Source organism: Aquimarina sp. MAR_2010_214 (assembly GCF_002846555.1).
GTDB lineage: Bacteria > Bacteroidota > Bacteroidia > Flavobacteriales > Flavobacteriaceae > Aquimarina.
Window position 1 is genome coordinate 4,723,871 of record NZ_PJMS01000001.1, and the last position, 57,671, is coordinate 4,781,541.

Annotated in this window: 57 protein-coding genes (2 of these 57 running past the window's edge); 38 read left to right on the plus strand and 19 right to left on the minus strand. The window is 32.4% G+C overall.

Features of this window, described 5'->3' with window-relative positions; all coding sequences use genetic code 11:
* Nucleotides 1-804, plus strand: partial view of an HlyD family secretion protein gene (locus ATE84_RS20085; protein WP_101449666.1) — the 3' portion only. Its footprint begins 489 nt before the window's first position; 804 of the gene's 1,293 nt are visible here — the last part of the coding sequence; the start codon falls outside the window, past its left edge; its stop codon occupies nt 802-804.
* A gap of 352 nt (nt 805-1,156) precedes the next feature.
* Here the strand turns inward: ATE84_RS20085 and ATE84_RS20090 are convergent, their stop codons facing one another.
* The 7 genes from ATE84_RS20090 to tilS all read right to left on the minus strand — a co-directional run bounded on the left by ATE84_RS20090 (nt 1,157) and on the right by tilS (nt 11,621).
* Nucleotides 1,157-1,774 carry a DUF4494 domain-containing protein gene (locus ATE84_RS20090; RefSeq protein ID WP_101449667.1) on the minus strand — a complete coding sequence of 206 codons (618 nt, stop codon included), beginning with the start codon at nt 1,772-1,774 and terminating at the stop codon, nt 1,157-1,159.
* A gap of 195 nt (nt 1,775-1,969) precedes the next feature.
* Nucleotides 1,970-3,562 (minus strand): hypothetical protein, encoded by a 1,593-nt coding sequence (locus tag ATE84_RS20095; RefSeq protein WP_101449668.1) that lies wholly within the window; start codon nt 3,560-3,562, stop codon nt 1,970-1,972.
* Between the two features lie 311 nt (nt 3,563-3,873).
* Nucleotides 3,874-5,745 (minus strand): DUF885 family protein, encoded by a 1,872-nt coding sequence (locus tag ATE84_RS20100; protein WP_101449669.1) that lies wholly within the window; start codon nt 5,743-5,745, stop codon nt 3,874-3,876.
* 25 nt (nt 5,746-5,770) lie between these two features.
* Nucleotides 5,771-7,627, minus strand: a complete 1,857-nt coding sequence (locus ATE84_RS20105) for a CocE/NonD family hydrolase (protein ID WP_101449670.1) — start codon at nt 7,625-7,627, stop codon at nt 5,771-5,773.
* Between the two features lie 260 nt (nt 7,628-7,887).
* Entirely contained in the window at nt 7,888-8,169 is a 282-nt protein-coding gene (locus tag ATE84_RS20110; protein WP_143273675.1) for a hypothetical protein, read from the minus strand.
* A 159-nt stretch (nt 8,170-8,328) separates the two neighbouring features.
* Nucleotides 8,329-10,308: a thioredoxin family protein gene (locus tag ATE84_RS20115; protein WP_101449672.1), complete on the minus strand. Its 1,980-nt coding sequence runs from the start codon at nt 10,306-10,308 to the stop codon at nt 8,329-8,331.
* Complete coding sequence (gene tilS, locus ATE84_RS20120; RefSeq protein ID WP_101449673.1) at nt 10,308-11,621, minus strand: tRNA lysidine(34) synthetase TilS; 1,314 nt, start codon at nt 11,619-11,621, stop codon at nt 10,308-10,310. Before tilS ends, ATE84_RS20115 begins: the two co-directional genes overlap by 1 nt.
* Before the next feature lie 175 nt (nt 11,622-11,796).
* Here tilS and ATE84_RS20125 point away from each other — a divergent pair, with 175 nt between their 5' ends.
* Nucleotides 11,797-12,042, plus strand: a complete 246-nt coding sequence (locus ATE84_RS20125) for a hypothetical protein (RefSeq protein ID WP_101449674.1) — start codon at nt 11,797-11,799, stop codon at nt 12,040-12,042.
* Nucleotides 12,043-12,298: 256 nt separating this feature from the next.
* On the opposite strand, the gene ATE84_RS20130 is transcribed toward ATE84_RS20125, so the two are convergent.
* Nucleotides 12,299-12,772: a hypothetical protein gene (locus ATE84_RS20130; RefSeq protein ID WP_101449675.1), complete on the minus strand. Its 474-nt coding sequence runs from the start codon at nt 12,770-12,772 to the stop codon at nt 12,299-12,301.
* Nucleotides 12,773-13,079: 307 nt separating this feature from the next.
* Between ATE84_RS20130 and ATE84_RS20140 the strand changes: the two genes are divergently transcribed.
* Nucleotides 13,080-13,781: a hypothetical protein gene (locus tag ATE84_RS20140; RefSeq protein WP_101449677.1), complete on the plus strand. Its 702-nt coding sequence runs from the start codon at nt 13,080-13,082 to the stop codon at nt 13,779-13,781.
* Nucleotides 13,782-13,894: 113 nt separating this feature from the next.
* Here ATE84_RS20140 and pabB read toward each other — a convergent pair whose 3' ends face one another.
* The 3 genes from pabB to ATE84_RS20155 all read right to left on the minus strand — a co-directional run bounded on the left by pabB (nt 13,895) and on the right by ATE84_RS20155 (nt 16,638).
* Nucleotides 13,895-15,199 (minus strand): aminodeoxychorismate synthase component I, encoded by a 1,305-nt coding sequence (pabB, locus tag ATE84_RS20145; protein WP_101451123.1) that lies wholly within the window; start codon nt 15,197-15,199, stop codon nt 13,895-13,897.
* A 7-nt stretch (nt 15,200-15,206) separates the two neighbouring features.
* Entirely contained in the window at nt 15,207-15,743 is a 537-nt protein-coding gene (locus ATE84_RS20150) for an NADPH-dependent FMN reductase (RefSeq protein WP_101449678.1), read from the minus strand.
* A gap of 151 nt (nt 15,744-15,894) precedes the next feature.
* Entirely contained in the window at nt 15,895-16,638 is a 744-nt protein-coding gene (locus ATE84_RS20155) for a hypothetical protein (protein ID WP_101449679.1), read from the minus strand.
* Between the two features lie 198 nt (nt 16,639-16,836).
* Here ATE84_RS20155 and ATE84_RS20160 point away from each other — a divergent pair, with 198 nt between their 5' ends.
* From ATE84_RS20160 to ATE84_RS20190, 7 genes are read left to right on the plus strand one after another with little or no spacing between them, the layout of a single operon-like run.
* A complete protein-coding gene (locus tag ATE84_RS20160) occupies nt 16,837-18,192 on the plus strand; it encodes a DEAD/DEAH box helicase (RefSeq protein ID WP_101449680.1) in 1,356 nt (451 codons plus the stop codon).
* Nucleotides 18,193-18,251: 59 nt separating this feature from the next.
* Nucleotides 18,252-19,001: an NYN domain-containing protein gene (locus ATE84_RS20165; RefSeq protein WP_101449681.1), complete on the plus strand. Its 750-nt coding sequence runs from the start codon at nt 18,252-18,254 to the stop codon at nt 18,999-19,001.
* Between the two features lie 26 nt (nt 19,002-19,027).
* A complete protein-coding gene (locus tag ATE84_RS20170) occupies nt 19,028-20,020 on the plus strand; it encodes a DUF1028 domain-containing protein (protein WP_101449682.1) in 993 nt (330 codons plus the stop codon).
* Between the two features lie 24 nt (nt 20,021-20,044).
* On the plus strand, nt 20,045-20,581 hold the full coding sequence (locus ATE84_RS20175; RefSeq protein WP_101449683.1) for a metal-dependent hydrolase: 537 nt from the start codon (nt 20,045-20,047) through the stop codon (nt 20,579-20,581).
* A 14-nt stretch (nt 20,582-20,595) separates the two neighbouring features.
* Nucleotides 20,596-21,339, plus strand: a complete 744-nt coding sequence (bla, locus tag ATE84_RS20180; protein ID WP_101449684.1) for a subclass B1 metallo-beta-lactamase — start codon at nt 20,596-20,598, stop codon at nt 21,337-21,339.
* A 9-nt stretch (nt 21,340-21,348) separates the two neighbouring features.
* Nucleotides 21,349-23,121 (plus strand): ABC transporter ATP-binding protein, encoded by a 1,773-nt coding sequence (locus ATE84_RS20185; RefSeq protein ID WP_101449685.1) that lies wholly within the window; start codon nt 21,349-21,351, stop codon nt 23,119-23,121.
* Between the two features lie 26 nt (nt 23,122-23,147).
* Nucleotides 23,148-23,387, plus strand: a complete 240-nt coding sequence (locus ATE84_RS20190; RefSeq protein WP_101449686.1) for a CDGSH iron-sulfur domain-containing protein — start codon at nt 23,148-23,150, stop codon at nt 23,385-23,387.
* Nucleotides 23,388-23,453: 66 nt separating this feature from the next.
* On the opposite strand, the gene ATE84_RS20195 is transcribed toward ATE84_RS20190, so the two are convergent.
* Together ATE84_RS20195 and ATE84_RS20200 are read right to left on the minus strand one after the other, a co-directional pair.
* A complete protein-coding gene (locus tag ATE84_RS20195) occupies nt 23,454-24,773 on the minus strand; it encodes a serine hydrolase (protein ID WP_158237311.1) in 1,320 nt (439 codons plus the stop codon).
* Between the two features lie 233 nt (nt 24,774-25,006).
* A complete protein-coding gene (locus tag ATE84_RS20200; protein ID WP_101449688.1) occupies nt 25,007-25,438 on the minus strand; it encodes a MotA/TolQ/ExbB proton channel family protein in 432 nt (143 codons plus the stop codon).
* Nucleotides 25,439-25,994: 556 nt separating this feature from the next.
* Here ATE84_RS20200 and ATE84_RS20205 point away from each other — a divergent pair.
* Both ATE84_RS20205 and ATE84_RS20210 read left to right on the plus strand, forming a co-directional pair.
* The gene (locus tag ATE84_RS20205) at nt 25,995-26,726 is read left to right on the plus strand and encodes a sensor histidine kinase (protein ID WP_233195856.1); all 732 of its coding nucleotides are present in this window, start codon (nt 25,995-25,997) and stop codon (nt 26,724-26,726) included.
* Nucleotides 26,723-27,433, plus strand: coding sequence for a LytTR family DNA-binding domain-containing protein (locus ATE84_RS20210; RefSeq protein WP_101449690.1), 711 nt, complete (start codon nt 26,723-26,725; stop codon nt 27,431-27,433). Before ATE84_RS20205 ends, ATE84_RS20210 begins: the two co-directional genes overlap by 4 nt.
* Before the next feature lie 96 nt (nt 27,434-27,529).
* Here ATE84_RS20210 and lpdA read toward each other — a convergent pair whose 3' ends face one another.
* Nucleotides 27,530-28,936: a dihydrolipoyl dehydrogenase gene (gene lpdA, locus ATE84_RS20215; protein ID WP_101449691.1), complete on the minus strand. Its 1,407-nt coding sequence runs from the start codon at nt 28,934-28,936 to the stop codon at nt 27,530-27,532.
* Nucleotides 28,937-29,186: 250 nt separating this feature from the next.
* On the opposite strand from lpdA, the gene ATE84_RS20220 reads away from it, so the two are divergent.
* The 6 genes from ATE84_RS20220 to ATE84_RS20245 all read left to right on the plus strand — a co-directional run bounded on the left by ATE84_RS20220 (nt 29,187) and on the right by ATE84_RS20245 (nt 34,798).
* A complete protein-coding gene (locus ATE84_RS20220) occupies nt 29,187-30,743 on the plus strand; it encodes a right-handed parallel beta-helix repeat-containing protein (protein ID WP_101449692.1) in 1,557 nt (518 codons plus the stop codon).
* 144 nt (nt 30,744-30,887) lie between these two features.
* Nucleotides 30,888-32,333, plus strand: a complete 1,446-nt coding sequence (locus tag ATE84_RS20225) for a hypothetical protein (RefSeq protein WP_101449693.1) — start codon at nt 30,888-30,890, stop codon at nt 32,331-32,333.
* A 192-nt stretch (nt 32,334-32,525) separates the two neighbouring features.
* On the plus strand, nt 32,526-33,074 hold the full coding sequence (locus tag ATE84_RS20230; RefSeq protein WP_101449694.1) for a GNAT family N-acetyltransferase: 549 nt from the start codon (nt 32,526-32,528) through the stop codon (nt 33,072-33,074).
* Nucleotides 33,075-33,085: 11 nt separating this feature from the next.
* Nucleotides 33,086-33,622, plus strand: a complete 537-nt coding sequence (locus ATE84_RS20235) for a nuclear transport factor 2 family protein (protein ID WP_101449695.1) — start codon at nt 33,086-33,088, stop codon at nt 33,620-33,622.
* Between the two features lie 52 nt (nt 33,623-33,674).
* Nucleotides 33,675-34,190, plus strand: a complete 516-nt coding sequence (lspA, locus tag ATE84_RS20240; protein ID WP_101449696.1) for a signal peptidase II — start codon at nt 33,675-33,677, stop codon at nt 34,188-34,190.
* Between the two features lie 2 nt (nt 34,191-34,192).
* Nucleotides 34,193-34,798 (plus strand): carboxymuconolactone decarboxylase family protein, encoded by a 606-nt coding sequence (locus ATE84_RS20245; protein ID WP_101449697.1) that lies wholly within the window; start codon nt 34,193-34,195, stop codon nt 34,796-34,798.
* A gap of 69 nt (nt 34,799-34,867) precedes the next feature.
* Here ATE84_RS20245 and glyA read toward each other — a convergent pair whose 3' ends face one another.
* Nucleotides 34,868-36,142 (minus strand): serine hydroxymethyltransferase, encoded by a 1,275-nt coding sequence (gene glyA / locus ATE84_RS20250; protein ID WP_101449698.1) that lies wholly within the window; start codon nt 36,140-36,142, stop codon nt 34,868-34,870.
* 342 nt (nt 36,143-36,484) lie between these two features.
* On the opposite strand from glyA, the gene fahA reads away from it, so the two are divergent.
* From fahA to ATE84_RS20275, 5 genes are all read left to right on the plus strand, one after another.
* Entirely contained in the window at nt 36,485-37,765 is a 1,281-nt protein-coding gene (fahA, locus tag ATE84_RS20255) for a fumarylacetoacetase (RefSeq protein WP_101449699.1), read from the plus strand.
* 106 nt (nt 37,766-37,871) lie between these two features.
* Complete coding sequence (locus tag ATE84_RS20260; protein WP_101451125.1) at nt 37,872-39,059, plus strand: hypothetical protein; 1,188 nt, start codon at nt 37,872-37,874, stop codon at nt 39,057-39,059.
* A gap of 70 nt (nt 39,060-39,129) precedes the next feature.
* Nucleotides 39,130-39,729 carry a Crp/Fnr family transcriptional regulator gene (locus tag ATE84_RS20265; protein ID WP_101449700.1) on the plus strand — a complete coding sequence of 200 codons (600 nt, stop codon included), beginning with the start codon at nt 39,130-39,132 and terminating at the stop codon, nt 39,727-39,729.
* A gap of 88 nt (nt 39,730-39,817) precedes the next feature.
* Complete coding sequence (locus tag ATE84_RS20270) at nt 39,818-40,099, plus strand: hypothetical protein (RefSeq protein ID WP_233195857.1); 282 nt, start codon at nt 39,818-39,820, stop codon at nt 40,097-40,099.
* 41 nt (nt 40,100-40,140) lie between these two features.
* On the plus strand, nt 40,141-40,560 hold the full coding sequence (locus ATE84_RS20275; RefSeq protein WP_101449702.1) for a group III truncated hemoglobin: 420 nt from the start codon (nt 40,141-40,143) through the stop codon (nt 40,558-40,560).
* 1 nt (nt 40,561) lies between these two features.
* Here ATE84_RS20275 and ytxJ read toward each other — a convergent pair whose 3' ends face one another.
* Nucleotides 40,562-40,957, minus strand: a complete 396-nt coding sequence (ytxJ, locus tag ATE84_RS20280) for a bacillithiol system redox-active protein YtxJ (RefSeq protein ID WP_101449703.1) — start codon at nt 40,955-40,957, stop codon at nt 40,562-40,564.
* A gap of 202 nt (nt 40,958-41,159) precedes the next feature.
* Between ytxJ and clpB the strand changes: the two genes are divergently transcribed.
* The 5 genes from clpB to ATE84_RS20305 all read left to right on the plus strand — a co-directional run bounded on the left by clpB (nt 41,160) and on the right by ATE84_RS20305 (nt 46,630).
* Nucleotides 41,160-43,760, plus strand: coding sequence for an ATP-dependent chaperone ClpB (gene clpB / locus ATE84_RS20285; RefSeq protein ID WP_101449704.1), 2,601 nt, complete (start codon nt 41,160-41,162; stop codon nt 43,758-43,760).
* 212 nt (nt 43,761-43,972) lie between these two features.
* Entirely contained in the window at nt 43,973-44,620 is a 648-nt protein-coding gene (locus tag ATE84_RS20290) for a hypothetical protein (protein WP_101449705.1), read from the plus strand.
* A 104-nt stretch (nt 44,621-44,724) separates the two neighbouring features.
* Nucleotides 44,725-45,321 carry a TetR/AcrR family transcriptional regulator gene (locus tag ATE84_RS20295; protein WP_101449706.1) on the plus strand — a complete coding sequence of 199 codons (597 nt, stop codon included), beginning with the start codon at nt 44,725-44,727 and terminating at the stop codon, nt 45,319-45,321.
* A gap of 55 nt (nt 45,322-45,376) precedes the next feature.
* Nucleotides 45,377-45,859, plus strand: coding sequence for a thioesterase family protein (locus tag ATE84_RS20300; protein WP_101449707.1), 483 nt, complete (start codon nt 45,377-45,379; stop codon nt 45,857-45,859).
* 255 nt (nt 45,860-46,114) lie between these two features.
* Complete coding sequence (locus ATE84_RS20305; RefSeq protein WP_101449708.1) at nt 46,115-46,630, plus strand: histidine phosphatase family protein; 516 nt, start codon at nt 46,115-46,117, stop codon at nt 46,628-46,630.
* Here the strand turns inward: ATE84_RS20305 and ATE84_RS20310 are convergent.
* Nucleotides 46,627-47,376 carry a DUF6503 family protein gene (locus ATE84_RS20310; protein ID WP_101449709.1) on the minus strand — a complete coding sequence of 250 codons (750 nt, stop codon included), beginning with the start codon at nt 47,374-47,376 and terminating at the stop codon, nt 46,627-46,629. The genes ATE84_RS20305 and ATE84_RS20310 overlap by 4 nt on opposite strands.
* Nucleotides 47,377-47,613: 237 nt before the next feature.
* Between ATE84_RS20310 and ATE84_RS20315 the strand changes: the two genes are divergently transcribed.
* Together ATE84_RS20315 and smpB are read left to right on the plus strand one after the other, a co-directional pair.
* On the plus strand, nt 47,614-47,970 hold the full coding sequence (locus tag ATE84_RS20315) for a DUF3887 domain-containing protein (RefSeq protein ID WP_101449710.1): 357 nt from the start codon (nt 47,614-47,616) through the stop codon (nt 47,968-47,970).
* Nucleotides 47,971-48,066: 96 nt separating this feature from the next.
* Nucleotides 48,067-48,525 carry an SsrA-binding protein SmpB gene (gene smpB, locus ATE84_RS20320; protein WP_101449711.1) on the plus strand — a complete coding sequence of 153 codons (459 nt, stop codon included), beginning with the start codon at nt 48,067-48,069 and terminating at the stop codon, nt 48,523-48,525.
* Between the two features lie 44 nt (nt 48,526-48,569).
* On the opposite strand, the gene ATE84_RS20325 is transcribed toward smpB, so the two are convergent.
* Nucleotides 48,570-49,211: a protein-L-isoaspartate(D-aspartate) O-methyltransferase gene (locus ATE84_RS20325; protein WP_101449712.1), complete on the minus strand. Its 642-nt coding sequence runs from the start codon at nt 49,209-49,211 to the stop codon at nt 48,570-48,572.
* 151 nt (nt 49,212-49,362) lie between these two features.
* Here ATE84_RS20325 and ATE84_RS20330 point away from each other — a divergent pair, with 151 nt between their 5' ends.
* The 5 genes from ATE84_RS20330 to ATE84_RS20350 are packed head-to-tail and all read left to right on the plus strand — an operon-like array spanning nt 49,363 to nt 54,274.
* The gene (locus ATE84_RS20330) at nt 49,363-50,328 is read left to right on the plus strand and encodes a Gfo/Idh/MocA family protein (RefSeq protein ID WP_101449713.1); all 966 of its coding nucleotides are present in this window, start codon (nt 49,363-49,365) and stop codon (nt 50,326-50,328) included.
* A 38-nt stretch (nt 50,329-50,366) separates the two neighbouring features.
* On the plus strand, nt 50,367-51,254 hold the full coding sequence (locus ATE84_RS20335; RefSeq protein WP_101449714.1) for a 3-hydroxybutyryl-CoA dehydrogenase: 888 nt from the start codon (nt 50,367-50,369) through the stop codon (nt 51,252-51,254).
* Between the two features lie 29 nt (nt 51,255-51,283).
* Nucleotides 51,284-51,880: a M23 family metallopeptidase gene (locus ATE84_RS20340; protein WP_101449715.1), complete on the plus strand. Its 597-nt coding sequence runs from the start codon at nt 51,284-51,286 to the stop codon at nt 51,878-51,880.
* Between the two features lie 11 nt (nt 51,881-51,891).
* The gene (locus tag ATE84_RS20345) at nt 51,892-53,022 is read left to right on the plus strand and encodes a TlpA disulfide reductase family protein (RefSeq protein ID WP_101449716.1); all 1,131 of its coding nucleotides are present in this window, start codon (nt 51,892-51,894) and stop codon (nt 53,020-53,022) included.
* A gap of 13 nt (nt 53,023-53,035) precedes the next feature.
* Nucleotides 53,036-54,274, plus strand: coding sequence for a DUF1015 domain-containing protein (locus ATE84_RS20350; protein WP_101449717.1), 1,239 nt, complete (start codon nt 53,036-53,038; stop codon nt 54,272-54,274).
* Between the two features lie 108 nt (nt 54,275-54,382).
* On the opposite strand, the gene ATE84_RS20355 is transcribed toward ATE84_RS20350, so the two are convergent.
* Nucleotides 54,383-55,018 (minus strand): jacalin-like lectin, encoded by a 636-nt coding sequence (locus ATE84_RS20355; RefSeq protein WP_101449718.1) that lies wholly within the window; start codon nt 55,016-55,018, stop codon nt 54,383-54,385.
* A 316-nt stretch (nt 55,019-55,334) separates the two neighbouring features.
* Between ATE84_RS20355 and ATE84_RS20360 the strand changes: the two genes are divergently transcribed.
* The 3 genes in view from ATE84_RS20360 to ATE84_RS20370 are tightly spaced (at most 53 nt apart) and all read left to right on the plus strand, a layout consistent with a single transcriptional unit that may run on beyond the window.
* Nucleotides 55,335-55,997 carry a YggS family pyridoxal phosphate-dependent enzyme gene (locus tag ATE84_RS20360; RefSeq protein WP_101449719.1) on the plus strand — a complete coding sequence of 221 codons (663 nt, stop codon included), beginning with the start codon at nt 55,335-55,337 and terminating at the stop codon, nt 55,995-55,997.
* Between the two features lie 39 nt (nt 55,998-56,036).
* The gene (locus ATE84_RS20365; RefSeq protein WP_101449720.1) at nt 56,037-56,609 is read left to right on the plus strand and encodes a nucleoside monophosphate kinase; all 573 of its coding nucleotides are present in this window, start codon (nt 56,037-56,039) and stop codon (nt 56,607-56,609) included.
* A gap of 53 nt (nt 56,610-56,662) precedes the next feature.
* Nucleotides 56,663-57,671, plus strand: the 5' portion of a protein-coding gene (locus tag ATE84_RS20370) for an exonuclease domain-containing protein (RefSeq protein ID WP_101449721.1). It continues 365 nt past the right edge of the window; 1,009 of the gene's 1,374 nt are visible here — the first part of the coding sequence; its start codon is at nt 56,663-56,665; its stop codon lies off the right edge, out of view.

The window sequence follows — 57,671 nt, forward strand, 5'->3', positions numbered from 1 at the left end:
GAAGCTATTGCAAATCAAACCTCTTTATCAGAACTCTACAGACGCCTAGAGAGTCTAAAGGCTCAAAAAAAGCTTGGTAAAGCCGAACTGGAATTTAAACGAAAAGAGCTTCAGCGTCAAAAAAACTTATTTAAAAAAGGGGTAATCTCTGCACAAGAATTCGAAAGTAAAGAGCTCGATTATCTACGAACTAAACGTAATTATGAAAATAACGACGTGCAACTATCTCAAATTAACGAGAGTATTAGTAACGCTACCAAAACGTCTAAAGGTACAGAGATTAACAAGAGAAAAGAAGAAATTAACCTGTTTAAAAAAGTGTTACAGTCCTTTGGGCAATTAAAGAAAACCATTAAAGACTGGGAGTTGCAATACGTGCTTAAATCTGATATCGAAGGTCGTGTTTCTTTCCTTAATTTTTGGACAGAAAATCAAACCGTAGCCCTGGGAGATCTTGTTTTTATTATTGTCCCTTCAGAATATTCTTCTTATCTGGCAAAAATCAAAGCTCCTTCTCAAAATTCGGGAAAAATAAAAGTGGGACAAACTGCTAATATTAGATTAGAAAATTTCCCTGATGATGAATTTGGAACCTTGAAAGGTAAAGTAAAACACATCTCCCTGTTACCAGATAAAGATGGGTTATATCTTATTGATGTTGAATTGCCCGAAAAACTAATTACTACCTATGACAAAGAAATTCCTTTTAAACAAGAAATGAGAGGTGTTGTAGAAATTGTTACCGAAGATCTTCGGCTTATTGAGCGTTTCTTTTATCAGTTTAGAACATTAATGGATAAGTAAAAGATATTTACAATTTTAAGTAATCAAGTTTGACATAAGAAAACTAAGTCAGTTCTAAAAAAACAGATAAAAATTATATCCATTGAAAGGAAATGACGAAAGATAAACTGAACCCTCCATGTCTGGTCGAGTGATTTTTCGCAATATCCTCTCGACTACGCTCGAGATGACATGGAGAAAAATTGTATCGAGATCCAATTGTGGTAATACCCCTTATTGCATCTCGATACAATTTTATCAACCGCTATCACTACTGATAAAATCACTCGATGAGACGTAAGAGTATAAAAATCAACAAGCCAAATAATCTGTCAATAGTGTTTTCTTACGTCGAACTCAGATTTTAAGTAAATTATACGTCTACTTCTTCTGATATTTCTCCCTGAGTAGAATTAACCTCTTCTGAAACTTCTTCCTGAGAAGGGTTTACTTCTTCTAATATTTCTTCCTCAACAGAATCAACTTCTTCTGATATTTCTTCTTGAGAAGAACTAACTGCTGCTGCTTTAGGTTGGGCTTTTTCAAGTTGTTCCTCCTCACCTGAGAAATAAGGAAACACATCCATGATAGGAGATTCTGAAATTGCCGGTACTGTATAATCACTAACAGAATCCTTCATCATACTAATGGTATTATCATAGGCTTCTTTTACATCATTAGCCTGTACTAATAAGTACATACTCGACTTTCTTTCTTTACCACTTTCTTCATCATAAGAAACTAAGGCTACTTTTGATTTAAACCATCGATCAGAATTTTCAAAAGGATGGATCTCGGCAAAATTTGCAATCTTAATATTCGTGATTTTAAATTCTTCACTAATATATGCTGACATTTCTTCGTTGATTCTGGTTTCAGCTTCTGTATAGGATAAAGCATCTACCAAATAAGGTTCTGTAGTAACTTTCTGTACTCCAGAATCATCTATTTTTCTATACTTTACTTTACATTCATACCAAGTAGTGCTCATATCTTTTTTTTTAGGATGGCAAATATATATTTTTAAAAAAGTGATAGCTATGAATACCTATAATAGATATTCACAATTTTAAAATTCTATCTCTTTTTGATATGTCGGTCCTGTTATCTAAGCCGAAAACAGTAAACTAAAAGAATAGCTTAAAAAACAAAAAACTTGTTCTCTTAATTTGTGGATACTAATAAGTTAAAAACTGATTTTAATTAATCTATTTTTCTTTTTAGAAAGCACTTCTATAATAAATTCATTTTTTGAAATCTCAATCAATCTACCATTTCTATAATCGACTTCAAGTTCATCCTCCCCAACTTTGTTCGTGTCAAAAATAGCATCTTTGCTAACCGTACCGTTATCATCACTAATTTTATAAGTCATTAAGTACCCTCCATAACCTCCAATATGCAAGTGAGGAACCTTATTTAAAGGAAGTTCTATGTTTTTTATATTATCCAGGAAAATTAAATGGTGATTATCATTGCTTAAAAAATAAGTAAAAGACAACTCTTTACGTGTTTCTTCTTTACCTCTTTTCTGTTTTTTTGGTAATTTTTTCATCCACAACAAATCCCCTTTATTGTCTAGTTTTGTGATTAACATATCATGATAATGTTGCCTGAATCTTCCTTTATATTCTGTTTCAAAAAACTGTTCACCAATTAGTGTAATGCCTGTATCATTTATACCCAAATATTGAGGTGTCAAGTTTGTAAACTCAGCTTCGTTCTTACTTTCTTTTTCCTTTAACTTTTTCCTTGTCTTGTCACTTTCGTATTGTTTTAAAATACTCGTAGGAATTTCATGTGCTTTTTTGTAAATCAAATCACCACCTTTATCAAATCTAAATATAAAAACACCATCAGTATCATTACTAATATATCTTTCTTTGACATTGCCTTGTGTGTAAAAACCTGTAACAGTAAGTTCTCCTGTTTTATTTAGATGCATATTGGCTGCATTGATATATTTATCATCCAAACCTAAGGTTAATGTACTTTCTGAATCTTTAGAAATTTTAACGACTTCTAAATGGTAATTTTCAGCTCCATCTTTTCCTCTTTTTTTATCCTTCTTACTATTATCATGAAATATTTTTGATAGTATGTACACATCTCCATATGTACTTACTTTATAATCAATAATTCTCGTTTTGGTCTCTGAATACGGCATTTTATATTCTTTAGACCATATTTCTTTCAAATTTTGATCAAAAACATGTAGCTTAATTAATTCAAAACTTTTTTTATTGTTTTTGATCTTTGGTATTTTTGTATACTTAACCACTAATTTAGTACTATCTCTTGAGGTATTAATATCAAATTTATCTAAACCAACGAAGCTTTTTATTTTTTCGGGTATATCTATTAGTAAAGTTGATTGATCAGAAAAAGTTCCTTTTTCAAAGTTGATTTCTTTGTAATAAAGTCTTTCATGTTTTGTTTTTCTTCCCGACCAACTAGAATAAAAATAGTAGTATCTATTATTTAGGGCTACAATTTTTTCTTGCATTTTGTTTTCTGGTAAATCAGTAATTTCTTTAGAAGAAATAAGATTAAGGTTTTCTGTATCAAATTTTTGAACAACTAACTGTTTCCTGTTACCTTTTACTGACATTATTTGACTATCTTTCAAAGTATAATAGAACGGCCAATAACCATTATATACTCCTTCTATGTTTTCATAAGGTTCACCAATAGTATATGCGTAATCTTTGGATAAGTTGTCTTGAGCATTTAAAAAACAGCAACATAATAGGGTGAAAGTAATAATATAGGTTTTCATGCGTATAAATTTTAAGGATTAGTTGATAATAAAAGAGTGTATTTAAAGGAATAAAAAAGTTTAAATTATACAACCCTAAATAGCTATCGTTTTTTTGACAAACCACATTCTGTTTGTCTATATCTTTTAGTGTCCAAAAAAGGGATAATGTTACCTTTTATTTTAGGTTATTTTTCTAACATGTTCTACAAACTAAATGATATTAAAAAATTCCATTTCACAGATCGTAAACTTCTTGTATAGACAATAAAAAAACCTCACAGGTTTTAAAAACCTGTGAGGTCTGATTATTATAGTACGTAAATAAAGTATTAAGAACCTACTTCTTCTTTAATCTTATCTGTGCTTTTACTGGCCACCCATTTTTCTACCAATCCTTCTAATATCGTAAGTGGTACGGCTCCATTGGTTAACACTACATCATGAAACTCTCTGATATCAAACGCATCACCAAGAGCTTTTTTTGCATTTTCGCGTAACTCGAGAATCTTATTCATTCCGATTTTATATGCTGTGGCCTGACTTGGCATAACAATATGACGTTCTACCATTTTTACAGCATCACTTTCTGCATTAGGAGTATTATCTACATAATATTTAATGCCCTCTTCTCTACTCCATTTTTTGCTATGAATCCCGGTATCTACAACTAATCTGCAAGCTCTCCAAAGCTCCATTGCCAATCTCCCAAAATCTGAATACGGATCACTGTACATTCCTATTTCTTTTGGTAGTAATTCGGTATACAATCCCCAACCTTCTGTATATGCGGTATATCCACCAAATTTCCTGAATTTCGGGATGTCCTGCAATTCTTGTGCAATAGATCTCTGCATATGATGTCCCGGTATACCTTCGTGATATGCCAAAGCTTCCATCTGGTATATTGGCATTGCAGTCATATCATATAAATTGGCATAATATGTCCCTGGTCTTGATCCATCAGGAGTTCCTCTTTGATAGAAGGCTTTTCCTGCATTTTTCTCTCTAAAAGGCTCTACTGCTTTTACAATGATATCTGCTTTAGGCTTGGTAATAAAAAGTTCATCAAGTTTAGATTTCATCGTATCAATTAATCCAACTGCTTGTTTAAGGTATGCTGCTTTTCCTTCTTCGGTATTCGCTAAATAGAATTTTTTATCTTCTTTCATATACTTGAAAAAATCTTGCAATGTTCCTTCATATTTAACCTGCTTCATAATATCCCGCATCTCATTATGAATACGAGCTACTTCTTTTAACCCAAGCTCATGAATCTGATCTGCAGTCATCGTAGTAGTAGTCGTGCGTTGTAATGCATTATTATAGAATGCATCTCCTTTAGGAAATTTCCAGCAACCATCATCTGTAGTTGCTCTTTGTTGTTGTCCTTCTAATAATGTAATAAGATTATCATACGCCGGTTTTACACTGTCTATAAGTCCTTTTTCTGCTTTAGATACCAATTCATTCTGCTCTTCATCAGATAGTTTAAGTGTTGATATTTTATTTTTAAAATCAGCCAGTAAAGTACTTTCCTGATTAGATTTATCAAATGGTTGTCCTACAATAATATTGCGACTATCATCAAGAACTCTGGCAAATACAAATTTAGGAGGAAGGATACCATTCTTTTCTCTGATTTTAATATTTTCTATTGCTTGAGCAAACATTTCATTGATACCATTTAATCTTGAAATGTAAGCTTCTGCATCACTTTTATTCTCAATCTTATGCATATTGATAAGAAAAGCAGGAATTCTGGATTGCATTCCGAACATCTGATTTACTGGATAATCATAGAATCTATATTGAAAATCTGCAATCTCATCTTCGAGATCTTGTTTCATCAATGTATAGCTTAGTGCAGTTGCTTCATTCAAATTAGAAACATCTGCGGAGTCTTTTAAGTAAGCGAGGCGTTCTTTTGCCTTTTCTAGATCTTCTGCTTCCTTTTTAGATGAGATGTCATCCCATTTACCATAATCATCTGTTTTAATCCCTAAATACGTTTGCATCATTGGGGATCTATCAATTTCTTGCTGAAACTGTACTTCAAACCAATCATTTAGTTTTTTTGATTGCTCTTCGACAATACCTTCTTGTGATACAACATCTTGCCTTGGCTCCTTTATTTCTTGTTTACAGCTGGTTAGCAAAAGAAAAGAAGAAAATAGCAATACACTAATTTTTACTTTGGTCATGATAGTATATATTAGGGTTAATTAGTTATTTTAAAATCATAACTTCTATTGCAGAATCATGATACACTTTATGTGTTTGCTTGGTAAAATCAGAAGCAGTTGCCTTAAAGATATTAGGAACGTAGGTCTGCGGATTTAAATCGATTAAAGGAAACCAAGTGCTTTGAACCTGAATCTGTATCTTATGTCCTTTTTTAAATGTATGGTGTATATCCTGTAGCTTAATATTTACATCTGTTTTCTGATTAGCAATAAAAGGTTCTGGTTTACTAAAATCATTTCGAAAACGTCCTCTCATCACTTCACTACGAACCATCATATGGTAATTAGCCATTTTTAAATATTTCTGTGTTTCCTCTGTATCTTTAGCATCATTAGGATACACATCTATCAATTTTACCGCCCAGTCTGCATCTGTACCCGTTGTAGCCACCTTTAGCTTTGCTAATACTTCTCCTGATATTGTCATATCCTCGGTAAGCACAGGAGTTTCATAAACTAAAACATCAGGACGATGTGCTGCAAATCGCTGATCGTCTGTCATATATTTTCTTGGTGTAAACACCATTTTAACATCTTCAGAATATGGAACTGGTTTTTTGGGATCACTTATAAATTCTGAAGATCCTGTACCACTTTTATCAGACAATTCATCATTAGCAGAAAGATAGAATGTCTTTTTCTCTATAGCTTTCGGAGGCCAACTTTCATAAGAATTCCACTCCTTTTTTCCGGTATCAAAAATTTGAATTTCTGGTAATCCGGTTTTTCCATCTGCATCTCCTTTTAGAAAGTGATTAAAAAAAGTAGTCTCTACATTTTTTTGAAAATTCAAAGAAATATCATCTCCAAAATACACATTACCAATAGCTTGTCGTTTTTTGGTTCTTGCCCAATCCCCATGACTCCATGGTCCAAAAACCATGATATTATAATTATCACTTTTCTTTTCGATATTTTCATAAGTCTCAAAAGGCCCATATAAATCTTCGGCATCAAATAAACCTCCTACAGTCATTACTGCAGGTTTGATTTTTTGAGTTTTTAAATGCTGAATTATTCCTCTTTTTTGCCAGAATTCATCATAATTTGGGTGTTCCTTTAATTGTGTCCAAAACACATTATCTTCTTTATAATACTGATCTAAAGTGCTTAACGGTCCAGCATCCAGAAAGAATTGATATTGATCTTCACTTGGTAATTTTGCAAATTCATACCAAGCCTCAGAGGTAGGCTTCGTTTTTTCATGTCCAAATAGAGGAGTAACTCTCCAATAACTTAATAAATACGCTCCATTATGGTGAAAATCATCAAAAAAGAAATCACCAATGCATGCTTGTGGCGATACTGCTTTTAGAGCTGGGTGTGCATCTAGCAAGGAATACGTTGCATAAAAACCAGGATATGAGATTCCCCATATTCCTACTTTTTTATTGGTATTGGATACATTCTTTACTAACCAATCTATCGTATCATAAGTATCACTGGCTTCATCAAATTGTTTCCCTTTTTTACCAGGAATATAGGCTCTCATATTGTCATATACTCCCTCACTCATCCAGCGTCCACGTACATCCTGATAGACAACAATATTACCTTCTTTCATCAAAAATTCATTTGGACCTATTTTAGATCTAAATTGATCTTTACCATATGGTCTCGAACTATACGGAGTTCGATGCATTAAAATTGGGTATTTTTTTGAGGTATCTTTTGGAGTATAAATTGTTGTATGAAGTTTAACTCCATCTCTCATCATTATATCAACTTCTTGCTTTGTGTAGTGTTCTTTTACATCATAGGAATCGACTTCCTGAGAGAACATAATACTTGCGAAAAGAAGCATTATGCTCCTTAAAAGAATAAATCTGACTGACTGCATTGGTTTAAATTTAGTTTATTGCTGAAGATAAAAAAATGGTACTGCGAGCCAGATGGTTTTAAGGAGATTTTAACAACTTACAAGAAATAATACGTTTGTAACATGCTCCACCCCATATAACCTCCCTATAAACCTGAGTTAGACGTAAGAAAATCATGTCAATTCGATCTGATACTTCGACATAGCTCAGTACAAGCTGGAAGATTGTCGCTTTTTATAACATTTTAGCTTAGGTCGAACTCAGGTTATAAAGAAGTATGTTATTTTTTTATACATGGCTTTCCTGTAACTTTTTCGAATGCTATAACTTTTGCTAAACTGTAATCTCCAAAAAGCATTTTTTTAAGTTCGAATTTTGCTTTTATGTAGTAGTTTTTATCAGACATTTTAAATGGACTTTCGGGCCATAATTTATCAAAATCTACTTTACTTACGTATACCCATTTAATAGTATCATATGGTTCTGCAAGCCATATTCTTTTATTCCTATTTATAGATTCAAAACTATATCTTAAATAATCTTTCTGTTCTATATCAATCATTTTATATTTTATAGAAGAGTCAATTATTATCACTGAATTCAAAGTCAAAAACCGATATCTAAATAATAGAACTAAAAAAACAAGAAAGATTACTCCACAGATACTTATAAAAACATTCATTATTCACCGGCGGTTTTAGTAATTTTTAATGTAAGAAATTTACTTAGTAAAATTCTTCAGGCCTAACTGTAACCACTTAAGGTATTCACTTGTATCTGGAGTATAAGCTGCGGTCTTATTAAGTAAATTCATATCTGCATCTAATAATGCATAATAAGGTTGTGAGTTATTTTTAAAGTTTAAGGTCTGAAATGTCGCCCACTTATCGCCTATTGTTCTTATCTCTTTAATTCTTCCATCAGGTTTTAAAAACTTAAATTGGTCGTTTTCTGATAGTTTTTCACGATCATCAACATATAGAGAAATTAAAACATATTTGTTCTTAAGGAGATCAATAATTTCTGGATGGCTCCATACCTGTTCTTCCATTTTACGACAATTCACACAAGCCCAACCTGTAAAATCAAGCATAATTGGTTTGTTTTGTGCTTTGGCTGCTTTTACTCCCTCTTCAAAATCAGTATATGCATTAAGTCCTAAGGGTCCATGGGCTTCTTTTTCATAAATACTATAAAATAATGGTGGAGGGAAACCACTTAACAATTTTAGATTCGCATAGACTGTATTGGTAAGTCCCGGAATCAAATAGATGACAAAAGCCAATGTAATAATCCCTATAGTTTTTCTTCCTTTACTTAGTTTTTGTATTGGACTATCATGAGGAAAGCGTATTTTACCAAAAAGATATAAAGTTAGCCCCAGGCCAATAATAATCCAAATACCAATAAACACTTCTCGTTTTAAAATCCCCCAGTGTTCTACAAGATCTGCATTTGATAAAAATTTAAATGCCAATGCAAGTTCGATAAAGCCCAAGACTACTTTTACGGCATTTAACCATCCTCCACTTTTTGGTAAAGAGTTTAGCCAATTAGGAAATAGTGCAAATAATGCAAATGGCAGTGCCAAGGCTAATCCAAAACCTCCCATACCAAAACTTAGCTGCATTGCTCCTCCATCACTACTAAGAGATCCCCCTAACAATGATCCTAAAATTGGTCCTGTACACGAGAATGATACCAAAGCTAATGTTAATGCCATAAAAAATATACCTATCACCCCTCCAATACTTGTAGCTTTACTATCTAGTTTAGTACTCCATGAAGCAGGCAAGGTAATTTCAAAATACCCAAAAAAGGATATCGCAAATACAATAAAAATGACAAAGAAGACAATATTAAGAGTCACATTTGTCGAAATATTATTCAATATCTCTGGATCTAACGAATCTAACAAATGAAAAGGAAGGCTTAATAAAATATAAATAATGAATATAAAAAAACCATATAAAATAGCATTGAACAATCCCTTTTTACGATCCTTGGATCCTTTGGTAAAAAAGGAAACTGTAAGAGGTATCATAGGAAATACGCAAGGAGTCAATAAGGCTATTAATCCTCCTAAAAAACCTAAAAGGAAAATATTAAAATAGCTTTTCTCTTTTACTTCTTCTGAAGGAAAAACATCTTTCCCTTTTACATCAATATGCAATGCTTCAGATTTCTTTTGATCACCTGCTGTAATACTAGTCAGATCTCCCTTATTTTCGATTGCTTCTCCAGAAAGCTTGATATCAAATTCAACAGTCTCTGGGGCTAAACATTTCTCATCATCACAAACCGAAAAGAATACTTCTGCTTTAACCTGCTCTAGAGTCTTATCTATACGCTTGATTTTTTGAGAAAAAGTTACTTTATCTTCAAAATACTTCACATCCATCTCGAAGATATTATCATACTTCTCAATGCCTTTAGGTTCTATCGTTTCGCCAATAAGAGCATATGTTTCCGGAGTATTATTATATGTAAACTCAGTTGGTGTTGGAGCTATCTCATCACTATCTGCTTCATGCTGAGAGTACAAATGCCATCCTTTATCAAGTGTAGCCTCAAAATATAAGATATAAGTGTCATCTGTTTCTTTCTCTATATTCGCTTTCCACTTAACAGGATCCAATGTTTGTGAAAAAAGCGTTGTTGAAAATAGTATAGAGGTTAATAGTAATAGGAAATATCTCATTAGGTTATTGTAATTTTAAGTATTTGCTTTGTTTGGGGTATTATCTTAAATCTATTATCTGCTCTATAGTTTATAATCCAGATGATTTCTTCTCCAGAACATAATAACCAGATTCTTTCTTTAGCAAGTAACGATAGTTTTTCATCTTTAAAATATTTGCTCAATTTCTTTTTCCCTTTCATTCCTAAAGGGTAAAAATAGTCGCCTTCTTTCCATTTTCTTACAGTTAATGGATACTTTAACTTTTCTTTATCAACATAAATGGTCTTAAGGTCTATATCTGATATTTCTGATGTTATTTTAAATTTAAGTGTTCCTGAAGGAATCATCAACATGCTTTCTTCTTCAGGTATATTATAATTGCGGTCCGTAATTTTTTCTGATATCGGACTCAATAATAAATATTCTCTATCTTTTACCAAACGATGAGTTCCTGAAAAAATTTGTTTTCCGGACTGGCTAATAATCATATTTTCAATATCACTCCATGCTTTAAAACCATATTCTTTTAATAAAAAATACAAGCAAGCTCTAGGGTTTCCATAATCAATTAATTTATTAATCGGTATTTTGATCGTATCATTTTCTGAAACCTCAAACAATTCTTTTTTGAGTTGGGTTACCTGGCCTTTAATGAATTCACTACTTTGCTTTAGGTACTCTAAAGTGGTATTAAAATTCTGTAAAAACTTTGGGTTAACCGCTTTTAGTTCTGGAATTACATCAAGGCGAAGTTTATTTCGCAGGTATTTCGTACTGCTATTACTGCTATCTTCTCTCCATTGCCAATCATTCTTTTTTGCATATGCTAAAATTTGCTCTCTTGAAAAAGGTAATAATGGTCGTACAAAAATCTCATTCACCTCTGGTATTCCTGTTAGTCCTTCTATCCCGGTACCTCTGGACAAATTAATTAAAAAAGTCTCTAGATTATCATCTGCATGATGCGCAGTAAGGATATAATCAAACTGATGCTCATGGGCTAGTTCTTTAAACCAATCGTATCGTAGCTCTCTGGCTGCCATCTGGATTGACAAACTATGCTCTTCTGCGTAATTTTCTGTATCAAATTGTGTTATAAAAACCGGGCATTGAAGTTCATGAGACAATTGAGAAACAAAACTTGCATCATCATCACTTTCTTCTCCTCTTAAATTAAAATTACAATGCGCTATACTATATTTCACATGCATAGCATGACAAAGTCTTACAAGTATAACACTATCTAATCCACCACTACATGCGATTAATAATTTACTTCCCGAAAGAAATGGAAAGTTTATCGTAATATGATCTTTGAACTTTTGTAACAACAGAGTCTATATTGAAGTTTTTCGATTTTTCAAATATACGATTTTGAATTGCGATAACAATCCTCTTCACAATTACATTTTATATATTGATTATCAGGTTTTTAATGCTTTTTTTAATTTGTTTTTATTATTTTCAGAAAGCAACTCCTAAATTACTGATAAATGAATAGGGTGTATGAATTATACATTCGTGAAGGTTCGTATCAAAAAAAATATTAATACCAGTTATTTTCTAAAAGAAGAACTCGAAAAACTTGAAGAAAAGTATATTGTTGAGAGAGATAATGAACTTATTATGCAAGAAGAGTTAGATGATATTTGTTATCATCAAAATTCTGAAGAAAAGCAGAATTTCATATACAATGATATGGATTCTGATATTCTTAAAGTCATGGATGTTGAGCCCTCATCAGAATATTGAAACATTTTAAACCAGATCAAAGTAATTATATCTAGTAAATAATCGATTATAGAAAAAAGTAAATTTCTCCGAGGCAAGCCCACGAAGCATTTTATAAGAACATCTTTTCAAACTTTAAACATTTACTAACGAGGCAAGTCTCGGGGTATTAAACCCTCCTAGAATAAAAATGCTCTATGAAGTTTAAAATTTCATAGAGCATTTCAGTGAAGCATAAATTAAAGCTCCTTGTTCATCAAAATTAAAAGTTTAACCCTTACCAGGTCCATGGTTCATCTGGTTCTGGAGCATACACAAAAGCTTGAGTTCTTTGTACCTCTGCACAAACAGGGTTGAGAGAAGATGGCATTGATACTATTACGGTAACATTATAAATCCCAATATCTGGCAATTGAATATATTCCCCTGTTTCATGATATGTTATACCAATTTCAGTTTCTGCTTTCCATTTGTATGTATAAGAATCATTATAATTATAAGTATGTACTCTACCACTGCTTATAAGCATTTCTGTATGATCATTAGTAGGGCATAAAACTGACGATAGTGCCTTGATAATAGTTTCATCAGTAGATTTTTTTAATAGACGGCCATCTTTTGAAAAATTATCACTTGAATGTGTATTTTTCGATTCTGATTTGATGGTGTTTAAAGTTCCATCATCTGCTTCACAACTATTAATAAAAATAGCAAGCATAACAAGAGTAATTTTAAAAATTGTTTTTTTCATGATTTATATTGTTAGTTAATAATAACACTAAAATAGTAATTCAATGATTTGCCTACTACCCCATATTCAGTGATATATTTTTTTTATAATAATTTACATCTATCAATAGATAAAAAAGATGATATTTCTGTATATCTAAACAAATGGCAAAAAGATGCTACTGCTAGCTATACTAATGATTGTAGTACTCAAATTGCAATATCAACCTTTTACAAAATTATATTTTACATATTGATTATCAGCTTTTTAACACTTTTTTTGATTTGTTTTTATTATTTTTAGAAAGCAACCCTTAAAGTACTGATAAATGAATAGGACACATGAATTACAAGAATTTTATGAGGCTGATGACCAAAGGGAATTTAGTAAGAAATTATTATCCATTGTACCACACTTACACCCCTATGTAAAACACAGATTATATATTGCAGAAAGCGTAGGTATTTTACCTCAGAACATGTATTGTTCTAATGGGATTATAGATGATGCGATATTGAAACTTTATCATGATGATCTGGATGTCGAAATAGATACCTTATCCCTGGAACTTAAACTCTTCAAAATCGCTGATGAGCTTATTGATGAATTACATATTCGTGAAGGTTGGCATCAAAAAAACATTAGCACCAGTTATTTCCTAAAAGAAGAACTTGAAAAGCTTGAAGAGAATTATACCGTTGAAGGAGATAATGAACTTATCATGAAAGAAGAGTTAGATGATATTTGTTATCATCAAAATTCTGAAGAAAAGCAGAATTTCATATACAATGATATGGATTCTGATATTCTTAAGGTGATAGATTCTGAACCCTCATCAGAGCATAGAAAACAGAAATTATTAGGTAAATTCTATAGTTGGCTCCCCATAGAGACTTCTAAAATTATTGATCTTTTTGTTTTCGGGAGATTAAACTTTGATGAAATTGCTAAAATTAAAGATACAACCGCACAGGAAGTCAAAGAAATTATCATTGATGTACGAAAGAGTTTTAGGAGAAATCTTATTTAGCTAATGAGTCAATTAGAGGTGAGTTTGTGAGACACTATCTCGTAAAGTATGTAACTAAAAAATATTGAGAGTTAGGCTTTTATTTAGAGTCTTATCTCTAACTAACTCAAAAACTACACTCCCTCTAATACCTCTCTCATTGCTTTTGCCTTAAGCAAACATTCTTCATATTCTTTATCGGGGTCTGACTTGGCAGTTATAGCTCCCCCAACAGTATATGATATGTATTGTCGTTCTTCATTATACAGAATACTTCTAATCACTACGTTAAAGTCAAAATCTCCATCTGGAGTAAAATACCCTACAGCTCCACTATATAACCCTCTTTTAGATTTTTCGAGATTTTCTATAATCTGCATCGCAGAAATCTTGGGTGCCCCCGTCATACTTCCCATTGGGAAAGTAGTTTTGATAACATCAACAGGAGAAGTAGCATCATCAACTACAGAAGTCACCGTAGATATCATTTGATGCACCTGTTTAAATGAATATACCTTACACAACTCCTCAACAGTAACTGACCCTTTGGTTGCGGTTCTTGACAAATCATTTCGTACCAGATCCACAATCATTACATTTTCTGATCGCTCTTTGGGATCACTATATAGATCTGATATTAATCTTTTATCCTCATCAATATCCTGAGATCTTTTGGCCGTTCCTTTTATGGGTTGGGAAATTATTTTTTTTCCTTCTTTTCGCAAATAGCGTTCTGGTGAAGCCGATAACAAATAATGATCATTCATTCGAAAAAACGTGGCAAAAGGAGGTTTTGAAATATCGTTTAAGTGATAATATGTCTGTAAAGGATGAATGCAACTATCTTTTGCATAAAACTCCTGACAGAAATTAGCTTCATAAATATCTCCCCGATGAATATGGGTAAGCATTTCATTTACCTTTTTCTTATATTCATCTTTTGTGATACGCAGGCTTATTTTCACTTTATCACAAGGTTGCTTTACAATGTCATTTTTGCGTATTGAGTGCTCTGAAATTGCCTTAAAATCTTCCTCCATTTCATCATCCACCATTCTCAAATATTGCATTTCAAGCATATTCCCCTTGAGTAGAAAGAGTTTTTTAGGCTGAAAAAAGTACAAGTCCGGAAAGTGTAGTTCATCCTGATTTGCAGAAATTAAGTCTTCTATATCATTTTTAAGATCATAAGAAAGGTATCCAAAAATCCAATCAGAACTTAATCCCTGATACTCTTTTAGTGTATCAAAACCATTATGATAATCAGTTTTTATTGTCGTAAAAGCATCTACTGCCAATACAGCATCGTAACTAGAATAGTTTTGGGTATATTGGTTAGAATCCAGCCAAATAGCCTCTTCAAATTGCTGCCCCCAGTGTAATAATTTGGTTTTAAATTCTGAAAGATCTTCTAAGATATATTGTCGAACACTTCGCACTTGCTCATTAAATTTGATGTGCAAAAGTACTGAGAACTTCGTTTAATCCCAATAAAAGTGTTTCATCTGTTACGGTATTTGATTCTATAGAAAAATTATCATAAAACGAAGGAAAACTAAAACTCTCTACAATTTCGGCTCCAAATCTAGGAAAAACATTCTTCGCATATTCTAATGAACTTACCCCTCCTCTTTTACCGGGAGAAGTACTCATCAACAAAATTTTCTTTCCTTCCAGGAAATTACGATCCAATCGAGATAACCAATCTATTACATTTTTAAAAAAAGCACCCCAACTACCATTATGTTCATTTACAGAAATAATCAAGGCATCAGCTTCAGAGATTTCTTGTTTTAATCCCATTACCATCCCTGGGAAACCATTATTTTTTTCTTCATCCTCACTATACATTGGTATAGCATAATTTACCAGGTTAATTATTCTTGTATCGTATCCTTTTATTTCTGAAACCACAAACTCTACAAGCTTATGATTAATAGAAGTGCTGCTATTGGAACCTGCGAAGGCAATGATTTTCTTCATAAAAATTATATTAGGAGGTCAAAAATAACTAAAATAAAGGTAAATCTTTGATATATAAAAAACACCTATTGGGATACATACGAATAGGTATTTTTTATATTTAAAATTAATGTAGAAAAGACTACTAATTAGATATAAGATTTTACTATGCCTAACCTATTGGTGTACCGCAATGGCCAGTAACACCATCTCCTACTACTGGGGGTACTATAATTCCACATTTCAGATATGCACAACAATCCCAATTAACACGTGCTTGATTTCTTAAAGCCGAATATTTTTTAGATAATCTTAACCTGCATAGTCTCATTTTTTCTGCTTCTTCTGGAATAGAAACATTATACATACCACATTTTGCATCGACAACACTTGTAAAAGGCTCAATACCTTCGTTATATTCAGGTAAACAAGAATGTATCAGACATAAATCATCATTTTTAGACATTTCAGTACTTTTTGTGTATCTATCAATGAGAGCTAATACATAAATATCGTTTATAATCTTATCAATTTCTGTTGCTTCCTGATTTTCGAGATCAAAACGTAAATATAACTGTGACATCTTTTGAACGATCTCATTATAAACCTCATCCATTTCTAAAATGGTATCAAACCCCAACGTTTTTGCCAGTTGCAAATTTTGTTGATCGGTAAGCTGTACCTCTTCCAGTAGTTGTAATGCTTTGTCTGAATCTACTACTTTATCTACAGAACCTATCATTTGCTCCATATATTCAAGAAATTTTGGATCCTCTGCAAAATTTGCAAAATCTTCTATTATTGTTTCTTCTGGAACTTGCTCTTCTTCAGATGAATCGTCATTACATGCGATTAAAGCACAAAACAATAGCATACCCAATAAGATTATTTTTGATGTTTTTTTGATATGTAACATAATTTATGATTTTAAGTTGATACTCAAAATTAGATCGAAATCCGTTAAAAAAAGGTTCAACTTATAAAATGGCACTTCTACTTTCTCATATTTCTATAAAAAAGTATATCCTACGTTCTAATTACTATATTGTTAAGGCCTGCGATAACTGAATCTCAAAAATAAGGCTACCTTTGTAGCATCAAAAAAACAGATCAATTGACTTTTCGAGATTTAAATCTAAATACGCAACTTCTTAATTCCCTTGATGATTTAGGGTTTGAGACTCCCACTCCTATTCAGGAAAAAGCTTTTGCTTCCGTAATGTCGGGAAAAGATGTTGTAGGTATTGCACAAACAGGTACTGGTAAAACATATGCCTATATGCTTCCGATTTTAAGGATGCTAAAATATTCTGTACAACAAAACCCAAGAGTATTAGTATTAGTTCCTACACGAGAACTTGTTGTACAGGTAGTTGATGAAATCGAAAAACTTTCTACCTATACCAATGTGCGAATAACAGGAGTATATGGAGGTACAAATATCAATACACAAAAACAAGCTGTTTCGCAAGGATTAGATATTATAGTTGCTACTCCGGGGCGTTTATATGATCTGGCAGTAAGTAGAGTATTACAATTGAAATCTATTCAGAAACTAGTAATTGATGAAGTTGATGTGATGTTGGATCTTGGATTTAGACATCAATTGATGAATATTTTTGACATCCTTCCGCGACAGCGACAAAATATTATGTTTTCGGCTACAATGACAGATGAAGTAGATCAAATGATATCAGAAACATTTGTTGCTCCTCAAAAAATATCTGTAGCTAAAAGTGGAACACCTCTTGAAAACATCAAACAGTATGGTTACAAGATTCCAAATTTTTACACAAAAGTTAATCTGTTAGAACAATTGCTTTCTGATAAAGAAACCTATCACAAAACATTAATTTTTGTGGGTTATAAAAAGATTGCTGATCGTTTGTTTGAACAGTTAGAAAAAAAATACGCAGAAGAGATTTGCATTATCCATTCTAACAAGACTCAAAATTATAGATTACGAAGTATCGAGCAATTTAGAAAAGGAGAAAATCGAATATTGATTGCTACAGATGTAATGGCCAGAGGTCTGGATATAGAAAATGTAAGCCAGGTAATAAATTTGGATACCCCAGAATATCCAGAAAATTATATGCACCGTATTGGTAGAACCGGTCGTGCAGAAAAAGAAGGAGTTTCGTTTGTACTGACTACAGAAAAAGAACAAGAATATCTGGATGCTATCGAAAATTTGATGGAGATGAAAATCGAGCAATTAGATATTCCCGCTGGTGTAGAAATCTCTGATCAGCTTACTCCCGAAGAACAACCCAAAATTAAAGAAATCAACAATCCTCATAAACGTCCTAATGATGAAGTTGGAGCTTCTTTTCATGAAAAGAAAGAAAAAAATAAAAAAGTAAACCTGGGAGGTTCATACCAAAGAGAGATTAAGAAAAAATATAAAAAACCAAAAACCAAAGGGGATAAAACATATAACTTAAAAAACAAAAACAAGAAACGATAATGTTATGAACTCATATTGATTTTGTTTTTTTAGATTGAACTCTCTTCTAATACCTTTTTATGGATTTAAATCTTGCAGTATTAATAGACGGTGATAATATACCATCAACGTATATAAAAGAAATGATGGAAGAAATTGCAAAATATGGCAATCCGACCATCAAAAGAATTTATGGAGACTGGACTAAACCAGATCTTACAAAGTGGAAAAAAATTCTTCTAGAGAATGCAATAACACCTATCCAGCAATATGGATATACAAAAGGTAAAAATGCTACAGATTCTGCAATGATTATAGATGCAATGGATATTCTTTATTCTGAAAAAGTAACCGGCTTCTGTTTGGTATCTAGTGATAGTGATTTTACACGTTTAGCAACAAGGCTTAGAGAAGCGGGAATGAAAGTTTTTGGAATAGGAGAAAAAAAGACGCCAGATCCATTTATTGTAGCCTGTGATAAATTTATTTATCTAGAAATCCTTAAATATGAAGCAGAAGAAAATGAATCAGAATCTATTGATACTACATCTGTTTCTAAAAATAGTGTTGATAAAATCACTTCAAAAGAGATTAAATTAATCTCACATACCATCTCCGACGTAGCCGATGATGATGGCTGGGCCTTTCTAGGAGATGTCGGTAGCTTGTTACAAAAAAAACAACCAAATTTTGATTCCAGAAACTACGGTTTTCAGAAATTAACTCCTTTAATCAAGTCTATTAAAAATTTTGAAATTGAACAACGTGAAGCTGCCAAAGGAAGGTCTAAATTAATTTATGTTCGGAATAAAAGACAAAGAAAGAAATAAGTGAATTGCAACAAAAAAATATAGCTATGAGATCATTACTAGTAAAAGGAGGAATATTTTTCATTATTCTAACATCTTTTCAGATGGAAGCTCAACAAGTCTATAAAGAAAAGTTTGCACATACTTTTTCTATTGTAGCCAGAGATAAGGCTACGGGAGAAATGGCAGTAGGAGTGCAAAGTCATTGGTTTTCTGTAGGGTCGATTGTTTCCTGGGGTCAATCTGGTGTTGGTGTGGTAGCAACACAATCTTTTGTTAATCCGGCATACGGCCCTAACGGCCTTAAACTTATGTCTGAAGGTAAAAGTGCCAAAGAAGCACTCGATCTTCTGGTAGCAAAAGATGATGGAAAAGATTTCAGACAAGTAGCTTTTCTGGATGTAAAAGGTAATGCAGCTGCTTTTACAGGTGAAAAATGTATTGTCTCTGCACATCATATCGTTGGAGATAACTATGCTGTACAAGCCAATATGATGCTTAATGACAAAGTGGTTCCTGCAATGGCCAAGGCTTTTGAAGAACATAAGGACCTACCTCTGGCAGATCGTGTAGTCAAAGTACTTATAGCTGCTCAGGAAGCAGGAGGAGATATCAGAGGTAAGCAATCTGCAGCACTGGTGGTTGTAAATGCAAAACCAGCTAAAAATTCCTGGGAGGATAAAAAAGTAAATCTAAGAGTAGATGATCATGCTACACCCTTAGTAGAATTACAACGCCTATTACAAGTACACAAAGCTTATGAATATATGAATAAAGGAGATCTGGCAGTAGAAGTTGGAGATATGGAAATAGCTCTCGAAGCCTATGGAGCTGCAGAACAATTATTTCCTGAAAATTTAGAAATGAAGTATTGGAAAGCAGTAGCATTGGCAAATAATAAAAGGCTTAATGAAGCATTACCTATATTTAAGCAAATTTTTGATCAAGATAAAAACTGGAGAGAACTTACCAAAAGACTCCCAAAATCCGGGTTATTAACAGTATCAGAAGCACAGCTTGATCAGATTATAAATTTATAAAATTAATTAAAAACAGAATTCTCATTGGCCTCTATCTTTGCTCATGGATTTACAGCATATGCACTTGGTAAAAGTTTTTCAAAGGAGCTATATACCAAAAAGCTATGGATATTAGGAATCATCTGTTCAATCCTTCCTGATGCAGATGTTATAGGTTTTAAATTTGGTATAACGTATGAAAGCTTTTGGGGACATAGAGGGTTTTCACATTCATTACTCTTTGCTTTATTTCTTGGAATCATAGTCACTCTTATTTTCTATTCTAAAAAGGTATTTACCACTACAGGGATTGGATTAATCTTATATTTTACTATCTGTACAGCTCTTCATGGGGTTCTTGATGCAATGACCACAGGAGGACTCGGGATTGCGTTCTTCTCTCCTTTTGATACTACCAGATATTTTTTTCCGTGGAGACCGATTCAAGTATCTCCGATTGGCGCTAGTAAGTTTTTTAGTACCTGGGGGCTTAAAGTATTGTTAAGTGAATTAATCTGGGTCGTGATACCAGCAAGTATTTATATCTTAGTGATTCGTTATATCAGAAAATCTAAAAACTAACTTCAAAAAAAACAATGAAAAATATTAGTAAGCCTCTATTTATTTTAGTGGTATTATTATGCATGTACTCATGCAAAAAAAATCAGACACATGAAGTCATTACAGTCTCTGAAGAACTTCAAATCAAAAAACTTAATGAGCATAGCTATATTCATACATCATATCTGAATACCGAAAGTTTTGGAAAAGTACCTTGTAATGGTATGATTATTATTGATAACAATGAAGCATTGATATTTGATACACCAACCAATGACTCTGTATCTGAAGTATTAATAAATTGGGTTCAAAAAAATTTAAAATGCAAAGTCAAAGGAGTCGTTGCCACACATTTTCATGATGATTGTTTAGGTGGTTTAAAGGAGTTTCATAACAGAAACATTTCTTCATATGCCAGCAATGAAACCATACGTTTAGCTAAAAACAAAAATTATACGATTCCTCAAAATGGATTTGACACACATCTTGAACTAAAAGTTGGAAAGAAAAAGGTATTCAATACATTTTATGGAGAAGGTCATACTTCTGATAATGTTATAAGTTATTTTCCTGATGAAAAAGTACTCTTTGGCGGTTGTTTGATAAAATCAAAAGGAGCTAAGAAAGGATATCTTGGAGACGCGAATGTAAAAGAGTGGTCAACTACTGTTTCTAAAATCAAAGAAAAGTATCCCAAAGTAGAAATTGTAATACCAGGGCATGGAGCTCATGGCGGACAGGAGTTACTAGAGTATACTATTTCTCTATTTAAAGCTTAATGATAAAATATGAGAGAATTTCAAAATAACACTTCACCAAAAGACAAAAGGAAGTCTAAAGTAACTATAGGGCAAGCTTTTAAAACCATAATATGGCCACGAAAGAACCTTGTTTTTATTGGACTATTATTAATTGTCCTAAGTAGATTAGCTAGTTTGGTATTACCTATGGCCAGTAAATATCTAATGGATGATGTGATTGCCAAAAAAGATTACGAAATGCTAAAAATGCTTTTGATAGGTGTAGGTCTAGCAATTCTGGTACAAGCAGTAACATCATTTCTTTTAACCAGAATACTAAGTGTACAAGCACAATTCCTAATTTCAGAATTGAGAGCGCAAGTACAGAAAAAAGTACTCTCCCTACCTATTAGTTTCTTTGACAACACAAAATCCGGAGCACTGGTATCTCGTATCATGAGTGATGTCGAAGGGGTTAGAAATCTTATTGGTACCGGATTAGTACAATTGGTTGGAGGTACAATTACAGCTATTATTTCGTTGGTATTACTTATCCGAATTAGCCCGTCAATGACATTATTTGTGCTGGTTCCCGTATCTGTATTCGGAATTGTAGCTTTAAAAGCATTCAAATATATTCGACCAATTTTTAGGAAACGAGGAGTTATCAATGCAGAAGTTAAAGGTAGATTGACCGAAACTCTTGCTGGAGTACGAGTAATAAAAGGGTTTAATGCCGAAGCACAGGAAAACAAAACGTTTGAAGAAGGAGTTGATCGATTATTTCAAAATGTAAAAAAGAGTTTAACGGCTACAGCATTAATGACTAGCTCTTCAACGTTTTTATTGGGTATTGCTTCTACCGGAATCATGGGGATTGGTGGATATAAAATTATGATCGATGAGTTAACCATTGGAGATTTCCTTTCCTTCACATTATTACTCGGGTTTATGATTGCCCCGATTGTACAAATGAGTAATATCGGAAGTCAGTTAACCGAAGCCCTAGCAGGTCTGGATCGTACAGAAGAGTTAATGAATATGACTCCCGAAGAAGAAATAGAGGATCGAAATATCACGTTAGAAAATATAAAAGGTAATATCATTTTTGACAATGTTTCATTTTCATACGAAGAAGGAAAAGAAGTACTGCATAACATTAGTTTTAAAGCTCCCTCGGGATCTGTAACAGCTCTAGTTGGTAGTTCTGGTTCGGGTAAGTCTACCATTGCCGGATTAGCAGCTACATTTTTAAATCCAAAATCAGGAACTATCACTATTGATGATAATGATATTTCTAAAGTAAAGTTACATAGTTATCGACGTAACCTTGGTGTAGTTTTACAAGATGAATTCTTATTTGAAGGAACAATTCGTGAGAATATTTTGTTTCCTTGCCCAAATGCCACAGAGATACAATTACAACAAGCAGTAGAGGCCGCTTATGTAAATGAATTTACAGATCGTTTTGATGATGGTTTAGATACTCTGATAGGAGAACGAGGTGTAAAACTCTCTGGAGGACAACGACAGCGAATTGCAATTGCAAGAGCTATTCTCGCTAATCCCAAAATTATTATTCTCGATGAAGCAACATCAAATCTGGATACAGAAAGCGAAGCTTTGATTCAAAAAAGTCTTGGTGAATTAATGAAAGGCAGAACTACTTTTGTTATTGCACACAGATTAAGTACGATCAAAAAAGCAGATCAAATTTTGGTTATCGAATCTGGTAACATAGCAGAATACGGTAATCATGATGAACTTATTGCTGCAAAAGGTAGATATTTTGATCTATACACATATCAAGCTAGAATTTAGTATTTTTAGAATACAAAATCAAGCTTATGAAAAATAACATTAGAGGTGGTAATGCACCAATCGCATGCCAATTAGAGGTTGACAAAAACTATGCTTGGTGTTCTTGTGGTCATAGTACAGATCAACCGTTTTGCAATGGTAATCATAAAAAAGCAGGAGGTTCTCCTCCTATCATTTTTTGTGTAGAAGAAACCAAAGAGGCTTATTTATGTACCTGTAAACAGACCAATAATCCTCCATACTGCGATGGATCACACAATAATTAAACAAAAAAACCTGTATACATGCTATCATGATACAGGTTTTTATAATTAACCGCTTTTTTGAAACTCTTACTCTCTTATAAACTCTGATCGTTTACCTTTCAAATCCAAAATCATTTTATTTTGATTAGGAAAAAACTCCATCTTTACCTCATATGGTTCAGATCTAAATTTGTCTTTATCATAAGCTTCCAGAGGAAACGTAGGTCCATTTTTTGCATGTATAATCAAAGCCGTATCTTCTTTGGTCACCTTAATTTCAAAAGGAAAAGTTCCTCCTTTATAAACCCCTAAATATATTTCAAGTTCTTCTGGCTTTAATGTTAAAGCTGGTTTCTCTGAAAGTTTATTGTCTATCCCAAAATAAATTTTCAAAGCAGTTAGTATGCTGTTTTTTGGTGACATCACAACTCCATTAGCAATGTAGGTAACAGCCAATTTCTCTTTTGGCAAATAAATCGATAAGGACTGAAACCCATCAATAGCTCCATCATGTCCATATATTTGTTTATCATACAATACATTTCCATCTAATCCCATTCCCATTCCGGTTGATGTATCCATCATTTGCCCTAAAGAAGTATTCGAAACTAATTCCCCCGAAAACAAGTTTTCAAAAAAAACATTTAACTCTGAAGCTGTCGACACGATAGCTCCGGCTCCTATGGGACCACTCAAATCAGTTCGATTTTTTATTAATTCCCATTTAGAATCCTCTTCAAAGTAGGGCAATGCTTCATTATTTTTTGATCTTATCTTTTTACCATATTCTGTTCTCTTTAGTTTAAGTGGCTTAATGATTCTAGATTCTAAAATTTTGGCAAAAGATTTATTTTCAATATCCTCTGCTATATAAGAAAGTAAAATAAAATTTGTATTAGAGTATTTTGTTTCTTTTCCTGGTTCAAATACAGTTCCGTTTTTTATAATACGACCCAACATCTGTTCTCTACTTTTAGGGGTTATTATCCAAGATGCAAAATTCTCTTGTTCTGTTATATTAAACAAACCACTTTGATGCCTTAATAAATTCTCAATCGTTATTTTCTTTGCATTAGGGATGTTAGGAAAATATATATTTAAGGCTGTATTAAAACTCAATTTTCCTTCTTCAACCAATTTTGTAATTATAGTAGCCGTAAATGTTTTTGTAATAGAACCTATTCTATATTTTGTTTCTTTGTTATTTTTAGCTTTATTGATTACATCAGAATAGCCTATAGACTTTTGGTATATTTCTTTTCCTTCTTTAAAAATGGAAAAGCTCCCCATTCCTAAATTATTTGACTCGATCATCATAAATAAACTATCCAACTTTACTTTGTTAAAGGTTTGAGCATTGCTACCGTAACTTATCAAAAAAGCTATCATTATTATCTTTTTAATCATCGTATTTAAAATTTTGTTTAATTGCAATAAAAAGCCTGTATAGAAACTTAAAACCAAGGGACATTTGATTCTAAATATGCTACGATCAAAGGATTTTATATTATTGTTTGTTGATTTTGATAAGATAACATTACAAGAATGCTTAGCTACCTTTATCATTAAAAATGAATATCTATTACTGTATCGTGTTTTGTTTTTGAATGAATAATTGTAGTTTATTTTATACCTAACTCCTATTCTATTTCTTTATTGATCCATGTAAAAATAATTGTAGCTCCTCTGGAAACTACAAAAACAAAACATCCAAATATTGTTGGCAACGTAGACATTTTAAGACCTGTTGCTAATATTTCTATTGAGGGTTCGCCAAACATATCAATATTATCTAATGCTCCTACAAGACCTAGCAATTGTCCTAATACTCCCCATACTAATGTTAAAAGCCCTATAGAATTAATTAGCTGAATATGCTTTTTCGAAAGTATTTTTTCTTTCCTAAATACTATTACATTTTTAATTACTAAGGATAGTACTACAAAAAACATCATTAATATAGGTAGCATAAAAAAAAATCCTCCATCCTTTAATAGATGAACGATATGAGCAAAGAAAGAATGGTTTTGTGATTGTATAAAAACCAATGATATAACAATTCTATATAACATAAGTGTTCTATTGTTTAATTAAAGATACCCAAAACTAAGGTCAAATAAGATTTAACTTATTTTTTTTCGTCCACCTACCAAACTAGCGCTGTTTTAAACATAATCAACTTGTTTTTTGCTATTTTTTTATTGAATACCGTCAAAAAAGGTTTTAATTCTGTCATTCAACTTAAAATAGTATCTTAAAAATAAAAAATACGGATATTGTACTTCTATTATGATTTCTAATAAATTCATCCTAAAAAAAGCAATACAAATAATACTCCATATTATATTTTGGATAGGGGTGCTATTTTTCTACACCCATTTTTTTAGCTATAAAAGCAGTAACATTAATTATGTATTTTCTTTTTCTGCATTCTTAATGCCTGTAACCATAATTACAACCTATGTCGTTATCTATTATTTGATTCCTAAGTATGTATTGTTAAAAAAATATGGCCTTTTAGTTTTATACAGCATATACACTTTCATTTTATCAGCCTACTTAATTATCATCTCTATTTTTTATGGGTTGATCTTTCTTTCTGGGTTTAAACTTAATGGAATGGCTCCTATGAGTAAGAGTATTCTTGCTGTAATGATTGCTGTATATATTATTGTTGCATTGGTAAGTGCTTTTAGTTTGGTAAAACATAATTATAAATCAAACTCAACAAATCAAGAACTGCAACATAAAATTTTAGAAGCTCAACTTAAACTCAAAGAGCAAGAATTACACTATCTCAAAATGCAAATTCATCCTCATTTTTTATTCAATACTCTAAATACGATGTATGGGTTTGCACTAAAAAAATCTGAAGAAACTCCAGAAATGATCCTGAAACTCTCTAATTTATTAGATTATCTTTTATATCAAGTCGATAAACCGCTGGTACCCCTAAAACAAGAACTTGATCATATTAAAGATTATATTTCGCTAGAAAAAATGAGGTTTAGTAATACTTTAGATATAATTACAAATTTTGAAGACGTAAATAATTCTATTCAAATTGCACCTATGCTTTTAATTCCATTTGTAGAAAATAGTTTTAAACATGGTCAAATAAGGAACAAAAAAATGTCTATTCATATGAAATTAACTCATATAAATAGTGTAGTGCATTTTAGTATTAAGAATTCAATTTATAGTTCATCAAAAAATGATCAGGATGGAATTGGTTTATCTAATATAAAAAAAAGACTTTCTTCATTGTATAATGATAACCATGAGTTATTAATTTCTAAAAATGAACAGTGGCATAATGTCGAATTGAAACTAAACACTTCTAAACCAAAAAGTCAATGAGCACTAAAATATCCTGTATCATAGTAGATGATGAGCCTACTGCGCGCGAGATTATCGCCTCTCATCTATCAAAAATTGATAGTATTGAGGTTGTGGCAACGTGTAGTAATGCATTAGAAGCTTTTAATTGTATTAACACTCAGAAAGTGGATCTTATTTTTCTGGACATCAATATGCCGGAGATTTCGGGTATTTCTTTTGCAAAATCTATTAATAAGGATATCAAAATTATATTTACTACTGCTTATCGCGAATATGCAATTGAAGGCTTTGATCTACATGCAGTAGATTATTTATTAAAACCTATTGCCTACGAACGATTATTAAATGCTATACATAATTATTTTGAAGTATATCACAAAGAAGAGTCGCCAAAAATTATAGAAACCAGTTCTAATGAATTCATTTTTGTTCGATCAGATCGAAGGATGAAAAAAGTTGATTTTTCTGAAATCATTTATATCGAAAGTTATAGTGATTATGTAAAAATCCATTGTTCATCAAATACTATTATCACTAGAGAAACAATAAGCACTATCGAATCGAAATTACCGCAGCAATATTTCATGCGAACCCATCGATCTTATATTATTTCTATTTCGAGGATAGATTCATTTTCTAATGAAGAAATCATAGTTGATCATAAGTCTATCCCTATTAGTAGAAATTACAAACCTGAAGTATTGGCAAGATTAGAGAATATGTAACTATAGATGTTACTATGCCATCTAAACCTGTTAAAAACTATAAAAGTTTCAACAGGCTCAGTTTGACATTAATTTATATGTGTTTTACTAATTTGATTAAGAGTGTAATGCTCTATTATCAGTGGCAGCAAGTGCAGCTTCTTTTACTGCTTCTGCAAACGTTGGATGTGCATGAGACATACGAGAAATATCTTCGGCAGATGCTCTAAATTCCATCGCAGTTACTGCTTCGGCAATAAGATCTGCACAACGTGCTCCTATCATGTGAACACCTAATACCTCATCTGTAGTCTCATCGGCAAGTATTTTAACAAAACCATCAAGATCACCACTGGCACGAGATCTACCTAGTGCTCTAAAAGAAAATTGACCTGATTTATATTTTACCCCAGCTTCTTTTAGTTCTTCTTCAGTTTTACCGACTGCAGCTACTTCTGGCCAAGTGTATACTACCCCAGGAATAAGATTATAATCAATATGTGGTTTCTGTCCTGCCAAGGTCTCGGCTACAAAAACACCTTCTTCTTCAGCTTTATGAGCCAGCATGGCTCCTTTTATTACATCTCCTATCGCATAGATATTAGAAGCACTGGTTTGTAAGTGATCGTTAACCTCAACTTGTCCTCTATCATTGAGTTTTACTCCTGCAGCTTCAGCATTTAATCCATCGGTATATGGTCTTCTTCCTACAGATACCAAACAGTAATCTCCTTTAAAATCTACTGGATTTCCTTTTTTATCATCTGCAGTTATCACTACTTCTTTAGCAGTAGCCTTTACATTAGTTACTTTATGAGCGGTATAAAACTTAACTCCTTGTTTTTTCAATACTTTTTGTAACTCTCTAGATAGTGCTTTATCCATTCCAGGAATGATTCTATCCATATATTCTATTACAGAAACATCAGCTCCCAAACGACGATAAACCTGACCTAATTCTAGTCCTATCACTCCTCCTCCTATAACGACAAGGTGTTTTGGTACTTCTTTTAATTTAAGAGTTTCGGTAGATGTAATTACTCTTTTCTTATCGATTTTGATAAACGGTAAAGTTGATGGTTTAGAACCTGTAGCAATAATCGTATTTTTTGCTTCAATCGTTTCTACAGTACCATCTGCTTTTGTAATATTTACATGTGTAGCATCCTTAAAAGCTCCTACTCCTTCAAAAACATCTATTTTATTTTTTTTCATCAAATAACTAACCCCTTCACAATTCTGATCTACCACAGTTTGCTTACGGGCAATCATCTTTTCCAGATTAATTTTTACATCACCCGGAATCTCGATCCCGTGATCTGCAAAATGCTTTACAGCATGCTCATAGTGGTGAGAAGAATCTAACAATGCTTTACTAGGGATACACCCTACATTAAGACAAGTTCCTCCAAGTGTTGAATATTTTTCGATTATTGCGGTTTTCATTCCTAGTTGTGCGCATCGAATAGCGGCCACATATCCACCAGGTCCAGAGCCAATTACGGCTACATCATATGTACTCATAATAGATTATTATGTTGTGCGTGTTAATTATGAATAACAAATGTACAAATGTTTTACTTCTTACAGAAGCACTGATCTTATCAAATTTTTATTATAAAGCAATATTAGAGCAATCAAAAAGTTATACTTTAATTCATAGAAAGAATGAATTAATGAAAGAATGAGATAATGAAGCCGTTAAAAAAGAAAAATCTTTGCTAATTTGCAGCTTCAATACTTTATTTATTCTTAAAGACCTATTACTATAATTATGCGTTATCTATCAACTCTTTTTTTGCTTGCTGTATTAGTTTTATGGAGTTCCTGTCGTAATGATTTTGAGTCAGGCCCAAGTACAGGAAATTTAAAATTCTCGACAGATACCCTATTTCTAGACACCATTTTCACCAATATTGGTTCCAGTACATATAGCTTTAAAGTATATAACCGTACTAATGACGATTTTACAATCCCAGCAATTGCACTAGAGCGTGGCGAAAGTTCGAACTACAGGCTTAATGTTGATGGTATTCCTGGGAAATCCTTTGAGAATATTCAGGTTTTAGCCAAGGATAGTATTTTTGTTTTTGTAGAAACGACAACCGACATTACCAGTCAAACAGCAGATGTAGAGTTTTTATACACAGATCGGGTGGTATTTGATGCAGGAGGAAATCAACAAGATGTAGATCTGGTAACACTAATAAAAGACGCTATGCTTTTGTTTCCTTCTCGGGATGCTATGACAGGTGAAAAAGAAACTTTATTACTCGGTCTTGATAATGAAAATAACGAAATCAGAATTGAAGGTTTCTTTCTAGACGATACTCAACTTAACTTCACCAACGAAAAACCTTACGTAATTTATGGATATGCAGCTATACCTAGTGGCAAAACGCTTACTATAGATGCAGGAGCAAGAATACACTTTCATAATAACTCTGGAATTATAGCCGCAAACGGCGCTACCTTGACTGTAAATGGTGAATTAAGTACCGATCCAAAGCTTCTTGAAAACGAAGTTATTTTTGAAGGTGATCGCCTAGAATCTGGTTTTAGTGATATCCCGGGGCAATGGGGAACTATCTGGCTTACTGCAGGAAGTACAGGTCACACTATAAATCATGCAACCATAAAAAATGCAACGGTAGGAATACTTATGGACTCTAATGATGGAGGTGCAAACCCTACACTTACTATTAAAAACACCCAGATTTATAATAGCTCTAATGTGGGACTTCTGGCTCGTACAGGTAATGTGCTAGGAGAAAATCTGGTAATTAACAATGCCGGACAAGTATCACTTAACTGTTCCCTGGGTGGAACTTATAATTTTAACCACTGTACATTTACAAATTATTCTAATATTGGAACTGGTTTTAGAGAACTTCCAACAGTATTGATTGATAACAATCTACGAGTAAATGGAACCGATATAGTTGTTGCAGATTTACTTGAAGCCAATTTCACAAACTGTATTATTTATGGTAATCAAGAATTAGAATTAGTGTTAAGTAAAATTGATGGCACTGCATTCAATTACAATTTTAAAAACTGTTTAGTTAAGTTCAATGATCTTAATGATTTGTTTGTTGGTAATCCATTGTATGATTTCACCAATACCAATCTGTTTGAAAATATTATTTTGAATGAAGAACCTGATTTTAAAACTCCATTTAAAAATATGCTGAATATTGGTGAAAGTTCTGCTGCTAATGGAAAAGCTTCTACTCCAACCATGGGAACTGATATTTTAGGAACTATTCGTAATACTACAACTCCTGATATTGGAGCATATGAAAGCACTGTTTTTGAAGGAAAGAATTGATGCATTCTTGTTGAAAAGAATATAAAATCACTTTCAATTAGAATAATAAGAGTGTTCCAAACCCCGTATTTTTACTTATAGGAAACCATTCTAATAAAGATTAGATTTGATATACAACCATATTATTAACTAATCTTTACACAAATGAAAACTAAATTTACCAACCTTGCAAGTTCCTTATTAGTGGCTTGTCTTGTTATCTTCATCATTGTTATTTCATGTAAAACAGACAAAAAGGAAAAGACAGATAAAGAACCCATTGCTTATGAGAATATTCAGGAAAAAAGTAAGGATTGCAATTGCGAACCTACCTGGTTTCCTCACAGTCAAACCCCTCCTCCAGAAGAAGGTAAAGGAAGCCCATTTGATACCATCAATACAACGAATTGTATTTTTCAGCAATGGTCCTGGCAAAAATTTTTGTGGTTAACCAAACCTGAAAACGGAAAAACTGTTTTCGAAAACAAGTTAATACAGGTTAGTGATTTAATGATCCCCGTAGAACCTCAGTCAGGATTATCTTTAGTTCTTAAAGATATAGAGCAAGCTGGTTCTGATGGCATCTTAAAAACCAATTCTCAATTTAATTCGAGTATTAGTAAGTCTGATACTGTTTACTATTCTATTCATATTGACGATACCTTAAAAGTTGCTGCTGATCATTTTAAAACAGCCATTCTGGATAGGTCTATTTCTCCAAATAATACCGAAACATTTCCTATAGGGTCATTAGAATTAAAAGTTTCATGGGTAAAAACCAGTGCAATCCCAACAGATAAACTCTCCACATATTACCAAACCAAAGCAGCTATTTATGAAAATGGTGCATATGTTAAAAGTGATGTTGCTTTACTAGGAATGCATGTAGTTGGTGTAGTCATAAACCATCCAGAATTTATATGGGCTACTTTTGAACATAATGATATGGCTCCACACTATGACTGGAGTACTAATATAGTTTCTTCTACCGATGAAAAATTATTATTTGGCAAAGGAAGTACTTCATCTTTAGATGCAATTACTTGGGATACTATTACAAAAGAGCCTAAAGAACCTAATAAAGCGTTTACGCTTTTCGAATTTGGTGTTCCCAGAACGCAAGGGAACGGTTTTATGGAAACCAGTCAAAAAGAACCAAAAAATTATGACAACATTAGAACTATTAATTCTTGTGTTACTTCAAAACTTCAGGATGTTTGGAAAAATTATTTTTATAACGGAGGGATTTGGATCGATACCGATGGACTATCTCCAAAAAAACAAGCTGATACTATCCAAAAATTAGCTGGTAATATATCAAAAGCCACAAAAGGATCTATTGCCAGAGGATCTTTAAACCTTTCTAATCTTACTATGGAAACCTATACACAGACTTTCCAGAGCGATGTACATGATATTACTGTAAATAATCTGGTAAATTGCTTTGTTTGCCATAACTCAGAGAATTTTGACGAAGACAAAGCCAAATCACCATTATACTTAAGTCATATATTTAATGCATATCTGCAACATGGTGCAGGAAAAACACATGATGAAATCAATGCATTAAAAATCAAAGAATTTAACGAACAGTTCATGAGAAAAGAATAATTTCTATATTCAATCCAACTAAAACTGCTCGTGTTTCCTATTCTAAAACACGAGCAGTTTTCTATTTCACTACATATCAAACTCGACTCATCCCAAGAATTTTCAAAATTTAAACAATAAAGGTTACAAATCATTACATTTGAATACGTTAAAAAAAACGAATACATATAATCTATTTTTCAGTTTACTACAATGAATTCATACATTTTTACCTCTCAACGATTAGGTTTCCGTAATTGGACTCTTGATGACTTAGAAGCATTAGCCGAAATCAATAATGATGACGATGTAATGGAGTTTTTTCCGTTTAAACCATCAAAAGAAGACACCAAGGCATTTATTATAAGAATGCAAGAAATGTATACAAAAAAAGGGTTTTGTTATTTTGCTGTTGATCTCCTGGATAATGCAGAACTTATAGGATTTATAGGTTTATGTGAACAAAACTATTTAGAAAAACGAGGGCCTTTTGTTGATATTGGTTGGCGACTAAAAAAAAGTATCTGGAACAAAGGCTATGCTACTGAAGGTGCTAAAGCTTGTTTAGATTTTGGTTTTAATACCATTGGATTAGATAAAATCTATTCTGTTGCACCAGCGATTAACATAAAATCAGAATTAATCATGAAAAAGATCGGGATGAGGCAAATCGAAACTTTTGAGCACCCCAAATTACTAGATAATAAGCGACTGAAAAACTGCGTGCTATACGAAAGAAAAAGGGATACTAGAATAATTTAAAAACAATGACTATGTTAAAATTTAAAGTCATACCTGTAGCACTAATTGCTTTCCTATCTTTTATACAGGTAGCTGTTGCACAAGAAGAAGATGCTATACATGAAAAAATTAATGCAGATATGTATGGTAACTTCTCTAAAGCATTCGAAACTTTAGATTATGACTTATTTGCTTCTATACATAGTAAAGAAATGATTCGAATTTCGGGAAATGGCGGTAAAATCGAAAAAGCAAATGTTTATTTAAAAGGGTATCAAAAACGATGGAGTGTTCCTTCAAAAAAATCGGCTCCAATTGACTTTAGACTATTTGAAAGAATCTATTCTGATTCACTGGTTTCTGACAGAGGAATTTATAGAGTTACTTATATTAACGATAATAATCAAACAAAATACTCCTATGGTCAGTTTCATGTTGTATTAAAAATGGAAGATGGAGATTGGAAAATATGGATGGATTATGACTCTAACGAAAATAAAAGTATCAATAAAGATAATTATGATACAGCTTTTTCTATTTCTGAATATAAAACATACTGGAAACGCTAATATAGTCTGAAGTTTCTATTACATTTGAAAAATACGTATTATAATTGTACACATGAAGATTACAAGAAATATAAGAATTGTATTCATTCTTTCTCTGGTTTTACTGAATATTAGTTGTGATCAGATTTCAAAGAATGTTGTTCGGCAAGCGATTGAACCTTATGAACGTATAGAAGTTTTTAAGGATAATTTTGTATTGACTAAAGTCGAAAACACAGGAGCTGCCTATAGTTTGGGATCAGATTTAGCTCCTATCTTAAAAATATTTTTATTGCAAGTTCTTCCGATATTAGTTTTATTACTATTATTAAGACAGATATTAATTAAGACAAATTATTCTAGAGAAACAATTATAGGTTTTGCTTTTATTATTGGTGGCGGAATCGGAAATCTTTTTGATCGTATTGTATATGGATCTGTAACCGATTTTTTGATTTTAGATTTAGGAATCATAAAAACTGAAATATTTAACCTTGCCGATGTTTCTATTTTTTTGGGATCAATTTTAGTATTGATCTCTACTTTTTTTGATAAAAAGAGCGCTATATTTAAAGAAAAACTTCAATAACAATGAGTTGGATTAAAGAAATATCGTATGCCGATGCAACTGGTCAATTAAAGAAATTATATGACCGTATTAAAGGTCCTAATAATAACATAGATAATGTATTATCTATACACAGTTTACGACCACATACTCTGGTTGGTCATATGGGTCTATACAAAAACGTATTACATAACTCTAATAACACATTACCCAAATGGTATTTAGAGACTCTTGGTGTTTATGTAAGTAGTTTAAATCAGTGCAGTTATTGTGTAGATCATCACTCAATTGGATTAAAACGACTATTAAATGATGATACCAAGTTTCAGGAAATTTTATCCTGTTTATCCAAAGATGAATTGCAAAATCATTTTAAATATCAATATTTGGCAGGCCTTCAATATGCTAAGAAATTAACGCTATCACACCATACTATTACCGAATCAGATATTCATGGTCTTAGAGAACAAAAATTATCTGATGGTGAGATTCTGGAAATCAATCAGGTAGTGAGTTATTTTAATTATGTAAACAGGACTGTAGTTGGCTTGGGAGTAAATACGGATGGAGATATTATAGGGCTTTCACCAAATAATAGTGATGATGCCCAGAACTGGAGTCATTCTTAAATATAGATAAAAAAAACAAAAAACGCATGGTTAAAAAGCCATGCGTTTTTTGTTTTATAAATATTTCATCTACCCTACAAATAAAGGCTTATCTGCCATCATTGCATTTACATCATCTGCGATAGCATGTAGTTTTTCTTCATCCTCAACATTTTGGATTACCTGATCGATCAATTCAACAATAGCTATCATATCATTTTCTCTCAATCCGCGAGTGGTAACTGCAGCTACCCCAATACGAATTCCAGATGTTACAAACGGAGACTTATCATCAAACGGTACCATATTTTTATTTACAGTAATTTCTGCTACTCCCAATGCTTCTTCTGCTTGTTTTCCTGTCACTCCTTTATTTCGTAAATCGATAAGCATCATATGATTATCGGTACCTCCAGAAATAACTTCATATCCTTTCTTCACAAACGCTTCAGCCATAACTGCTGCATTTTTCTTTACTTGCACGATATAATGTAAAAACTCGTCTGTTAATGCTTCTCCAAAAGCAATTGCTTTTGCAGCAATAATATGCTCTAATGGCCCTCCCTGATTACCAGGGAATACTGCACTATCAAATAAGGAGGACATCATTCGTTTTTTACCACTTTTTAAGGTGATTCCGAAAGGGTTTTCAAAATCTTCTCCCATTAAAATAAGACCTCCTCTTGGTCCTCTTAATGTTTTATGAGTTGTCGTAGTTACTACATGACAATGCGGTACAGGATCCGAAATTATTCCTTTTGCAATCAATCCTGCTGGATGAGCAATATCAGCAAAAAGAATTGCTCCTACACTATCCGCAATCTCTCTAAATCTTTTATAATCAATTTCTCGTGAATAAGCAGATGCCCCAGCAATAATCAACTGTGGTTTTTCTGCGGTAGCGATTTCCTGAATCTTATCATAATTTAATCTTCCTGTCTCCTTCTCTACCCCATAAAAAACAGGATTGTATAATTTCCCAGAGAAATTAACTGGTGAACCATGAGTCAAGTGTCCTCCATGAGAAAGATCAAAACCTAATATTTTATCGCCTGGCTTAAGGCATGCATGATATACTGCTGTATTAGCTTGCGAACCAGAATGAGGTTGCACATTAGCATATGCTGCTCCAAACAATTCTTTAGCTCGGTCAATAGCAATCTGCTCTATAACATCTACTACGGCGCATCCGCCATAATAACGTTTACCAGGATATCCTTCGGCATATTTATTAGTTAGTACAGACCCAGCAGCTTCCATTACTTGTTCACTCACAAAGTTTTCTGAAGCAATAAGTTCTAATCCGTTGATTTGACGTTCTTTTTCGTCCTGAATTAAATCAAAAATTTGTTCGTCGCGTTGCATGAATTCATTATTTATTAGTAAAGGCGTAAAAATAGGAAATACATTCTTTAAATCGATGTAAATACCCCCTAATAAATAAGAACATCTTATTCTTTTTCTAAATTAATGTTTCTTGCCATACATCACTGATAATTTTACATTAATACTGATCAAACATTACGAAGTAAAACGTTTTATATTTCAAAAAAACTCAATAAATCGGCAATCCCTCCTTGGTATTGTACCATTAATAACATATCTTATCATTATTTTAATTATTTTTCACATAATTAAAAACTTTTAACCATCCGAAAATTATATATTTGATCATAGAAATTACCAACAACATATAAAAGAACAATAATGCCCATAACTGCAAATTATCCAGATAGAAAGACATGGATTAAAACACTTCCTAATACTGATTTCCCTATACAAAATATTCCTTTTGGTGTATTTCTTACCAGAGATGATATTATTACTATAGGAACCAGAATTGGTGATACTGCTATTGACCTTGGAGCACTTCATCAACTCGGTTATTTTGATGGAATCCCATTAACAGATGATATCTTCTTACAAGATTCTTTAAATGATTTTATTTCTGATGGAAAAAAGACATGGAGATTGGTTCGTAATAGAATTGCTGAAATATTTGATACAGAAAACAACTCCTTAAAAAATAATGAAAAGCATAGACAAGAGGTTTTATTCTCTTTAGATGAAATTGAAATGCAATTACCTGTTAGAATTGGAGATTACACTGATTTTTATAGCAGTATAGAACATGCTACTAACGTAGGAAAAATGTTTAGGGACCCCGAAAATGCTTTGCTTCCTAATTGGCTACATATGCCTGTTGGATATCACGGTCGCAGTAGTTCGGTTATTCCCTCTGGCATCCCGGTTCATCGCCCGCAAGGTCAAAAATTAATCAATGGTGCAAAGGAGCCTATTTTTGGCCCTTCGAGATTAGTGGATTTTGAACTTGAAATGGCTTTCATCACTACCGATGCTAATCAATTAGGAGAACCAATACCTATCGAAGAGGCAGAAGATTATATATTTGGAATGGTATTATTTAATGATTGGAGTGCCCGGGATATTCAGAAATGGGAATATGTTCCGCTAGGCCCATTTTTAGGTAAAAACTTTGCTTCATCTATATCCCCTTGGATAGTAACTCTTGATGCATTAGAACCCTATAGAACAAACGGACCTAAACCATTAAAAAAACAATTGCCCTACCTTCAATCTAAAGGAAAGAAAAGTTTTGATATAAACCTAGAAGTTGCTATTCAACCAGAAAAAGCAGCAGAAACTGTTGTTTCCAGAAGTAATTTTAAACATATGTACTGGACAATGGCACAACAACTTACACATCATACTGTAAATGGATGTCCTGTTAATTCTGGTGACCTTATGGGTAGCGGAACTTTATCCGGACCAACACCTGATTCATATGGATCAATGTTAGAGTTAAGCTGGCGTGGAGAAAAACCTCTACAACTTGATGAAGGAGGTAGTCGTAAGTTTATTGATGATAATGATACGGTGATTATGAGAGGATACTGCGAAAAAGAGGGAGTACGAATTGGTTTTGGAGAAGTCTCTACCAAACTACTTCCTGTATTTAAAAAATAAAAAAACTGCAAACCATTATATAACCTCGAAAAACAACTTTCGAGGTTTTTTTATTATCTTTTGGCATCAAAGTTGTTTTCAATACCCAAATCAAAATATTATTGATATGAAAAAACTACTACTTCTACTACTTATAACTACAATTATTTCTTCATGTAGCAGTGTTAAGAAAACTGAAAAGGCACTTAATACAGGAAATTATAATCAAGCGATAAATATTGCTCTAAACAAACTTAGGACAAATAAAGGCAAAAAAGGAAAGCAGCCTATTATCCTAATGCTCGAACAGGCATATGCAAAAGCTCTTGATCGGGACAACAATGCCATTGCATATTTAGAAAAAGAAGGGAATCCTGCTAATCTTGAACGTATTTACAACACTTATGTATCGCTAAAGAATAGACAAGAACGTATAAAACCATTGTTACCCTTGTACCTTATTGAAGAAGGTCGAAATGCTAATTTCGTACTACATAACTACGATCAAAAGATTATAGATACAAAAGATAGGCTTTCTCAATACTTATATAATAACGCTAAAGCTTTATTAACATCTGCCAAAAGAAAAACAGATTATAGAGCCGTATATGATGACCTGATTTATCTTAACAAAATCACTCCTAACTACAAAAATACCCGGGAGATGATTGATGATGCTCACCAAAAAGGGACTGATTTTGTAAAGGTAACAATGAAAAATAGAACCGATGTTATTATTCCTAAAAGACTAGAAAGTGACTTACTCAATTTTGGCACCTATGGCCTTAATGATCAATGGACAGTATACCACAGTCAACCTCAAAAATCTATTCCTTATGATTATGCTATGGAAGTAGAATTAAGAGAAATTAATATATCTCCAGAACAAATCAAAGAACGTCAGCTACAAAAAGAAAAATTGGTTAAAGATGGCTGGGAATATCTGTTGGATGAAAATGATGAAATCGTGATTGATGATAAAGGTGAAAAAGTAAAAGTAGACAGAATGGTAAAGGTACATTGTGAATATTATGAATTCACACAGTTTAAAGCTACTAACGTTGTAGGTAATGTTCAGTACAAAAACTTAAGAACAAAACAACTCTTAGATGCTTTTCCTATTGCAAGTGAATATGTTTTTCAGCATATTTATGCAAATTACAATGGAGATAAACGAGCTTTGGAAGATACTTTATTAGGGTATCTAGGTGTGAAATCTGTACCATTTCCTTCTAATGAGCAGATGGTTTATGATTCTGGAGAAGATTTAAAAAATAAATTAAAGAACATTATTACTAATTATCGTTTTAAATAATACATTATACCATAATTATAATACTATTTGATCTTAACAGATTAGCACTATATACTAGAGAATTGTTAATATGATCGATCACATAATTTTACTTAATTCAGGGGCAATATTAAAAAAGTATAAACGAGGAGAATTTCTTTTTCAAGAAGGTTCTATGGCTCGTTATTACTATCAGGTACATCTTGGAGAGATCAAGATGAATAATTATAATCAGGAAGGGAAAGAATACATACAAGGTATTTTTACCAAAGAAAAAAGCTTTGCAGAACCTCCTTTATTTGCAGACTTTAAATACCCTGCAAATGCAGAAGCTATTGTAGATTCTGAAGTCTGGCAATTACCAAAAGAAAAATTCTTAAAACTTCTAGAAGAAAACCCTGATATACATCATAAATTTACCAGCACGCTAGCTTTGCGACTATATTACAAAGCAATTATGGTTTCTGAAATATCTACCCAAGAGCCAGAACATCGCATTCTTAGAATTCTTGATTATTTTAAAAAAAACAGTAATCATAGCGCAACAGAATCAAACACATACAAAGTAGAACTCACCAGACAACAACTTGCTGATCTAACAGGATTGCGCGTAGAAACTGTTATCCGAAGTATCAAAAAACTAGAGCAGAAAGGAGAGCTTTTTATTAAAGACAGGAAAGTATATCGGTGATTTTCACTTCCAGTCTACTTTATGATTAGGATCATAAAATCAGATCCCTTTCTTGAAATACCTTTGAATAACACTAAAAACAATTGTTATGTATTCAAAGTTATTAAACGATTTTAAGCAAATGTATATGGCATACATTCCATTAATGATCATTCTTTCCAGTTGTTTAGGATCTGTTGCAGCAATGTATATTCTTATGCAGGAAAGATCTTTTTCACAAGTCGTTCAATTATCTCTTTGTGTAATTATTTGTATGGCATTTAATGCATCTATTCTAGCTCAAATGAAAGCTAAGTTTGTATTCAACTTATTAATTGCAAGTCTCTTCATCAATAGTCTCTTGGTATTACTTAACATCACTTTTTATTAGCACAAATAAGGAACAATATAATTTCTTACAACAAAAATCAAATGACAGTGATTTATAAAAATGATATCAGAAACAGAGATGATGTTGCAATGCTAGTTGCTGTATTTTATAAGAAAATCAGAAAAGAAAAGAGTTTAGGCCCTATTTTTAATCATGTAATAAAGGATTGGGATAAACACTTAGATCGGTTAACCGATTTTTGGGAAACCAACCTATTATTTGTTCCAAAATTTAAAGGAAATCCAATTGAAGCCCACAAACAAGTAGATCAAACATTTAACCATAGTATCACAAATGAACATTTTGGAATATGGCTACAACTATGGATTACCACAATAGATGACCTTTTTGATGGTGAGCTTGCTACTTTAGCTAAAAATCGCGCCAGAAAAATGAGCACAACATTATTTGTAAAAATGTTTCAGGATAGACCTTCTCAGAAAATAGTTCCTAATAAATAATTTATACAAACTGATGTAATACTTGGGGCGTAATCATACTATGCGAAGAATGGTGTACCATAACACCATTTCTAATAACAATAAATTGAGGCGATTCATGAAATACTTGAAACTTTGCAGCTACTTCTGCAGACACATCACGATGATTCAATAAATCGAGATAATATAAATCGATTTGATCTTCTGTAAGATCAAAACTGTTTTCAAAATTACGAATTACCATGCTACTAATACCACAACGGGTCGAATGCTTAAAAATAGCTTGAGTTTTAGCCTTTGATGCTTCTTCAATTTCCGCTAATTGCGAAATAGAATTGAGCACTTGCCAAGGCAAAGCTTGTTTTTCCTGTTTAGGTTCCTTCTCTTCGGATCCAAATAATTTACCAAATATTCCCATTTTTTTCCTTAATTCAAATTATCGCAAACTTAATCAAATGATTTTTAAAATTGACTATAATCATATATTGGTCGTTACAAAATCTGTAACTTTACAATAAGCCAAAAAGTCAGTAAAATTAAGCAATATTAAGACAATTTGACATATTTCCTAAGTAGGAATATTATTTGATTCTTTATTATGAAACTCAAAATAAGAAACTATGAATTTTAATAATTTCACTATAAAATCACAAGAAGCCATACAACAAGCTCAACAGCTTGCACAAGGTTTTGGACATCAGCAAATAGAAAACGAACACATTTTTAAAGCTATTTTTAGTGTGGATGAAAATGTGCTTCCATTTTTACTTAAAAAACTAAATGTAAATATCAATCTTTTACAACAAGTTCTTGATAGTACATTAGAAAGTTTTCCTAAGGTTTCTGGCGGAGAAATACAGTTATCCAGAGAAGCAGGAAAATCATTAAATGAAGCAAGTATTATTGCTAAGAAGATGAATGACGAATATGTTTCTATTGAACACCTAGTGATTGCTATCTTTAAATCTAAAAGTAAGATTGCACAAATCCTAAAAGATCAAGGAGTAACAGAAAAACATTTAAGCGAAGCTATTAATGAAATCAGAAAAGGTGAACGAGTAACATCTCAAAGTGCAGAAGAAACCTATCAGGCCCTGAGCAAATATGCCAAAAATCTTAATGAAATGGCAGAAAGCGGAAAATTAGATCCTGTAATAGGCCGTGATGAAGAAATCAGAAGGATATTACAAATCCTATCTCGTCGTACCAAAAACAACCCAATGCTAGTTGGTGAACCCGGAGTAGGTAAAACTGCTATTGCCGAAGGGTTAGCTCATCGAATTATCGCCGGAGATATTCCCGAAAATCTAAAGAACAAACAAATTTTTTCTTTAGATATGGGAGCTTTAATTGCTGGTGCCAAATTTAAAGGTGAATTTGAAGAGCGCCTTAAATCTGTTGTAAAAGAAGTAACTTCAAGCGACGGAGACATTGTATTATTTATCGATGAAATCCATACTTTGGTAGGTGCAGGTGGTGGTCAAGGAGCAATGGATGCAGCAAACATTCTAAAGCCTGCTTTGGCAAGAGGAGAACTTCGTGCAATTGGAGCCACAACCCTAGATGAATATCAAAAATATTTTGAAAAAGATAAAGCTCTGGAAAGACGTTTCCAAAAAGTTACAGTAGATGAACCAGATACAGAGAGTGCCATTTCTATTCTTAGAGGAATTAAAGAAAAGTATGAAACACATCATAAAGTACGTATAAAAGACGAAGCCATAATTGCAGCAGTAGAATTATCCCAGCGTTATATCACAAATAGGTTTTTACCCGACAAGGCTATTGATTTAATGGATGAAGCTGCTTCTAAGCTACGAATGGAAATTAATTCTAAACCCGAAGAGCTAGATGTTCTCGATAGAAAGATTATGCAACTTGAAATCGAAATCGAAGCCATAAAGCGTGAAAATGATGAAACCAAGCTAAAGGTACTTAATGCAGATCTTGCAAATATTAAAGAAGAACGTAATGAGGTTTTCTCAAAATGGCAAAGTGAAAAAGAGGTTGTAGATGCTATTCAAAATGCAAAAACAGATATTGAAGAATATAAACTTGAAGCAGAACGCGCAGAGAGAAATGGAGATTATGGAAAAGTCGCCGAATTACGATATGGAAAAATAAAGGACGCTCAAGAAAGACTGGATGAATTACAAAAACAGTTGAATGAACAGCAAAGTAAATCTTCGCTTATTAAAGAAGAAGTTACCAATGATGATATTGCAGAAGTAATAGCAAAATGGACAGGGATACCAGTAACCAAAATGCTACAAAGTGAACGCGAAAAATTATTGGTGCTTGAAGAAGAACTCCAGAAACGTGTTGTTGGGCAAATCGAAGCTATACAGGCCGTTAGTGATGCTGTACGAAGAAGTCGAGCAGGACTACAAGATCAAAAAAAGCCGATAGGGTCATTCTTGTTTCTAGGAACTACTGGAGTTGGTAAAACAGAATTAGCAAAAGCACTGGCAGAATACCTCTTTAATGACGAAACTGCCATGACCAGAATCGATATGAGCGAATATCAGGAACGTCATGCCGTAAGTAGATTAATGGGAGCACCTCCTGGATATGTAGGATATGATGAAGGAGGACAATTAACCGAAGCTGTTCGAAGAAAGCCATACTCTGTAGTTTTACTCGATGAGATAGAAAAAGCACACCCAGATACGTTTAATGTATTATTACAAGTATTGGATGAAGGTCGATTAACAGACAACAAAGGTAGAGTTGCAGATTTCAGGAATACCATCATCATCATGACCAGTAACATGGGTAGTCATATTATTCAAGAAAAACTTGAAACCATTAAAGACATGGATACCGCTATGGAAGCTGCCAAAGTAGATGTATTAGGGATATTAAAACAATCTGTTCGCCCAGAGTTTTTAAATAGAATAGATGACATTATTATGTTTTCTCCACTTACCAAAGCTAATATAAATGAAATTGTAAAACTTCAATTGAATCACGTTTCTAAAATGTTAGCAGAGCAACACATAACTTTGGATGCTACAGAACAAGCTATAGTTTATCTTGCCGAAAAAGGTTTCCAACCAGAATTTGGTGCAAGACCTGTTAAACGAACTATTCAAAAAGAAGTTTTAAATACCCTATCAAAAGAAATTCTAGCGGGAAAAGTCTCTACAGAGAGTGTAATTTTGCTCGATGAATTTAATGATAATCTAGTGTTCAGAAATCAAGAAAATTTGGTTTCTTAATCCAGAAATAAAAGTAATTTTACTTAAAAACAGAGCTATTGGTTTAAAATAAATCAATAGCTCTATTAGTTTTTAACAAAAAAATCAACAACGTCATATTTTGTCGAGCTGCATGGATTACGGTTTTACCGTAGATGTTAACAGAATTATTCCTACAATAGTTAATAACTAAATAAAGAAAAAAACAAGGTTTTAAGTACATTGCTCTCACAATGAGACCAACCATATTGCTTGCACTTCTATTAATTTCACACATCTCCCAGAGCCAAAGTAAAAAGGGAGCCTTATCTGATATTAGAAATAAATATCAATTAATCCGAGAATTAGTAGACACCAATACACTTAGACAACATCACACAGACTATTCATGTAATGAATCGTCAGAAAAAGGATCACTTACTTTTTACTATAACGGCACAGAATTAAAACATATCATTCATACCTACGCACAAGGACATGTTAAGTATAGAGATGAATTCTATATTTGGGATGATCAATTATTTTTTCAATACGCTACACATAAGATTTGGTATAAGGAGTATGAAAGAAATCGCTCTGGTAGGCGTAGATTGGTAAATATTGTATTAACACTTGAAGAACGTTTTTACTTTGAGGATAGAAATGTTATAAAGTGTCAATTCAAAGATTTTGAAAACAGAAGTAGTAGTCCAAAAAGAATCAGAACTAACAACATCAGAAATATAAATGTAGGATGTGATCAAGCACAGATTGCTCTTGAAAAATTTGATCTTTTGTTAGATTTCCAAAAAATGAAGATCGAAGATGCTTGCAACCTTCCTAAAAGTATTACCAACACAGAGCCTTTAGATCATATTTACGGTAATATTGGTCAAAATTAGGTTTCTCCCCATTTTAGTATTTCATTAATATGTCGAAAAAAGTTTTGTTAAAAAATATACCGTTCGGTATTTTTTAATATATTTGAATATATATTTTACAAAGTATGCTTACCAAAGCCGAACAAACAGCAGAATTTATCATCGAGACCGTAGCCCCCATTTTTAACAAAAATGGATATGCCGCTACAAGTTTGAGTGATATCACCAAAGCTACCGGGCTTACCAAAGGTGCCATTTACGGCAATTTCAGAAATAAGGAAGAACTCGCTATTGCAGCTTTTAAGATGACCGAAGGGAATATGATTGACCGAATAGTAGATCATCAATCTTTAAGTAAGTCTCCTATTGAAAAATTATTTTTAGTGACCGATTTTTATAGAAACTATTACAACTATACCCAAGAGATAGGTGGGTGTCCTGTACTCAATATGGGAGTAGATGCAAAATATCAGGTTCCCGCCCTTTTTAAACATGTAAAATCTGCAATTACCAAAATCCAAAATAATGTAGCTAAACTTATTGAAGCCGGAAAAGAGTGCAAAGAAATAAAAGAAGAAATAGATTCAATGTTATACGCAAAACAGCTATATAGCATGATAACCGGTGCCATTTTTATGACCCATACTATGGAAGACAATAGCTATCTATTAGAAACTATGAGTCAGATAGATACTATGATCCATAAAAAACTCAAACGATAATTATCATTTTTTTTAACTATAAATATACCGATTGGTATAAAAAATACAATGAATTATGACATTAACCAAAGTACCAGAAAGCAAAGCAAAAATAAGGTTTCAGGATTGTGATCCTTTCAACCATCTTAATAACGCTGCATATATTAATTATATGATCAATGCACGTGAAGATCAGATTGACAAATACTATAACCTTGATATTTTTAAACTTGCAAAAACCAAAGGCATAAGTTGGGTCGTAGGCACAAATCAGATTGCTTATTTAAAACCCGCTTTACTCATGGAGAATGTTGTTATTGATTCTCAACTTATACGATATACTGAAAATCAATTACATGTAGAAATCAGAATGTGGAACCATGATAAAACCGAGCTTAAAGCTGTACTATGGAGCTCCTTTGTACATTTTAATTTATTGCAACAAAAACGCTGGAATCACGATCAACAACTCATGGAGCTATTTCAAAATATACTAGAACCTATCCCTACAAATGATTTTGAGGAAAGAATTTCACAATTAAAACCACAAAAAGTGTAACATTTTCATTATTTATTCGTCTTATATAGAACGTAACCATTTAAAACCGGCCATATGAAATCTTCTGGCGATTTAGGTTCTTCTAACAAAAGAAGAAGCTCGTACATATATATAGGATTTTTTATCATTGCTATTCTATCAATGGGTATCGTTATTTGGCAAATGGGAATGTTAGAATAATTTAATCAGGTATAAAAAAGTTTGTATTATTTTTATTATAACTATTTTTATACCTGATAGTATTTAATTTACTTTATGAAATCTATATTAATTTTATTTGCTTTTCTTTCTTTTTGGCCTTGTTCTTCTCAAGACAACTCATCTCAACAACAATCTGTAACTACAACATATTTTTTTGTCAGACATGCCGAAAAAGATCTTAGCGATCCAAAAAATCGAGATCCTAAACTTACTACAGAAGGAAAAAAAAGAGCAGCAAACTGGGCAAAAATGCTTGCTGACACTCCTATAGACATGGTATATACAACAGATTATACCAGAACTAGAAAAACAGCAGAACCAATTGCAAAAAGTAAAAATCTAGAACTCACTTTATATAATCCAAGAGATTTAAATAATATTGAATTTCAGAAAAAAACAAAAGGAAAAACTGTTGTTATTGTTGGCCATAGTAATACAACACCTACTTTTGTCAATACAATTATTGGTAAAGAGAAATATAGTTCTATCGATGAAAAGATCTATGGCAAATTATTTATTCTAAAAGTTACTGGAGATATAATTACCGATACTGTACTTACTATAAACTAACAGCAATCTCTTTCAATATAAACATAGATATCTTCTAGTTCTATTTTTGAAAGTAATTTTAATTTTTTATTTTCAAATAATTTATCAAGATTATATAATGGCGTGGTGAGATCATCTGTCTTATAATTTTTATAATCAACAAAACGTATTCCATTTACTATTCTTGGGTTATACGCCTCTCTAAATCGTATTCCTCCTTCATTAACTGCGTATTTATAAGCAAGATAATCTACCGTAAAATTCTTCTTGTGTATCCAATACATAAATTCATCTTCAAAATCGGTCCCCCCACCTTCTTGATTGAAAGTAACTTTGATTTTATAATATGAAACTCCATTAATACTAGATTCGCCGATTAGTTTTTTATGCACAGCTGGAGCATTAAGCCCATATGGAAGGCTTGCAAAATAGTGTACTGAATTCACTCCATCACTTATTCTTGTAACTAAAGAATCAGCCACTTTTACGGGGCAATTTTCTATAGTTCTTTTTAAGCCAGAGTTACTTATCACATCATGAGTTAACCCTTTGATCCCTTCTACAAATCTCTCTAACTCATATACTCCTTCTCCCCTCTTACTTCGATACTGTTTTCCTCTAAAAACAAAATGCACTATTGCATTATCATATCTAGAACCACCAGCTTTCTCTATGGTTTTATCTATTATTTCCTGAGCAGAAAACTGAGCAAAAGCAGCTGTGATTGAAGAAAAAACAAGTATCAATACTATAAAATAACGTTGCATAAAAATCTATTTAATAACCTAAATTAACCTTTCTCTTTTCAATAATTGTAACAATTTTGTTAAACTAAACAACAGCTACAATCAATTACTTTTTTTTAGACGAAAATTCAATTTTATACTTACTAAACTGTACTATATTTTAACGTTTACCTTTATCAGAATTGAACATTATTTTCTTTCTAATTTTAAAAAAGATAATTATTTTGCAGCCTTTAAACACCCCCAAACAATAACACTATGAAATATCTAATCGTATTTTTGATCTGTTTTACAACTCAATCGGTCTTGGCTCAAGATGCAAGCACCTATCATAGTGCAACAAAAGTTTTTCAGGAAAATTTTAATGCGCAGAAAATAGATTCAATTTTTGACATGTATACCTCAGAAATGCAAGAAAACATGACCAAAGAAGGGGTTACTCGTTTTATTAATGGTTGTTACGAACAATTTGGTAGTATAAAAAACATAACTTTTGTTGAAACTGCTGAAGGGGTTTATAGTTATAAAGTAGAATTTGATAAAGCAATTTTAGCTATGGACTTGCAACTTAGTACAAATGGTAAGATTTCAACAATACAATTTCAAGAGTTATAAAAAGTATTTAAAACATTCGTTTTTCTTATAAAGCTTTCTTTCAGGAAAGCTTTGTACTTTTGTAAATGTTTACAAAAGTATTTTGAATACCCAGATATGAATCCAAATAAAATCAACATATTAAACCGTAAGGCCAAATTTGAATATGAATTCCTTGACAAATATACTGCAGGAATTAAACTCGTTGGTACAGAAATAAAAGCTATCAGAGAAGGAAAAGCGAGTATTGCAGAGAGTTTTTGCGAGTTCAACAACAATGAGCTATTTGTTATAAATATGCATATTGAAGAGTACTCTCATGCCACTTATTTTAATCACAATCCCAAAAGTGAACGAAAATTATTACTCAATAAAAAAGAGCTAAAAAAGCTTGAAAAAGAAGTAAAAAACTCCGGATTAACCATTATACCAACCAAATTATTCATAAACGATCGTGGATTAGCAAAGCTCAATATTGTTCTTGCTCGTGGTAAAAAGATGTATGATAAACGAGAAACAATTAAAGACAGAGATAATAAAAGAAATCTTGATCGTATTAAAAAAGATTTCAGATAAATTGATTAGACAACTACCACATCCTGAAATCTAAAGAGTTAAAATTAATTTTTATCTTCTAACAAAGGAACAAATCTAAACTCTCCAAATTCTCGTTTTTCAAATTCTGTTTCACTTTTACGAATAAAAAGTGTCATTATTTGGATATCTTCTCCTACAGGAATTACCAAACGACCATTAATTTGTAATTGTCCTAATAATGGTTTAGGAACAAAAGGAGCACCTGCTGTTACTATAATTCCATTGTATGGTGCATGCTCTGTCAGACCTTTATACCCATCTCCAAACGACAAATGTTTTGGTCTATATCCAAGTTTAGATAAAAACAATTTTGTTTTTTTAAATAGTTCTTTTTGGCGTTCGATACTATATACTTTTACTCCAAGTTCACATAAAACCGCTGTCTGATATCCAGACCCGGTACCAATCTCTAACACCTTATCCCCTTTTTTTATTTCTAACAATTCAGTTTGAAAAGCTACAGTATAGGGTTGGGAAATGGTTTGATCTGCTGCAATCGGAAAAGCTTTATCCTGATATGCATGATCTTCAAAACTAGAATCCATAAACAAATGTCTGGGTATTTTTGCAATTGCAGACAACACAGCTTTATTTTTGATTCCTTTCTTAATCAACACATCTACTAACTGTTTTCTTTTTCCGGCATGTCTAAGAGTATCTTTCACTATTCTAAGGGTTATTTAGCAGGCTAAAATTACATAAAGATTTTAAAGATTTGCAAACTATTTTCTTCTTCGAACTAAATTTTTGCATTTTAGATATAATTAGGATTTAAAATTTATAAATAATACTATTTTTGTGTAAAATCAATATATTATGCTCAAAGCCGGAGTACTCGGTGCGGGACACCTTGGTAAAATCCATTTACGTCTTCTACAACAATCAGAAAATTATGACCTTATAGGTTTCTACGATGCTAGCGAAACCCAAGCTAAATCTATCGTAGAAGAATTTGGGTATCAACTTTTTAATTCTGTTGAAGAATTAATTAATGCTGTAGATGTAGTAGATATTGTCACCCCAACTTTCGCTCATTTCGATGTAGCCAAACAAGCAATACAAGCTGGTAAACATGTCTTTATAGAAAAACCTATTACCAATACTGTAGCAGAAGCCCAACAACTTATTGATTTGGCAAATGCACACAATGTAAAAGGACAAGTAGGCCATGTAGAACGTTTTAATCCGGCATATACTGCAGTGGCTAGTAAAATAGACAATCCAATGTTTATTGAATCGCATCGATTAGCAGAATTTAACCCTAGAGGTACAGACGTCCCTGTTGTGTTAGATCTTATGATACATGATATAGATGCAATACTAAGTGTAGTACACTCAGAAGTTAAGCATATCAGTGCTAGTGGGGTATCTGTAATTAGTGAAACTCCGGATATCGCCAATGCTCGAATAGAATTTGAAAATGGTTGTGTAGCTAATCTTACCGCCAGCAGAATTTCTCTTAAGAATATGCGGAAATCCAGATTTTTTCAACGTGATGCTTACATATCAGTTGATTTCTTTGAAAAGAAATGTGAAGTCGTAAAAATGAAAGATGCCCCTGAAAAACCAGATGATTTTGCCATGATACTGCAAAATGCTGAAGGTGTAAAAAAACAAATCTATTTCGACAACCCTAATGTTCCTTCTAATAATGCAATATTAGATGAGTTAGATACTTTTGCCGAAGCTATAAAAAATAACACCACTCCAGTTGTTTCACTAGAGCAAGGAAAAAAGGCGTTAGAAGTCGCATTAAAAATCATCGACTGTTTTACTCATTAAAAACAAAATTTACACACATATAAATAAACAATACACACATGAAAAACATTGCAGTAATTGGTGCAGGAACTATGGGAAATGGTATTGCGCATACTTTTGCCCAAAAAGGTTTTAAAGTTCAGCTAATAGATATTTCTCAACAATCTTTGGATAAAGGTTTGGCTACTATTACAAAGAATTTGGATCGAATGATTGCTAAGGAAAAGATATCTGAAGCCGATAAAGAAGCTACACTTGCCAATATCTCTACCTATACAAATATTAAAGAAGGAGTAGAATATGCAGATCTTGTAGTGGAGGCAGCCACAGAAAATGTAGATCTAAAGTTAAAGATATTCAGAGAACTTAGTGAGGCATGTTCAGAAGACACAATCTTAGCCTCTAACACTTCATCAATATCGATTACACAAATTGCTGCTGTAACCAATCGTCCAGAAATGGTTATTGGTATGCATTTCATGAATCCGGTGCCTATTATGAAATTAGTTGAAATTATTAGAGGATACAATACCTCTGATGAAGTAACTAATACAATCATGGAAATGTCTAAAACATTAGGTAAAGTTCCTGTAGAAGTTAATGATTATCCTGGATTCGTAGCAAATCGTATCCTAATGCCAATGATTAATGAATCAATAGAGACTTTATATAATGGTGTAGCTGGAGTATCAGAAATTGATACTGTTATGAAATTAGGAATGGCACATCCTATGGGACCATTGCAATTGGCAGATTTTATTGGTCTTGATGTATGTCTTTCTATTCTTAATGTAATGTATGAAGGCTTTAAAAATCCAAAATATGCTCCTTGCCCATTATTAGTTAATATGGTTATGGCTGGCAAATTAGGAGTGAAAAGCGGAGAAGGATTCTATGATTATTCTGAAAACAGAAAAGCAGAGAACGTATCCAAGCAGTTCCTATAATAGTTTAGTGTCTACTTCTTGATATTACAATGAACAAAATTCTGGTACTGATTATAGTTTTGACTTTGATTTCCTGTAAAAATGGAAATCAGATATCCAGCGTTACTATAGATAAAAATCAGGATCCTTATCAGATCTATATTTCTCTTTTTAAGGAAAACCCAGAATTCGTCGCTTCTAATTTTGATTACCCAATAGGCAAATCAAATGCTGAAGGGTATTATAATGCCCAAAAATTTAGAAAAAACAACCACTTAGGCGATGACTGGAACGGCATTGGAGGAGGCAATACAGATCTGGGAGATCCCATATATGCTATTGCTAATGGATATGTTTCTTTTGCTAAGGATATTAAAGGAGGCTGGGGTAATGTCATTAGAGTTATACATCAATACAAAGGAAAATATTACGAATCTATATATGCCCATTGTGATTCTATAGCTGTAAAAAAAGGAGATTTTGTTAAAAAAGGCGCCCTAATCGCTACTATAGGTACTGCAAATGGCATATATTTGGCTCACTTGCATCTAGAAATCAGGAATGATATTTTTATGGATATCGGAGGTGGATATGCAAATGATAGCTCTGGATATTTAGATCCAACAGAGTTTATTAAAAACAATTAAAATACATAAAAATGAATTCTAACATAATCTACATTTTTACTATTGTATTAAGTGCAATCCTATTGTTCTCATGTAAAACAGAAAAGAAAGATCAAAACCCCGTAGAAGTTGAAACTTCTTCTAATAAATACACTATTCTAGGTACAATAAAAAATATACCTGATAGTACTAAGCTTGATTTTCGTGTAAACAACATAAAAATAGATTCAACAATAGTCATCAATGAAAAATTCGAATTTAAAGGCACTGTAGACGAACCTACTTCGGTATATATTTCTGTAGCTAATCATAAAGAAGGTTTTTTTTATTTATGGGTTGAAAATCAAGAAATCAAAATCGATGCAGAAAGAGGGGATTTAAGAAATGCTAGTATTTCGGGAGGAAAAACACAACAAGAAAGTGTTGTTACAAAAAAAAGAATAGACAGTCTTTATCAACAAATAAGTGAAGTACATAAAATATTAGAAGCTGAAAGAAGCACTAAAAAAGAGCGAGATTCTTTAATCCAACAACAAAACAATATTTTTGAAAAAATCAAAAATATTAATCTAGAATTCATCAAAGAGCATCCAGATTCTTATGTTAGTGCTAATCTATTAAGTTCTTATAGCACTTCATTGGACAAAGATAAGATCGCCCAATTATATGCTGATTTTTCTGATAGAATTAAAACATCAAAAAATGGTGAATCTATAAAACATTATCTTTCTCTTCCTGATCGACTAAACATCGGAGATAAATATATTGACTTCGAGTTACCCAATACAAAAGGTGAAATGGTAAAATTATCTGATATCGAAGGAAAATATGTGTTAGTAGAGTTTTGGTCTTCATGGTGTGGCCCTTGTCGAAAATCAAACCCTAAACTAATCCAAAACTACAATATCTATAAAGAAAAAGGCCTTGAAATCATAGGGGTATCCCTTGAGCAAGATAAAAAATCCTGGTTACAGGCTATAGAAAAAGATAAACTACCCTGGACTAATGTTATAGAGTCCAAACATTTTAAATCAGATATAGCATTAATTTATGGAGTACACGGAGTTCCTGATAATTTTATAATTGATAAGAATGGAATCATCGTTGCAAAGACATTACGTGGGTCACAATTAGAAAACAAGCTCAAAGAATTATTTCAATAACAATATAAAAATAATGGCAAAAATCGTTCCGTTTAAAGCTATTCGGCCAACAAGGGATAAAGTAAGTTTGGTTGCTTCAAGATCCTATCAAAGTTATACTTCTTTTGAGCGAGATTCCCGAATGGACTATAACCCCTACTCTTTTTTACATATCGTAAATCCTGGATATAAATACCAAAAAGAGATTTCGGGAGAAGAACGCTATAAATTAGTCCGAAATCGATATCTCGAGTTTAAAGAAGATCAGATTTTTATGCAAGATGGTAGTTCCTGCTATTACATATACAAGATAGTAAATCGTGAACAAGAATCATTTTGTGGGATTATTGCCGCTGCTAGTGCAGAAGATTATAAAAATGATATCATAAAAAAACACGAAGATACAATCGAGTATCGTGAAAATACTTTTAAAGAATATTTAAAAACAGTTGGGTTTAATGCAGAACCAGTGCTACTTACATACCCGGATAATGATGTAATAGCACAGATTATTTCAAAAACAATAGAAACCCGGGCAGAGTATGAATTTACAACTACAAATCGAGACACTCATTATCTATGGAAAGTAGATAACCAGCAATCTATTGATAAAATACAAGAAGCTTTTTCTGCTATGAAAACCATATATATAGCAGATGGTCATCATCGCTCTGCTTCTTCTTATTTATTATCACAAGATCTAAAAGAAAGCAATACGACACATCAAGGAGATGAGACTTATAACTTTTTTATGAGCTACCTGATTCCCGAATCTGATCTTAAAATTTATGAGTTCAATAGATTGATAAAAGATCTTAATGGGCTGACTAAAGAAGAGTTTTTGATTCAGTTAGATGAGTGGTTTCGTATAGAAAACAGAGGAATCGAATTCTACAAACCTTCTAAACCTCATCATTTCAGCATGTATCTTGACGGGGAATTTTATTCTTTATACCTTAGAAAAACAGCTTACGAGTTCACAGATGCTCTAGAAGAATTAGATGCTCAGGTTTTGTATAAAACAGTATTAAAACCTATTCTAAACATAGAAGATTTACGTAATGACACCCGTATCGAATACACACATGGTAAAAATGATATTGTATTTGTAAAAAGTATGGTGGATAGTGGTGAGTATGAAGTTGGTTTTGGGCTTTTTCCTGCTTCAGTAGAACAGATCAAAAAAATTGCCGACGAAGGTCTTACCATGCCTCCAAAAAGCACATATATAGAACCAAAATTAAGAAGTGGAATCACTATTTATGAGTTTTAACATTAATAATCATTTTTAATTGTAAACAATAAAAGGATGCTTGAAATTCAAGCATCCTTTGTCTTTTTTCAATACATTTTGGTTTTAAGAGAATTGAAAACCTATATTTTATAGGGTATGCACATAAAACCCAATTCTATCAATATTTGATCCTGAACGGCCGTAGAAACCTAATATTTCAAATCCACTAGGTGGAATTGAAGCATTAAAATAACTACCTCCATTACCTCCATGAGTAAATGTTTTTTTATTGGTATAGATAGTTAATTTATCCAAACGACTCCCACTTCTTCCTGAAATTCGTTTTATACGCTCATCATTGCTAAAAAAATGAAGGTAATAATTCCCTCCATTACCACCTCTATTCACACCTGTATAAATGGTACCAGAAGGTGATTTATAATAAACGATCAATTTATCTACCCTACTACCTGTTCTCATGGCAACTGCATGAATTCTTGTTCCACTAGGAGGGTTCACACTAAAAGCACTACCTCCTCCTCCTCCGAAAGGACCTATCGAGTACGAATATGCTTTACTACTACTTTCTGTTACATTCCCCTCAAGAGGAATAGCATTTTTTAATTCCTCAGGAAAGCTCTCCCATTCTACCAATTGTGAATTGGCATCATCATAACTAGGTAATTCTTGGGTATTTTCTACCTCTTCTTTTATCTCATCTTTCTGACATGAGATCATAAAACTGAACAGTGTTAATACTGCTAGAAAAATTGATTTTTTCATAAAAACTTAATTTAAATTGGTTAAAATAAAATTGTTAATTATCACTTTTAACTTCCTTTTTAAAAGCACATTAAGATACAATCACTACCGAAATCCCTAATATTAATTAACATATATATAGGAGATGTACGATTTAAACCACGAATACTTTTGACATCTGTAGAAATTAGAAATATGACCTAAATACTTACCCTTTATCCAAGAAAAAAGAGAGTAATCATTTAGTGTAAAAAAGACCATGATTAGTCTTTGATTTGTAAATAAATAACGGATAACCCATAACAATAAAAAATGATTTTAGATATCTTTGCAAACTATGAATGATATCGAACAAAACCTTCATGAGATAAAAACATCAATTCCTGAAGAAGTTACTCTGGTAGCAGTATCCAAAACCAAACCTGTTTCTGACCTAATGAATGCGTATGAAGCCGGTCAAAGAATTTTTGGCGAAAATAAGATTCAGGAAATGACCGAAAAGTGGGAAACTATGCCAAAAGATATTAGCTGGCATATGATCGGGCATGTGCAAACCAACAAGGTGAAATACATGGCTCCCTTTGTAGATCTGATTCATGCAGTAGATAGTTACAAATTACTTAAAGAGATTGACAAACAAGCAAAAAAATATAATAGAACTATTAACTGTCTATTGCAAATTAAAATTGCCGAAGAGGAAAGTAAATTTGGTTTATCAGAACAGGATGCTATCACCTTATTAAACACTGAAGAAGTTAAGAATTTGACTAATGTTAATATTCAAGGGCTTATGGGTATGGCTACTTTTACAAATAATGAACAACAAATACATAACGAATTTAAAAAAATATCATCTTTTTTTGAAGAATTAAAACCAAAACATTCACAATTAGAAGTCTTATCGATTGGCATGAGTGGAGATTATAAAATAGCTATTAACTATGGAAGCACTATGGTTAGGATAGGAAGTTCTATCTTTGGAGCTAGAAATTATGGGTGATTAATACTTGATTTATCAAATAGAAGAATAAATATATAAATGGAGATACTTATTATAACCGGTCCTCCTTATTCTGGGAAGGGAACTCAATGTGAGATTTTAAAAAAGAATCTTAGCTATAAGCACATTTCAACAGGAGATAGATGTAGATTAGAAAAAGAAAATAAAACGGAGATTGGAGAAATAATGTCTAAATATGAAGAAAAAGGTGATTTAGTTCCTGATTCAATCATGAAAGAATTATTTGGCCAAATTTTGGACGAAAATAAACAAGAAAAAGGAATAATTTTAGACGGGTATCCCAGAACTACAACACAAGTAGTAAATCTTTTAGAATTGATAAATGCTAGAAAACTAAAAATTGGAAAGGTTTTAAATATAGAGGTTCCTAAGCAAGAACTTCTAAAAAGAGCTAAGAAAAGAGCTGAGACTTCTTCTCGAAAAGATGACAAAGATGTCAATATTCATTTAAAGAGAATTGAAATTTTTGAAGAATTAACCAAGCCATCAATAAACTATATGAAATCAAACCTAAACGTTTTAACCTTTGATGGTCTTGGAAGTGTTGATGAAATTACAGAACGAATAATTGCTAACCTTAATAATATATAAAACCAACGCCCCTAATTAAATTAACCTCGAAAGAATAAAGATTACAGAATTATATGTATGCAATTTTAGATATTGAAACAACCGGAGGAAAATATAATGAAGAAGGAATTACTGAAATTGCTATTTATAAATTTGACGGACATGATGTAGTAGATCAATTTATAAGCCTGGTTAATCCCGAACGTCCTATACAGCCATTCGTAGTTAATCTTACCGGGATAAACAATCAAATGCTTCACAATGCTCCAAAATTTTATGAGGTAGCCAAAAGAATTGTTGAAATCACTACAAACTGCGTTATTGTAGCACATAATTCTAGTTTTGACTACAGGATTTTAAGAACCGAATTCTCGAGATTAGGATTCGAATTCGAGCGACAGTCTTTATGTACCGTAGAGCTTTCTAAAAAATTAATCCCTGATCAACAATCATATAGTTTAGGTAAACTTGTTCGTGGACTTGGCATCCCACTTTCTGACAGACACAGAGCCAATGGCGATGCTTTGGCAACAGTAAAACTTTTTAAACTACTATTGACCAAAGATTTAGAAAAAAAGATAATTATAGATACGGTTCGAACAGAAACTAAGCGGCAAGTCGATGACAAACTCCTTAAACTGATTGAAAATGCTCCTACAGCAACAGGTGTATATTATATGCATCGAGAAGATGGGACTATCATATATATTGGTAAAAGTAAAAACATAAAAAAACGCCTCAATCAACATTTTACAAACGATAATAGGAAATCTAAAAAAATACAGGAAGAAGTTGTTAGTGTAACTTATGAAAATACAGGAAGCGAACTCTTAGCGCTACTCAAAGAAAGTGAAGAGATAAAACGTAACAAACCAAAATATAACAGGGCACTTCGCAAAACAAAATTTGATCAGGCCTTATACCAATTTACAGATGACAAAGGGTACATAAATTTCAAAGTTCAAAAAGCAGATCATCGTAAAACAAGCATAACTACTTTTTCTAACAGACAACAAGCTAAGACATATATGCATCGATGGACAGAGGAATATAGTCTGTGTCAAAAACTGATGGGATTAGATA

Coding starts and splice junctions, on each gene's coding strand:
- bla (WP_101449684.1), top strand. CDS start 20,596: ATGAAAAATATTAGTAAGCCTCTATTTATTTTAGTGGTATTATTATGC.
- ATE84_RS20200 (WP_101449688.1), bottom strand. CDS start 25,438: ATGTTATATAGAATTGTTATATCATTGGTTTTTATACAATCACAAAAC.
- ATE84_RS20275 (WP_101449702.1), top strand. CDS start 40,141: ATGACAGTGATTTATAAAAATGATATCAGAAACAGAGATGATGTTGCA.
- ATE84_RS20245 (WP_101449697.1), top strand. CDS start 34,193: ATGAGTTGGATTAAAGAAATATCGTATGCCGATGCAACTGGTCAATTA.
- ATE84_RS20340 (WP_101449715.1), top strand. CDS start 51,284: ATGAACAAAATTCTGGTACTGATTATAGTTTTGACTTTGATTTCCTGT.
- ATE84_RS20225 (WP_101449693.1), top strand. CDS start 30,888: ATGAAAACTAAATTTACCAACCTTGCAAGTTCCTTATTAGTGGCTTGT.
- ATE84_RS20300 (WP_101449707.1), top strand. CDS start 45,377: ATGACATTAACCAAAGTACCAGAAAGCAAAGCAAAAATAAGGTTTCAG.
- ATE84_RS20270 (WP_233195857.1), top strand. CDS start 39,818: ATGTATTCAAAGTTATTAAACGATTTTAAGCAAATGTATATGGCATAC.
- ATE84_RS20190 (WP_101449686.1), top strand. CDS start 23,148: ATGAAAAATAACATTAGAGGTGGTAATGCACCAATCGCATGCCAATTA.
- ATE84_RS20150 (WP_101449678.1), bottom strand. CDS start 15,743: ATGAAGAAAATCATTGCCTTCGCAGGTTCCAATAGCAGCACTTCTATT.
- ATE84_RS20115 (WP_101449672.1), bottom strand. CDS start 10,308: ATGAGATATTTCCTATTACTATTAACCTCTATACTATTTTCAACAACG.
- ATE84_RS20155 (WP_101449679.1), bottom strand. CDS start 16,638: ATGTTACATATCAAAAAAACATCAAAAATAATCTTATTGGGTATGCTA.
- smpB (WP_101449711.1), top strand. CDS start 48,067: ATGAATCCAAATAAAATCAACATATTAAACCGTAAGGCCAAATTTGAA.
- ATE84_RS20165 (WP_101449681.1), top strand. CDS start 18,252: ATGGATTTAAATCTTGCAGTATTAATAGACGGTGATAATATACCATCA.
- ATE84_RS20315 (WP_101449710.1), top strand. CDS start 47,614: ATGAAATATCTAATCGTATTTTTGATCTGTTTTACAACTCAATCGGTC.
- ATE84_RS20305 (WP_101449708.1), top strand. CDS start 46,115: ATGAAATCTATATTAATTTTATTTGCTTTTCTTTCTTTTTGGCCTTGT.
- ATE84_RS20100 (WP_101449669.1), bottom strand. CDS start 5,745: ATGACCAAAGTAAAAATTAGTGTATTGCTATTTTCTTCTTTTCTTTTG.
- ATE84_RS20265 (WP_101449700.1), top strand. CDS start 39,130: ATGATCGATCACATAATTTTACTTAATTCAGGGGCAATATTAAAAAAG.
- ATE84_RS20365 (WP_101449720.1), top strand. CDS start 56,037: ATGGAGATACTTATTATAACCGGTCCTCCTTATTCTGGGAAGGGAACT.
- lspA (WP_101449696.1), top strand. CDS start 33,675: ATGAAGATTACAAGAAATATAAGAATTGTATTCATTCTTTCTCTGGTT.
- ATE84_RS20090 (WP_101449667.1), bottom strand. CDS start 1,774: ATGAGCACTACTTGGTATGAATGTAAAGTAAAGTATAGAAAAATAGAT.
- ATE84_RS20355 (WP_101449718.1), bottom strand. CDS start 55,018: ATGAAAAAATCAATTTTTCTAGCAGTATTAACACTGTTCAGTTTTATG.
- ATE84_RS20310 (WP_101449709.1), bottom strand. CDS start 47,376: ATGCAACGTTATTTTATAGTATTGATACTTGTTTTTTCTTCAATCACA.
- ytxJ (WP_101449703.1), bottom strand. CDS start 40,957: ATGGGAATATTTGGTAAATTATTTGGATCCGAAGAGAAGGAACCTAAA.
- ATE84_RS20330 (WP_101449713.1), top strand. CDS start 49,363: ATGCTCAAAGCCGGAGTACTCGGTGCGGGACACCTTGGTAAAATCCAT.
- ATE84_RS20345 (WP_101449716.1), top strand. CDS start 51,892: ATGAATTCTAACATAATCTACATTTTTACTATTGTATTAAGTGCAATC.
- ATE84_RS20220 (WP_101449692.1), top strand. CDS start 29,187: ATGCGTTATCTATCAACTCTTTTTTTGCTTGCTGTATTAGTTTTATGG.
- ATE84_RS20125 (WP_101449674.1), top strand. CDS start 11,797: ATGAATTATACATTCGTGAAGGTTCGTATCAAAAAAAATATTAATACC.
- ATE84_RS20105 (WP_101449670.1), bottom strand. CDS start 7,627: ATGCAGTCAGTCAGATTTATTCTTTTAAGGAGCATAATGCTTCTTTTC.
- ATE84_RS20185 (WP_101449685.1), top strand. CDS start 21,349: ATGAGAGAATTTCAAAATAACACTTCACCAAAAGACAAAAGGAAGTCT.
- ATE84_RS20110 (WP_143273675.1), bottom strand. CDS start 8,169: ATGATTGATATAGAACAGAAAGATTATTTAAGATATAGTTTTGAATCT.
- ATE84_RS20130 (WP_101449675.1), bottom strand. CDS start 12,772: ATGAAAAAAACAATTTTTAAAATTACTCTTGTTATGCTTGCTATTTTT.
- glyA (WP_101449698.1), bottom strand. CDS start 36,142: ATGCAACGCGACGAACAAATTTTTGATTTAATTCAGGACGAAAAAGAA.
- fahA (WP_101449699.1), top strand. CDS start 36,485: ATGCCCATAACTGCAAATTATCCAGATAGAAAGACATGGATTAAAACA.
- clpB (WP_101449704.1), top strand. CDS start 41,160: ATGAATTTTAATAATTTCACTATAAAATCACAAGAAGCCATACAACAA.
- ATE84_RS20360 (WP_101449719.1), top strand. CDS start 55,335: ATGAATGATATCGAACAAAACCTTCATGAGATAAAAACATCAATTCCT.
- ATE84_RS20260 (WP_101451125.1), top strand. CDS start 37,872: ATGAAAAAACTACTACTTCTACTACTTATAACTACAATTATTTCTTCA.
- ATE84_RS20350 (WP_101449717.1), top strand. CDS start 53,036: ATGGCAAAAATCGTTCCGTTTAAAGCTATTCGGCCAACAAGGGATAAA.
- ATE84_RS20195 (WP_158237311.1), bottom strand. CDS start 24,773: ATGATTAAAAAGATAATAATGATAGCTTTTTTGATAAGTTACGGTAGC.
- ATE84_RS20290 (WP_101449705.1), top strand. CDS start 43,973: ATGAGACCAACCATATTGCTTGCACTTCTATTAATTTCACACATCTCC.
- ATE84_RS20205 (WP_233195856.1), top strand. CDS start 25,995: ATGAGTAAGAGTATTCTTGCTGTAATGATTGCTGTATATATTATTGTT.
- ATE84_RS20140 (WP_101449677.1), top strand. CDS start 13,080: ATGAATAGGACACATGAATTACAAGAATTTTATGAGGCTGATGACCAA.
- ATE84_RS20095 (WP_101449668.1), bottom strand. CDS start 3,562: ATGAAAACCTATATTATTACTTTCACCCTATTATGTTGCTGTTTTTTA.
- ATE84_RS20170 (WP_101449682.1), top strand. CDS start 19,028: ATGAGATCATTACTAGTAAAAGGAGGAATATTTTTCATTATTCTAACA.
- ATE84_RS20210 (WP_101449690.1), top strand. CDS start 26,723: ATGAGCACTAAAATATCCTGTATCATAGTAGATGATGAGCCTACTGCG.
- ATE84_RS20235 (WP_101449695.1), top strand. CDS start 33,086: ATGTTAAAATTTAAAGTCATACCTGTAGCACTAATTGCTTTCCTATCT.
- ATE84_RS20335 (WP_101449714.1), top strand. CDS start 50,367: ATGAAAAACATTGCAGTAATTGGTGCAGGAACTATGGGAAATGGTATT.
- ATE84_RS20230 (WP_101449694.1), top strand. CDS start 32,526: ATGAATTCATACATTTTTACCTCTCAACGATTAGGTTTCCGTAATTGG.
- lpdA (WP_101449691.1), bottom strand. CDS start 28,936: ATGAGTACATATGATGTAGCCGTAATTGGCTCTGGACCTGGTGGATAT.
- ATE84_RS20295 (WP_101449706.1), top strand. CDS start 44,725: ATGCTTACCAAAGCCGAACAAACAGCAGAATTTATCATCGAGACCGTA.